47 protein-coding genes, 2 tRNA genes and 2 pseudogenes are annotated in these 55778 nt (G+C 64.7%); 35 read left to right on the top strand and 16 right to left on the bottom strand.

Features of this window, described 5'->3' with window-relative positions; all coding sequences use genetic code 11:
• The coding region (locus AVKW3434_RS23385) for a cysteine dioxygenase (RefSeq protein WP_284407733.1) at positions 1-1090 on the top strand (1090 nt) is incomplete at its 5' end.
• A 33-nt stretch (positions 1091-1123) separates the two neighbouring features.
• Here the strand turns inward: AVKW3434_RS23385 and mutS are convergent.
• On the bottom strand, positions 1124-3706 hold the full coding sequence (gene mutS, locus AVKW3434_RS23380) for a DNA mismatch repair protein MutS (protein WP_284395318.1): 2583 nt from the start codon (positions 3704-3706) through the stop codon (positions 1124-1126).
• 450 nt (positions 3707-4156) lie between these two features.
• On the opposite strand from mutS, the gene AVKW3434_RS23375 reads away from it, so the two are divergent.
• The gene (locus tag AVKW3434_RS23375; RefSeq protein ID WP_284407732.1) at positions 4157-6409 is read left to right on the top strand and encodes an aminotransferase class V-fold PLP-dependent enzyme; all 2253 of its coding nucleotides are present in this window, start codon (positions 4157-4159) and stop codon (positions 6407-6409) included.
• Positions 6410-6559: 150 nt separating this feature from the next.
• Here the strand turns inward: AVKW3434_RS23375 and AVKW3434_RS23370 are convergent, their stop codons facing one another.
• The 5 genes from AVKW3434_RS23370 to AVKW3434_RS23350 all read right to left on the bottom strand — a co-directional run bounded on the left by AVKW3434_RS23370 (position 6560) and on the right by AVKW3434_RS23350 (position 9809).
• Entirely contained in the window at positions 6560-7027 is a 468-nt protein-coding gene (locus AVKW3434_RS23370; protein ID WP_272564333.1) for an Lrp/AsnC family transcriptional regulator, read from the bottom strand.
• Between the two features lie 198 nt (positions 7028-7225).
• Positions 7226-7714 (bottom strand): dihydrofolate reductase, encoded by a 489-nt coding sequence (locus AVKW3434_RS23365; RefSeq protein WP_284407731.1) that lies wholly within the window; start codon positions 7712-7714, stop codon positions 7226-7228.
• Between the two features lie 41 nt (positions 7715-7755).
• On the bottom strand, positions 7756-8361 hold the full coding sequence (locus AVKW3434_RS23360) for a DUF4337 domain-containing protein (protein WP_284394789.1): 606 nt from the start codon (positions 8359-8361) through the stop codon (positions 7756-7758).
• A gap of 132 nt (positions 8362-8493) precedes the next feature.
• Complete coding sequence (locus AVKW3434_RS23355) at positions 8494-9060, bottom strand: phosphonate degradation HD-domain oxygenase (RefSeq protein ID WP_284407730.1); 567 nt, start codon at positions 9058-9060, stop codon at positions 8494-8496.
• A 2-nt stretch (positions 9061-9062) separates the two neighbouring features.
• Entirely contained in the window at positions 9063-9809 is a 747-nt protein-coding gene (locus tag AVKW3434_RS23350) for a phosphonate utilization associated transcriptional regulator (RefSeq protein ID WP_284407729.1), read from the bottom strand.
• A gap of 157 nt (positions 9810-9966) precedes the next feature.
• On the opposite strand from AVKW3434_RS23350, the gene AVKW3434_RS23345 reads away from it, so the two are divergent.
• The 7 genes from AVKW3434_RS23345 to AVKW3434_RS23315 all read left to right on the top strand — a co-directional run bounded on the left by AVKW3434_RS23345 (position 9967) and on the right by AVKW3434_RS23315 (position 17574).
• Positions 9967-11013 carry a putative 2-aminoethylphosphonate ABC transporter substrate-binding protein gene (locus tag AVKW3434_RS23345; RefSeq protein WP_284407728.1) on the top strand — a complete coding sequence of 349 codons (1047 nt, stop codon included), beginning with the start codon at positions 9967-9969 and terminating at the stop codon, positions 11011-11013.
• A 4-nt stretch (positions 11014-11017) separates the two neighbouring features.
• Entirely contained in the window at positions 11018-12118 is a 1101-nt protein-coding gene (locus AVKW3434_RS23340) for a putative 2-aminoethylphosphonate ABC transporter ATP-binding protein (RefSeq protein WP_284407727.1), read from the top strand.
• The gene (locus tag AVKW3434_RS23335) at positions 12115-13836 is read left to right on the top strand and encodes a putative 2-aminoethylphosphonate ABC transporter permease subunit (RefSeq protein WP_284407726.1); all 1722 of its coding nucleotides are present in this window, start codon (positions 12115-12117) and stop codon (positions 13834-13836) included. The genes AVKW3434_RS23340 and AVKW3434_RS23335 overlap by 4 nt, the downstream gene beginning before the upstream one ends.
• A gap of 67 nt (positions 13837-13903) precedes the next feature.
• Positions 13904-15028, top strand: a complete 1125-nt coding sequence (locus AVKW3434_RS23330) for a TIGR03364 family FAD-dependent oxidoreductase (protein ID WP_284407725.1) — start codon at positions 13904-13906, stop codon at positions 15026-15028.
• Between the two features lie 50 nt (positions 15029-15078).
• On the top strand, positions 15079-15900 hold the full coding sequence (phnX, locus tag AVKW3434_RS23325; protein ID WP_284407724.1) for a phosphonoacetaldehyde hydrolase: 822 nt from the start codon (positions 15079-15081) through the stop codon (positions 15898-15900).
• A 58-nt stretch (positions 15901-15958) separates the two neighbouring features.
• Positions 15959-16945, top strand: a complete 987-nt coding sequence (locus AVKW3434_RS23320; protein ID WP_284407723.1) for a thymidylate synthase — start codon at positions 15959-15961, stop codon at positions 16943-16945.
• 113 nt (positions 16946-17058) lie between these two features.
• The gene (locus AVKW3434_RS23315) at positions 17059-17574 is read left to right on the top strand and encodes an Ivy family c-type lysozyme inhibitor (protein WP_284407722.1); all 516 of its coding nucleotides are present in this window, start codon (positions 17059-17061) and stop codon (positions 17572-17574) included.
• A gap of 30 nt (positions 17575-17604) precedes the next feature.
• Here the strand turns inward: AVKW3434_RS23315 and AVKW3434_RS23310 are convergent, their stop codons facing one another.
• Together AVKW3434_RS23310 and AVKW3434_RS23305 are read right to left on the bottom strand one after the other, a co-directional pair.
• Complete coding sequence (locus tag AVKW3434_RS23310; protein ID WP_284407721.1) at positions 17605-19032, bottom strand: FAD-binding oxidoreductase; 1428 nt, start codon at positions 19030-19032, stop codon at positions 17605-17607.
• Positions 19033-19099: 67 nt separating this feature from the next.
• Positions 19100-19552 (bottom strand): DUF2069 domain-containing protein, encoded by a 453-nt coding sequence (locus AVKW3434_RS23305; RefSeq protein WP_284407720.1) that lies wholly within the window; start codon positions 19550-19552, stop codon positions 19100-19102.
• 21 nt (positions 19553-19573) lie between these two features.
• Between AVKW3434_RS23305 and AVKW3434_RS23300 the strand changes: the two genes are divergently transcribed.
• Positions 19574-20824 (top strand): YihY family inner membrane protein, encoded by a 1251-nt coding sequence (locus AVKW3434_RS23300; RefSeq protein WP_284407719.1) that lies wholly within the window; start codon positions 19574-19576, stop codon positions 20822-20824.
• Between the two features lie 63 nt (positions 20825-20887).
• Here AVKW3434_RS23300 and hpnE read toward each other — a convergent pair whose 3' ends face one another.
• On the bottom strand, positions 20888-22231 hold the full coding sequence (hpnE, locus tag AVKW3434_RS23295) for a hydroxysqualene dehydroxylase HpnE (RefSeq protein ID WP_284407718.1): 1344 nt from the start codon (positions 22229-22231) through the stop codon (positions 20888-20890).
• Positions 22232-22245: 14 nt separating this feature from the next.
• Complete coding sequence (gene hpnD / locus AVKW3434_RS23290; RefSeq protein WP_284407717.1) at positions 22246-23085, bottom strand: presqualene diphosphate synthase HpnD; 840 nt, start codon at positions 23083-23085, stop codon at positions 22246-22248.
• A gap of 219 nt (positions 23086-23304) precedes the next feature.
• On the opposite strand from hpnD, the gene AVKW3434_RS23285 reads away from it, so the two are divergent.
• Entirely contained in the window at positions 23305-24750 is a 1446-nt protein-coding gene (locus AVKW3434_RS23285; RefSeq protein ID WP_284407716.1) for a hypothetical protein, read from the top strand.
• 67 nt (positions 24751-24817) lie between these two features.
• Here the strand turns inward: AVKW3434_RS23285 and AVKW3434_RS23280 are convergent, their stop codons facing one another.
• The 3 genes from AVKW3434_RS23280 to hpnC all read right to left on the bottom strand — a co-directional run bounded on the left by AVKW3434_RS23280 (position 24818) and on the right by hpnC (position 28468).
• Entirely contained in the window at positions 24818-25720 is a 903-nt protein-coding gene (locus tag AVKW3434_RS23280) for an amino acid ABC transporter substrate-binding protein (protein WP_284407715.1), read from the bottom strand.
• A 177-nt stretch (positions 25721-25897) separates the two neighbouring features.
• A complete protein-coding gene (locus AVKW3434_RS23275; protein ID WP_284407714.1) occupies positions 25898-27298 on the bottom strand; it encodes an L-serine ammonia-lyase in 1401 nt (466 codons plus the stop codon).
• Between the two features lie 240 nt (positions 27299-27538).
• The gene (gene hpnC, locus AVKW3434_RS23270; protein WP_502869169.1) at positions 27539-28468 is read right to left on the bottom strand and encodes a squalene synthase HpnC; all 930 of its coding nucleotides are present in this window, start codon (positions 28466-28468) and stop codon (positions 27539-27541) included.
• A 50-nt stretch (positions 28469-28518) separates the two neighbouring features.
• Between hpnC and AVKW3434_RS23265 the strand changes: the two genes are divergently transcribed.
• The 11 genes and pseudogenes from AVKW3434_RS23265 to AVKW3434_RS23215 all read left to right on the top strand — a co-directional run.
• The gene (locus tag AVKW3434_RS23265) at positions 28519-29778 is read left to right on the top strand and encodes an efflux RND transporter periplasmic adaptor subunit (RefSeq protein ID WP_502869168.1); all 1260 of its coding nucleotides are present in this window, start codon (positions 28519-28521) and stop codon (positions 29776-29778) included.
• A gap of 10 nt (positions 29779-29788) precedes the next feature.
• On the top strand, positions 29789-32956 hold the full coding sequence (locus tag AVKW3434_RS23260) for an efflux RND transporter permease subunit (RefSeq protein ID WP_284407712.1): 3168 nt from the start codon (positions 29789-29791) through the stop codon (positions 32954-32956).
• 93 nt (positions 32957-33049) lie between these two features.
• Positions 33050-33136, top strand: a tRNA-Leu gene (locus tag AVKW3434_RS23255).
• Between the two features lie 54 nt (positions 33137-33190).
• Complete coding sequence (tig, locus tag AVKW3434_RS23250) at positions 33191-34501, top strand: trigger factor (RefSeq protein ID WP_272564309.1); 1311 nt, start codon at positions 33191-33193, stop codon at positions 34499-34501.
• Positions 34502-34625: 124 nt separating this feature from the next.
• Positions 34626-35234 carry an ATP-dependent Clp endopeptidase proteolytic subunit ClpP gene (gene clpP / locus AVKW3434_RS23245; RefSeq protein WP_284407711.1) on the top strand — a complete coding sequence of 203 codons (609 nt, stop codon included), beginning with the start codon at positions 34626-34628 and terminating at the stop codon, positions 35232-35234.
• A 100-nt stretch (positions 35235-35334) separates the two neighbouring features.
• A complete protein-coding gene (gene clpX, locus AVKW3434_RS23240) occupies positions 35335-36600 on the top strand; it encodes an ATP-dependent Clp protease ATP-binding subunit ClpX (RefSeq protein ID WP_092740458.1) in 1266 nt (421 codons plus the stop codon).
• A 139-nt stretch (positions 36601-36739) separates the two neighbouring features.
• Positions 36740-39163: an endopeptidase La gene (gene lon / locus AVKW3434_RS23235; RefSeq protein WP_284394767.1), complete on the top strand. Its 2424-nt coding sequence runs from the start codon at positions 36740-36742 to the stop codon at positions 39161-39163.
• Between the two features lie 85 nt (positions 39164-39248).
• Positions 39249-39324 (top strand) — tRNA-Gly (locus AVKW3434_RS23230).
• A 225-nt stretch (positions 39325-39549) separates the two neighbouring features.
• Positions 39550-41481 carry a tyrosine-type recombinase/integrase gene (locus tag AVKW3434_RS23225; RefSeq protein ID WP_284407710.1) on the top strand — a complete coding sequence of 644 codons (1932 nt, stop codon included), beginning with the start codon at positions 39550-39552 and terminating at the stop codon, positions 41479-41481.
• A 292-nt stretch (positions 41482-41773) separates the two neighbouring features.
• Positions 41774-43363 (top strand): sensor domain-containing diguanylate cyclase, encoded by a 1590-nt coding sequence (locus AVKW3434_RS23220; protein ID WP_284407709.1) that lies wholly within the window; start codon positions 41774-41776, stop codon positions 43361-43363.
• Positions 43364-43566: 203 nt separating this feature from the next.
• Positions 43567-44271, top strand: a pseudogene (locus AVKW3434_RS23215) (transposase); the annotation flags it as partial.
• Between the two features lie 85 nt (positions 44272-44356).
• On the opposite strand, the gene AVKW3434_RS23210 reads toward AVKW3434_RS23215, so the two are convergent.
• The gene (locus AVKW3434_RS23210) at positions 44357-45277 is read right to left on the bottom strand and encodes an alpha/beta hydrolase (protein ID WP_284407708.1); all 921 of its coding nucleotides are present in this window, start codon (positions 45275-45277) and stop codon (positions 44357-44359) included.
• A 187-nt stretch (positions 45278-45464) separates the two neighbouring features.
• Here AVKW3434_RS23210 and AVKW3434_RS23205 point away from each other — a divergent pair, with 187 nt between their 5' ends.
• The 12 genes from AVKW3434_RS23205 to AVKW3434_RS23150 all read left to right on the top strand — a co-directional run bounded on the left by AVKW3434_RS23205 (position 45465) and on the right by AVKW3434_RS23150 (position 54066).
• Positions 45465-46403, top strand: a complete 939-nt coding sequence (locus AVKW3434_RS23205) for a LysR family transcriptional regulator (protein WP_284407707.1) — start codon at positions 45465-45467, stop codon at positions 46401-46403.
• Between the two features lie 500 nt (positions 46404-46903).
• Positions 46904-47296, top strand: coding sequence for a hypothetical protein (locus AVKW3434_RS23200; protein ID WP_284407706.1), 393 nt, complete (start codon positions 46904-46906; stop codon positions 47294-47296).
• A 151-nt stretch (positions 47297-47447) separates the two neighbouring features.
• Entirely contained in the window at positions 47448-47621 is a 174-nt protein-coding gene (locus tag AVKW3434_RS23195) for a hypothetical protein (protein ID WP_284407705.1), read from the top strand.
• 427 nt (positions 47622-48048) lie between these two features.
• A complete protein-coding gene (locus tag AVKW3434_RS23190; RefSeq protein ID WP_284407704.1) occupies positions 48049-49299 on the top strand; it encodes a replication initiation factor domain-containing protein in 1251 nt (416 codons plus the stop codon).
• 30 nt (positions 49300-49329) lie between these two features.
• Positions 49330-49644 (top strand): hypothetical protein, encoded by a 315-nt coding sequence (locus tag AVKW3434_RS23185; RefSeq protein WP_284407703.1) that lies wholly within the window; start codon positions 49330-49332, stop codon positions 49642-49644.
• Positions 49644-49853 carry a hypothetical protein gene (locus AVKW3434_RS23180; RefSeq protein WP_284407702.1) on the top strand — a complete coding sequence of 70 codons (210 nt, stop codon included), beginning with the start codon at positions 49644-49646 and terminating at the stop codon, positions 49851-49853. The genes AVKW3434_RS23185 and AVKW3434_RS23180 overlap by 1 nt, the downstream gene beginning before the upstream one ends.
• Before the next feature lie 189 nt (positions 49854-50042).
• Positions 50043-50180, top strand: a complete 138-nt coding sequence (locus AVKW3434_RS23175; protein WP_284407701.1) for a hypothetical protein — start codon at positions 50043-50045, stop codon at positions 50178-50180.
• Between the two features lie 2 nt (positions 50181-50182).
• Entirely contained in the window at positions 50183-50395 is a 213-nt protein-coding gene (locus AVKW3434_RS23170) for a hypothetical protein (RefSeq protein WP_284407700.1), read from the top strand.
• An 83-nt stretch (positions 50396-50478) separates the two neighbouring features.
• Positions 50479-50613, top strand: coding sequence for a hypothetical protein (locus AVKW3434_RS23165; protein ID WP_284407699.1), 135 nt, complete (start codon positions 50479-50481; stop codon positions 50611-50613).
• Between the two features lie 100 nt (positions 50614-50713).
• The gene (locus AVKW3434_RS23160) at positions 50714-52222 is read left to right on the top strand and encodes a hypothetical protein (RefSeq protein WP_284407698.1); all 1509 of its coding nucleotides are present in this window, start codon (positions 50714-50716) and stop codon (positions 52220-52222) included.
• Positions 52223-52225: 3 nt separating this feature from the next.
• Positions 52226-52606, top strand: coding sequence for a DUF2523 family protein (locus tag AVKW3434_RS23155; protein WP_284407697.1), 381 nt, complete (start codon positions 52226-52228; stop codon positions 52604-52606).
• On the top strand, positions 52603-54066 hold the full coding sequence (locus AVKW3434_RS23150) for a zonular occludens toxin domain-containing protein (protein WP_284407696.1): 1464 nt from the start codon (positions 52603-52605) through the stop codon (positions 54064-54066). The genes AVKW3434_RS23155 and AVKW3434_RS23150 overlap by 4 nt, the downstream gene beginning before the upstream one ends.
• On the opposite strand, the gene AVKW3434_RS23145 is transcribed toward AVKW3434_RS23150, so the two are convergent.
• Positions 54067-54339, bottom strand: a complete 273-nt coding sequence (locus AVKW3434_RS23145; RefSeq protein WP_284407695.1) for a hypothetical protein — start codon at positions 54337-54339, stop codon at positions 54067-54069.
• Positions 54340-54470: 131 nt separating this feature from the next.
• Between AVKW3434_RS23145 and AVKW3434_RS23140 the strand changes: the two genes are divergently transcribed.
• Positions 54471-55076, top strand: a complete 606-nt coding sequence (locus tag AVKW3434_RS23140; RefSeq protein ID WP_284407694.1) for a recombinase family protein — start codon at positions 54471-54473, stop codon at positions 55074-55076.
• A gap of 32 nt (positions 55077-55108) precedes the next feature.
• On the opposite strand, the pseudogene AVKW3434_RS23135 reads toward AVKW3434_RS23140, so the two are convergent.
• Positions 55109-55427: pseudogene (locus AVKW3434_RS23135) on the bottom strand (hypothetical protein); the annotation flags it as partial.
• Between the last annotated feature and the right edge of the window lie 351 nt (positions 55428-55778).

The following is a 55778-nucleotide window of genomic DNA, read 5'->3' as shown; positions in this document are numbered from 1 at the left end:
CTACCTGATCCACCACCGCCAGCTTAAAGGCCAGTGTGTAGTCCTTCTGCGTTCTCTTAACCCATTGATCCACTTGACTTTCCTTTCTGATGAACAGAAAGGTGTCAACCTCATTCAGGACGGGTCAGTGGCGACACGGTGGATCGCCGTTGTTCTCCCTCTTTTTCTTTCCTCATCCACTCTCTTTCAAACCATGACGACCAGTTCTATCTCTTCCCCTTCCCGCGCCGTTTCTCCCCGTTCCGAACGCGCCGAAGTCGCCGATACCGCCTCTTCGAACAAACGGCCTGCCGGTTCGAGCCAGCCGGGCGGCGATGCCCGCCTGGACGGCCTGCCAGCGCGGTCCCCGGACGCCAGCGCGGAAGGTGCTTCGGCCAAGCGCCCCCGCACCTCGCTGCCGGGCGCGGATGCGGGCATCGCAGCCCGCGAGGCCCAACTCGACAAGGTGTACACCACGCTGTCCCTGCAAGCCCGGCAGACCCACGCGGCTAACCAAAAGCGCCTGGAAGCCGGCGTGCAGAAGCTTTTGCAAAATGCCTCCGTGCAAGCCGAGATCGCGGTGGGCAAGGACGTGCGCGATTGCGTGGCGGACGCCCTCAAGGGCCTGCTGGAGGAAGCCCAGTTGTCCACAGATATTTATAAGCCCAAGGACGCCACACAGTTGGCGGGTTACGGTCGCTATCTGCTGCACAGCCAAGCGAAGGAAGGAGAGTCGTTCTGCCTGCAACTGTTCGCGTTCGATGCCAGGCAAAAGACCCCCATCCACGACCATCCCAACGAGTGCGCTTCTTTCATCCTGAAGGGCAATTTGTCGGAGCGGATCTACCGACCGACCGGCGAAACGAAAGACAAAACGCCGCTGGCCGACAAGACCGACAAAAATGCGCGGCCGCAGGGGTCGTGGGCCGGCTTCGGGCCTGACGAGCTGGGCGTGCCCCACAGCCTCAAGAACAAGTCCGGCGACATCGCTCTGTCGGTGCACCTGTACCGCGACATGGATGGCCTGTCCGAAGGCCAGCAGATCGCGGCCAAGACCAAGTTCGAGCGCACGCCCAAGGCACCCAAGCCCGCCGTGGCTCCGGCCGAGTAGGCTCTCCCGGGGTCGGCCGCCTGCGCGGCCTGGCTAACCCTGCACCAGCCGCTTGAGCTGGTAGAGCGCGTCCAGCGCCTCGCGCGGGCTCAGGGTGTCGGGCTGCAGTTCGGCCAGCGCCGCTTCCGCCGGGCTCACCAGCGGCCCCTCGGCCTCGGGCGGCTCGGCGAACAGGTCCACCTGCGTTTCGCCCTCGCCGGCCCGCTGCTCCAGCGCGGCCAGCGTGTGGCGCGCATGGTTCAGCACCGGGCCCGGCACGCCCGCCAGGCGGGCCACGTGGATGCCGTAGCTGCGGCTGGCCGGCCCCGGCTGGATCTCGTGCAAAAAGACGATGTTCGAGCCCGATTCGGTCGCGCCCACGTGCACGTTCACCGCGTGCTGGTGGCGCGCAGACAACTCGGTCAGCTCGAAGTAGTGGGTGGCGAACAGCGTGAACGCCTTGGTGCGGTCGTGCAGGTGGGTGGCGATGCCGCTGGCCAGCGCGAGGCCGTCGAAGGTGCTGGTGCCGCGACCGATCTCGTCCATCAGCACCAGGCTGTGCGGCGTGGCCGAATGCAGGATCTGCGCGGCCTCGGTCATCTCCAGCATGAAGGTCGATTGTGCGTTGGCCAGGTCGTCGGCCGCGCCGATGCGCGTGTGGATCGCATCGATGGGCCCCAGGCGGCACGACGTGGCCGGCACGTGGCTGCCCATGCTGGCCAGCAGCACGATCAGCGCCACCTGCCGCATGTAGGTCGATTTACCGCCCATGTTCGGCCCGGTGATGACCTGCATGCGGGTGTTGGCGTTCAGCCGCGTGTGGTTGGCGATGAAACTGCCGGACGAGGTCTCGGCCAGCCGCGCCTCCACCACGGGGTGGCGCCCGCCCTCGATCTCGATGCAGGGCTCGGGCGCGAACTGCGGCGCGCACCAGTTCAGCGTGAGCGAGCGCTCGGCCAGCGCGCACAGCACGTCCAGCGTGGCCAGCGCATGGGCCAGCCGGGTGAGGGCGGGCACATGCGGCTGCAGCCGGTCCAGCAGCTGCTCGTACAGCCATTTCTCGCGCGCCAGGCCGCGCTCCTGCGCCGACAGCGCCTTGTCCTCGAAGGTCTTGAGTTCCGGCGTGATGAAGCGCTCGGCGTTCTTGAGCGTCTGGCGGCGGCGGTAGTCGTGCGGCACGCGGTCCAGGTGGCTGCTGGTCACCTCGATGTAAAAGCCGTGCACCTTGTTGAACTGCACGCGCAGGTTGGCGATGCCGGTGCGCGCCCGCTCGCGCGTCTCCAGGTCGAGCAGGAAGGTGTCGCAGTGCGTCTGGATGCCGCGCAGCTCGTCCAGTTCGGCGTCGAAGCCCGGGGCGATCACGCCGCCGTCGCGCACCAGCGCGGCCGGCTCCTCATGGATGGCCGCGCGCAGCAGTTCGCCGCAATCGACCGGCGGACGCAGGTGGTCGAAGATCTGGGCCAAAAACGGCTCCGAAGCATGGAATGCCCCGGCAAGCTGCTCTGCTTTTTGTAGCGTCTTGCACAGACCCAGCAGCTCGCGCGGGCGCACCTGCCGCAGCGCGATGCGGGCCGTGATGCGCTCCACATCGCTCACGCCGCGCAGCTCGCCGCGCAGCGCCTGCCACGCGCCGGTGCCCGAGGCCGTGCCGCGCAGCGCTGCGGTGGCCGACAGGCGCTGGCGGGCCTCGGTGCGGTCGCGCCGCGGCTCCAGCAGCCAGGTTTTGAGCAGGCGGCTGCCCATGCCGGTCATGCAGGTGTCCAGCAGCGAAAAGAGGGTGGGCGCGTCTTCGCCGCGCAGCGTGCGCGTCAGTTCCAGATTGCGGCGCGTGGCCAGGGGCAGGGCGATCAGCTCGTCGCTCTGCTGCACGCGCACGCCGTGCACGTGGGTGAGCGATCGGCCCTGCGTGTGCTCGGCATAGGCCAGCAGCGCCGCGGCGGCGGCGTGGGCCTGGGCCAGGTCCTGCGCGCTCCAGGCGACAAGGCTGGCCGCGCCCAGTTGCTCCAGCAGCTTGCGCTCACCCAACGCGGCATCGAACTGCCAGTCCGGCCGCAGGCTCAAGGGGCAGGCGAAGGTGCCGTTCTGGCGCAGCGCCTTCAGCTGCTGCTCGAAGCGCTCGGTCACGCCCGCGCTGTAGATGACCTCGCTCGGGGCTATGCGCGCGATCCAGGCGCCGACCTCGTCGTGCGTGCATTCGGCCAGGTGCACCAGCCCCTGCGTCACGCTGAGCCACGCCAGGCCGCAACGCGCACGCGGGCCCTGGTGCACCGACAGCAGCAGCGATTCGGCCTTGTCGGACAGCAGTTCGCTGTCGGTGAGCGTGCCCGGCGTGACCACGCGCACCACCTTGCGCTCCACCGGCCCCTTGCTCGCGCCCACTTCGCCCACCTGCTCGCAGATCGCCACCGACTCGCCCATCTTGATGAGCCGGCCCAGGTAGTTCTCCAGTGCATGGAACGGCACGCCGGCCATCACCACCGGCTGTCCGCCGGACTGCCCGCGCTGCGTGAGCGTGATGTCCAGCAGCCGCGCGGCCTTCTCGGCATCGGCGAAGAACACCTCGTAGAAATCGCCCATGCGGTAGAAGACGAGCGTGTCGGGGTACGCGGCTTTCAGGGCCAGGTACTGCTGCATCATCGGCGTGTGGTGCGAGAAGTCGCTGCCCAGATGCGGCGCGGCGGGCGCGGGCGTGCCAGGGGCGGAGGGCGCTGCGGATGGCGATGCGGTGATGGGGGCGTTTTCTGCCGGCTGCTGCATGTTCTGGGTTCTCTCGACTTCACCGGGATCGCGGAGCGCGCGACGGCCGCTCGCTGCTGCAATCCCACGCGGGGTGGCATCGCGGCACCCGCTCGGTCAGCGGCCGGCCGCGGCGAACCCGCTATTGTGGACGAGCGCCCAGGCGCCAGCGGGCCGACCCGCCGGATCGGCAGGGCGGTGACCGGCAGCCGCCGCCATGCCCCGGACTTTGCCAAAGCGTGGGCAGATGGACGCTGATTTCAAATAGTGTCAGAAAATGAGAAAAAAATTCTCAATATGGCTCACTAACATGGTTGCTGTTACCCGGATCAACGGAAATCAAGCAACGCCATGGAAATCTACCTCGACGCCAACGCCACCACGCCCGTCCTGCCCGCCGCCCGCGATGCCGCACTGGCCGCGATGGCGGACGACTACGGCAACCCCAGCAGCACGCACAGCACTGGTCTCAAGGCCCGCGCGCTGATGGATGCGGTGCGGGCCCGGGCCCGCCGGGTGGTCGGTGCGTCTTCGGGCCAGCTGATGTTCGTGAGCGGCGCGACCGAGGGCATCCAGACCGCCGTGCTGTCGGCCCTGGACCAGGTGCGCAGGCAGCGCACCGCAGGCGGCGACGGCACCGCGGGGCCGCAACAACTGCTGCTGTACGGCGCGACCGAGCACAAGGCGGTGCCCGAGGCCCTCAAGCACTGGAACACGCTGCTGCAGCTCGGCCTGCAGGTGCTGCCCATCCCCGTGGCACGCGACGGCCGGCACGACCTCGACTGGCTGCGCGCCCATGCGCCGCGCGCCGCCCTGGTGTGCACCATGGCCGCCAACAACGAGACCGGCGTGGTCAGCGATCTGGCGGGCATCGCCCAGGCGATGGCGGGCAGCGGCGCGCTGTGGCTGGTGGACAGCGTGCAGGCCCTGGGCAAGATGGCGCTGCAGCTGGCCGACCACCCCATCGACTACGCCACGTTCTCCGGCCACAAGCTCTATGCGCCCAAGGGCATCGGCCTGCTGTACGTGCGCGAGGGCGCGCCGTTCACACCCATGATGGCCGGCGGCGGGCAGGAGGGCGCCCTGCGCTCGGGCACCGAGAACATGGCGGGCATCGCCGCCCTGGGCGCGGTGCTGGCGGCGCTGGAGGGCGGCACCACGTTTCAGCCCCCGCAGGTGCTGGCGGGCTACCGCGCGCAGCTGGGCGCGGCGCTGGAGGCAGCCTTCCCCGGCCTCGTCTTCAACGCGCCGCCCGGGCTGTGCCTGCCCACCACGCTCAACTTCTCGGTGCCGGGCGTGGGCTCCCGCCTGTTGCTGGACCTGTTCGACGCCGCGGGCGTGCGCGTCAGCGGCGGCTCGGCCTGCAGCGCGGCCAAGGCCCAGCCCAGCCACGTGCTGCAGGCGATGCAGTTGCCGGACTGGCAGGCGGACTCGGCCGTGCGGCTGTCGTTCGGCCCGGCCGCGGATGCCGCCTTCATCGGCGAGGCCTGCGCCCGCATCCGCGCGTGCGGCGAATCGCTGCGTGCCAGTTGCCTGGGCCCGGCCCAGCCGGCCGCGTTGCCCGTCGAAGGCGTGACCCGTTTCGTGGTCGATGGCGCGTGCTGCTATCTGGCGGCCGATGCCGCCAGCCGCCGCTGTGCCGTGATCGATCCGCTGCCCGCGCTGACCGAGCGCCTGGCCCAGCTGGTGCGCTGCCAGGGCTACACGCTGGCGGCGGTGCTGGACACCCACAGCCACGGCGACCACGCCTCATCCGCCGCCGCGCTGCGTGCCGCCCTGGCCGGCCATCCGGCCGCGGACGAGGCCGTGGACGCCCTGGGCTGGCCGCAGTCCGCCGAGCGGATCGACCTGGGCGCGCTGCACCTCACCCGCCTGGCCACGCCGGGCCACACCGAAGATGCCACGGCCTACCTGCTGCACGGCGCGCAGGGCCTGCGCCTGGCGTTCGTGGGCGACACCGTCATGCCGGGCGCGCTGGGTCGCAGCGATTTCGCGCAGAGCGCGCCGCTCGCCTTCGGGCCGTCGCTGCATCGCATGGCGCAACACCTGGGCACCGGGACGCTGCTGCTGCCCGCGCACGATGAAGACCACCGCTTCGCCACCACGCTCGCCACGGAATGCGCCGCTCAGCCGCTGCTGGCGCAGGTGCTCGACGGGCGCCTGGACGCCCCGGGTTTTGCGCAGGCCAAGGCGCGGCTGGAGCAGGGCCTGGCACCGCAGGAGGCCAGCGGCCAGCCCATGCTGTGCGGCGTGCGCGTGGACTCGCCGTGCGCGTCCGCCGCGGGCAGCGACATGGCGCCGGCCGCGCTGCAGGCGATGCTGCAGGCCCCGCAGCCCGCCCTGCTGCTGGTGGACGTGCGCGAGCCCTACGAGCAGCGCCTGGGCCGGGCGCCCGACCTGGGGACGCCCGTGCAGCGCCAGGCCGTGCCGCTGTCGGCCCTGGTGAACGCGCTGCCCGAATGGCTGGCCCTGTCGCCCGACACGCCCGTGCTGTTCTTTTGCCGCAGCGGCAACCGCAGCGCGCAGGCCGCCAAGGCGCTGCGCCGGCTGGGCCACGACCGCGCCTGGAGCCTGGCGGGCGGCATGGCGCTGTGGCGCAATTGACGGGCGGTGCGCTTGGCCGGTGCGCAGGCATGGGGAAAAAAGGCCTCCAGCACAATCAGTACTAGGGCATTATGCTATTAAAAATATAGCAAATGCCGGGTGCGGCCAGATGGCGAACGGGTGTGCCTGCGGCCCCACGGCCGCAGATGCTTACCGCGCGTAGTTGAGCGGCAGCGCTGTGGTGAACTTGATCTCTTCCATGGCGAAGCTGGAGCTGATGTCGCACAGGTGGTTGCTGGCGATCAGCTTCTTGTAGACCCGGTCGTAGGCCGCGATGTCGGGCACCACCACGCGCAGCAGGTAGTCGATCTCGCCGCTCATGCGGTAGAACTCGACGACCTCCGGCATGACCTGGATGGTGGCCTTGAACTTGTCGAACCACTCCTGCGTGTGGGTGCTGGTGCGCACCGACACGAACACCGTCACGCCGACGTTGACCTTCTGCGCATCGACCAGCGCCACGCTCTTCTTGATGACGCCGCTCTCCTTGAGCCGCTGCACCCGGCGCCAGCACGGCGTGGTCGACAGCCCCACCTTGGCGGCGATCTCGGCCCCTTGCTGGTCGGCGTCTTCCTGCAGCAGATCCAGGATCTTTTGGTCAATGGCGTCTAGTTTCACAGTGGGCTCGGCTGGAGGTTCGTAGGAAGGAGGGGGGCTCGCCTGGGGCGGCGAGCGGTGGCATCGGGGCCGGACAAGGCGCCTTCGATTCCGCCACGCGGATTCTGCATCGGCTGAACGGTCACCGCGTGCCTTAAGGGCCCGGACGCACCCCTCGAACCCCGGCCGTACTTGGCCCTTTCAGAGGGGCGGGGTTTTTCAGCGCCGCTCAAGCGTCAGAAAAGTGTAAGGCAGGCCGGCCGCGCTCTGGTGGCTTTCGCGCGCCGTTTCCACCCATTCGGGGCCCGGCTCGGGCGCATAGGCATCGCCCTCGAACGCCTGCCCGATCTCGGTGGCCTCGATGCGCGTGGCCAGCGGCAAGGCCTGCGCGTACAGCTGCGCGCCGCCGATCACCCAGGTGGTGGGGCCCTCGGCCTCGGCCATCCGCAGGGCCTCGGGCAGGCCCGCGGCGCGGCGGGCGCCTTCGGCCTGCCAATCCGGCTGGCGCGTCACCACGATGTTGGCGCGCCCCGGCAGCGGCCGAAAGCGCGGTGGCAGCGAATCCCAGGTCTTGCGGCCCATCACCACGGGGCAGCCGTTCGTCAGCCGGCGAAAGTGCGCCAGGTCTTCGGGCAGGTGCCAGGGCATGGTGCCGTCCTTGCCGATCACGCCGTTGGCGGCGCGCGCATAAATCAGGTGCAGGGCCATGGAAGGGGCTTTCGCAAAGACGGGAAGAGGGGGAGCCGCGCTCAGAAATGCAGGAACGCCATGGTGCCGACGCCCAGGCCGATGGCGGCCACGCCGTACATGCCGTATTCCAGCCACTTCTTGCGCGTGAGGAGCGCAATGGCCGCCAGGGCGATGGCCACCTGCAGCGCGGTGGTGGCCTGGGCCCAGCGGTGGTGCTGGTGCATCTGGGCCTCGCTCTGGTGGTCGAAGTCGAGCGACTCGCGTTCCAGCTTCTCGGCCTGCGTCTTGATCTCGTTCTTCTCGGTCTCGTAGCGGTCCAGCTTGGTCTGGTAGCTGCCCTTGCGGTCCTCGGGCGCCAGGTCGCGGGCCATTTCGGTCAGCGACTGCTTGGTGCTCTTGGACTGGAAGTAATTCCACTGGTTGGAGGCCTCCGTCTTGCGGATGGCCGCGTCGTTCTTCAGCAGCCCGGCATTGGCCTGCGTGGCCCCGCCCATGTACGAAAAGATGGCGCCCACCGTCGCCACGATCGCGGTGAACATGGCGATCTTGCTGGTGGACGATCCGCCGCCCTCGTGCGCGTGGGCCTCGTGGGGGCCGTGGCCCTGGCTGGCATGCTCGACCGCATGGTCGTGGGGGCCGTGTACGTGAAATCCGCCGGAAGACATAGTGAGTGGATGGTGGAAAGCGTCGGTTGGGACGGGAAAAACGGGGCGGAACCCGAAGGCGCCGTCCCACTGAAGGGTTCGCAACGGGGCGCCATCTTAGAGCGTGTCGGTGACCTGCCGGCGCCGCAGCGCTCAAGCCGGTCCCGCAGGCCGTGGCAGGCGGCACCGCGCCGCAATGCCCAGGAAGTGCGCCAGCCCCGGCGTGGCCAGGCCTTCGACCTTGGCCTGGTCGTCCCACAGCCGCAGGCGCACGGCCTCTTCGGCGTGCGGACGACCGATGAAGGCCCGGGCCTCCTGCGCACCGAAAACGCCGCCCTGCAGCACCAGGCTGCGCTGCGAGTCGGCCGACAGCGCCGACCGGTAATGCGGCCGGGTGGCGCACAGATAGCGCTTGGCGTCCACGTGCCAGCGGATGGCGTCGAGCACACGGTCCCCGAACAGACCGCGCAGAAAGGGCAGGGCGCTGAACTGGTGCAGGTCGTCGATACCGTGCGCCGTGGGGGTGTCGCCATGGTCCTGCAGCAGGTGGCCCAGGTCGTGCAGCAGCGCCGCGGTGATGAGTTCGTCGTCCGCGCCCGCCTGTTGCGCCAGCCAGGCGGTCTGTAGCGCGTGCGCGGTCTGCGTGACTGGCTCGCCGCTGTACTGCGTGCCGCCATGGCGCTCGAACAGCAGGGCGATGTCGTCGAAGGCCAGCGGCATGGTCAGGCCTCGGCGGTGGTGCGAGTGGCCCGCCGGCGCGCCGGGGCCGGCGCAGCGAGGGGGGCTTCTGGCGCGGGGTAGTAGTTCTGCAGGGTGCGTTCGCGGCTGTTCATCACGTGGTCGAACATCGCCTGGCCCGCGGCCTCGGCATTGCGCGCCGCGATCGCCTTGACGATCTGCCGGTGCTCGCGGGTGTACACCGCCATGGATTCGACGGTGAGGTTGCGGCGCCGGATCAGCGACAACTCCTTGATGAGGCGCCGGTAATGGGCGGTGAACTTGGCGTTTCCGGCCAGCTGCAGCAGGGCGTCGTGGAACTCCAGGTTGAAGCGGTGGAAGTCCTGCGCGTTGCCGGCCTTGGTGGCCGCGTCCATGGCATCGACCCATTGGCGCAGCGCTTTCGTCTGGGCGGCGGTGCAGGTTTCGGCCAGCTTGCGGCCGATGTACATCTCCATCACCGCGCGCAGCTCGAAAATCTCCAGGGCCTCGTCCAGCGCGATGTCGCGCACGAAGACGCCGCGGTTTTTCTCGGTGCGCACCAGGCCGGCCTCGTCGAGCATGCGGAACGCCTCTCGCACCGGGCCACGCGACACGCCCAGGCGGGTGGCCAGGGTGGATTCGGTCAGCTTCTCCCCGGGCTGGAACTCGGAAGCCAGGATCATGCGCTCGATCTCGTTTTGCACGAGGCCGGCGAGCGAGTTGCCCTGAAGCTGTGCGATGGCGGCGTTCGTGGGGCTCTGGACTGCCATGGATCAAGTTCTCCCAAAAAAGACGATTTTGCAGATTGTCTACGATCTACAAAAAACAATCGGCCCGACATGGCCCTCATTTTGCTTGGCAAGAATGTCATGAGGATGACACGGGCGGGCACCAAAGTTCCACCCGTTCAACCCCTGGAGCATTTCCATGCAACGCATCCCACGGCCGCTTTCCGCGGCAATTCTCGGACTGGTCCTGGCCGCTGCGGCTGGCTCGGCCTTCGCGCAAAAGCAGCAGCTGATCGTCTATACCGCCCTGGAGACCGACCAACTCAAGGCCTACCAGGAAGCGTTCAATGCGGTGAACCCGGACATCGAGATCAAGTGGGTGCGCGACTCCACGGGCGTCATCACCGCCAAGCTGCTGGCCGAGAAAGCCAACCCGCAGGCGGACGTTGTCATGGGCGTGGCGGCCACCAGCTTGGCGCTGTTCGACCGCAACGGCATGCTGGAGCCCTACGCGCCGCTGAACATCGACGCGATCATGCCGGCCTACCGCGACAAGAAGAACCCGCCCGCATGGTTCGGCATGGACGTGTTCGGCGCCACCGTGTGTTTCAACACCGTGGAGGCCAAGAAGCGCAACATTCCCCTGCCCACGACCTGGAAGGACCTGACCCGGCCCGAGTTCAAGGGCCAGGTGGTGATGCCCAATCCGGCGTCCTCCGGCACCGGCTACCTGGACGTGGTGTCCTGGCTGCAGATGTGGGGCGACGAGGGCGGCAAGGGCGGCGGCTGGAAGTACATGGACGCGCTGCACGAGAACATCGGCCAGTACACGCACTCCGGCTCCAAGCCCTGCAACATGGCCGCCTCCGGCGAGTACGTCGCGGGCATTTCCTTCGAGTACCGCGGCCACACCAACAAGGCCAAGGGCGCGCCGATCGAACTGGTGTTCCCCAAGGAAGGACTGGGCTGGGACCTGGAAGGCTTCGCCATCTACAAGGGCACCAAGAAGCTGGATGCGGCGAAGAAGCTGGCCGACTGGGCGTCGTCGAAAGATGCCATGAAGCTCTACGGCAAGAACTTCGCCATCACCGCCCAGCCCGGCATCGCGCCCAAGCTGGCCGGCATTCCGGACGACTACGAGGCGCGCCTGATCCGACTCGACTTCGACCATGCCGCCGCCAGCCGCGAGGCCACGCTGGCCGAATGGTCCCGGCGCTACGACAGCAAGAGCGAAGCGAAGAAGTAAACCGATGGACAACGACGACGGCAGCTTCCTTGCGCTTCGCGGGATTCACAAGCGATTCGGCGCTTTCACCGCGCTCGGCAGCATCGACCTGTCGATCCGCCAGGGGGAGTTCGTCTGTTTTCTCGGGCCGTCGGGCTGCGGCAAGACCACCTTGCTGCGCATCGTGGCGGGGCTGGAAACCCAGACCGCCGGCCGCATCGTGCAGGCGGGGCGGGACATTTCGGTGGCGCCACCGGCCGAGCGCGACTACGGGATCATGTTCCAGTCGTATGCGCTGTTTCCCAACCTGACGGTGGCGCAGAACGTGGCCTACGGGTTGGTCAACCGGCGCGAGGGACGCGCGCGGATCGCGGCGCGCGTGGACGAGCTGCTGCACCTCGTCGGGCTGCCGGGCAGCGGGCCGAAGTTTCCCGCGCAGATGTCGGGCGGCCAGCAGCAGCGCATCGCGCTGGCGCGCGCCCTGGCCACGTCGCCGGGCCTGCTGCTGCTGGACGAGCCGCTGTCGGCGCTGGACGCCACGGTGCGCGTGCACCTGCGCAACGAGATCCGGTCGCTGCAGCGCAGCCTGGGCGTGACCACCATCATGGTCACGCACGACCAGGAGGAGGCCCTGTCGGTGGCCGACCGCATCGTGGTCATGAACCACGGCGTGATCGAGCAGGTCGGCACGCCCATGCAGGTCTACCGCGAACCCGCATCGCCCTTCGTGGCGGACTTCGTCGGCAAGGTCAACCGGCTGGACGCGGTGGCCGAGGGCGGCCACTGGTTCCGCTGCGGCGACAAGCGCCTGCAGTGCGTGCCCGGCGCGGGCACGGAATTCCGGCCGGGCAGCGCGGTGTCGCTGTACCTGCGGCCCGAGGACCGCGTGGTCGGTGCCGCCGTGCAGGACGACCCGCTGCAGTGCGCCGGCACCGTGCGCCACATCGAGTTCCTGGGCGGCAACTGCCTGGCCGAGATCGACGTCGACGGCCTGGGCGGACAGCCGCTGCAGCTGCAGTATTCGCTCAACCAGATGGACGAGTTCGGGGTGCGCGAAGGCACGCGCGTGCGCTTCGCCCTGCGCGCCGACCGGCTGCGCGTGTTCGCCGCCGGCACCGCCGCATGAGCGCGGTGGCGGCGGCCGTTCGCGCGGCGCCCCTGCGCCAGCGGGTGCATTGGAGCGACCGGCTGGCCCACCTCGGCCTGCTGGGCGTGGTGGCGCTGCTGGGCGTCGGACTGGTGGCGCCGCTGCTGCTCATCCTGTCGAAGGCGCTGGATGCGCCGCAGGGCGGGGCGGTGTCGGGGCTGGGGGCCTTCACCGCCTACCTGGCCTCGCCCGCCTTGCTCACCAGCCTGTGGAACAGCGTGTGGGTGTCGCTGCTGGTGACCGCCATCGTGCTGCCGCTGGCCTTCGCCTTCGCCTATGCGCTGACCCGCAGCTACATGCCGGCCAAGGCGCTGCTGCGCACGGTGATGCTGCTGCCGCTGCTGGCGCCTTCGCTGCTGTCGGCCATCTCGCTGATCTACTGGTTCGGCAACCAGGGCGTGGCCCGGGACTTCTGGACGGCGCTGGGGTTCACCGGCATCTACGGCGCATCGGGCATCGTGCTGGCCGAGTGCTTCGCGGTGTTTCCGCACGTGCTGATGATCCTGGTCACGGCGCTCTCGCTGGCCGATGCGCGCCTGTACGAGGCGGCCGATGCGCTCGGCACCGGCACGCTGCGCAAATTCTTCACCATCACCCTGCCGGGCGCCAAGTACGGGCTGATCTCGGCCGCGCTGGTGTGCTTCACCCTGGTCATCACCGACTTCGGCATTCCCAAGGTCGTGGGCGGCAACTTCAACGTGCTGGCCACCGACGTCTTCAAGCTGGTCATCGGCCAGCACGACTTCCAGCGCGGCGCGGTGGTGGCGCTGCTGCTGTTGCTGCCCGCGGTGCTCACGTTCGCCATCGACGGGCTGGTGCAGCGCCGCCAGACCGCCACCCTCACGGCACGCGCCGTGGCGCTGGTGCCCCGGCGCGCGCGCGGATTCGATGCGGCCATGGCGCTCTATTGCCTGTGCATCGCCGGCCTGGTGCTGGCCATGTTCGGCATGGCGGTGTTCGCCTCCTTCGCCAAGCTGTGGCCGTACAACCTGTCGCCCAGCCTGGACCATTACGTCGCGGGCCTGGTCGATGCCGACCTGGCCGATGCCCTGGGCAACAGCCTGAAGCTCGCCTGCGGCACGGCGGTGGTGGGGACGGCCGTGGTGTTCGTCGGCGCCTACCTGCTGGAGAAGACCCGGGGCCTGCCAGCCCTGCGGCCGGTGGTGCGGCTGGCGGCCATGCTGCCGATGGCCGTTCCCGGCCTGGTGCTGGGCCTGGGCTACATCTTCTTTTTCAACGCGCCGGCCAACCCGCTGCACGGCCTGTACCAGACGCTGCCGCTGATGGTGCTGTGCACGGTGGTGCACTTCTACACGACCGGCCACCTCACCGTGGTGACGGCGCTCAAGGCGCTGGACGCCGAGTTCGAAGCGGTGTCCGCCTCGCTCAAGGTGCCGCTCTACAAGACCTTCTGGCGCGTGACGCTGCCCATCTGCCTGCCGGTGCTGCTGGACGTGTCGCGCTATTTCTTCATCAGCGCCATGACGACGATCTCGGCCGTGGTGTTCCTCTACTCGCCCGACACCCGGCTGGCCTCGGTCGCCATCCTGAACCTGGACGAGGCCGGCGACACCGGCCCGGCCGCGGCCATGGCGGTGCTGATCGCCGCCACCTCGGCGGTGGTCACGCTGCTGTACCTGGCCGCCGGCTATTGGGTCGAGCGGCGCACCCAGGCCTGGCGTGCACCGGCCCGATGAAGGCGATGACCCCCTGAAAACACAGCGCGCAGCGACGAAGACCGCCCTGCCGCCTGGAAAAAGCACCATGGAAACCCACCCCACTTTCGACGTGATCGTCGTCGGCGCCGGCATCGTCGGCCTGGCCCATGCCTACACCGCCGCCCGGCGCGGCCTGAAGGTCTGCGTGGTCGAGCGCGACGCGGCCTGCGTCGGCGCCTCGATCCGCAACTTCGGCTTCATCACCGTCACCGGCCAGGGTGCGGGCGACACCTGGCGCCGCGCCCGACGGGCCCGCGAGGTGTGGGGCGAGGTCGCGCCCCAGGCCGGCATCGAGGCCGTGCACCACGGCCTGTACCTGACGGCATTCAGGCCCCAGGCCCTGGCCGTGCTCGAAGAGTTCATGGGCACCGAGATGGGCGAAGCCTGCGAGCTGCTCGGCGTGGCCGAGGCCGCCCGCCGCGCGCCGGCGCTGCAGCTGGAGGGCGCCCAGGGCGTGCTCTACAGCCCGCACGAGATGCGGGTGGAATCGCGCACGGCCATCGGTTTGCTGACCCAATGGCTGGCCGAGGCGCATGGCGTGGTGTTCCGCTTCGGCGAGGCGGTACTGGAGGTCGCCACGCCGCGGGTGCGCACCGCGCGCGCCGTGCTGCACGCCGAGCGCGTGGTGGTCTGCACCCATTCGGACATCCACGGCCTGTTCGCCGAGCGACTGGCACCGCACGGCCTGCGGCTGTGCCTGCTGCACATGCTGCGCGTCATGCCCGAGCCCGGCCTGCGGCTGCCCGGCTCGGTCATGGCCGACCTGAGCCTGGTGCGCTACCGGGGCTACAGCGACCTGCCCGCCGCCGCCGCGCTGCGCGAGCAACTCCAGCGCGAAGAGGCCGAATCGCTGGCCAACGGCATCCACCTCATCGTGGTGCAGAGCGCCGACGGCTCCCTGGTGGTGGGCGACTCGCACCACTACAGCGCCGCGCCGCAACCCTTCGCCGACGAGCGGGTGGACGACCTCATCCTGCGCCACCTGCGCGGCACGGTGAAGCTGCAGGCTTGCCGGGTGACCGAGCGCTGGGTGGGCATCTACCCCTCGTCGGCCACGACCGACTGCCTGATCGACCGGCCCGACGACGCCACCCGGCTGGTGATCGTCACCAGCGGCACCGGCGCCAGCACCGCCTTCGGCATCGCCGAGGACACCTTCGGCGCCTGGTGAGCCGTCTTTCACCCAACCCTTTCCCCACCGCGCCACGATCAGGACACGACATGGGCATGCCTCCTTCCACCACCACGCTGAGCGCCGTCGTCTTCGACTGGGCCGGCACCATCCTCGACTTCGGCTCCTGCGCGCCGATGGGCGCGTTCGTGCGGCTGTTCGAACAATTCGGCATCCGGATCAACATCGAGCAGGCCCGCGGCCCGATGGGCGTCGCCAAGTGGGACCACATCCACGCCCTGAGCCTGCTGCCCGAGGTGGCGCGGCAATGGGAGCACCTGCACGGCCGGCCCTTCGCCGATGCCGACATCGACCACCTCTACGAAGTCTTCACCCCCATGAATGCGGCGGTGGTGGCCGATTTCGCCGATTTCATTCCCGGCGCGCTGGACACCGTGGCCGCGCTGCGGGCCCGGGGGCTGAAGATCGGCTCCACCACCGGCTACAACCGGCCGATCATGGACATCCTGTCGCCCATCGCCGCGGCCGGCGGCTATGCGCCGGACAACCTCGTCTGTGCGGGCGACCTCGTCGCGGGCCGCCCTTCGCCGCTGATGATGTTCCGCTGCTTCGCCGACCTGGGGGTGTGGTGGCCCGCCACGGTGGTCAAGGTGGACGACACCGAGGTCGGCATCCAGGAGGGCCTGCACGCGGGCACTTGGACGGTGGGCGTCGCCGTCAGCGGCAACGCGTTGGGGCTGCCGCTCGCTGAGTGGAACGCCCTGCCGCCGGCTGCGCAGCAGGCCCACCGCGACGCGGCCGCTGGCAAGCTGCAGGGCGCGGGCGCGCATTACGTGATCGATTCGGTGGCCGACCTCCTGCCGGTGATCGACGATATCGCCGGCCGGCTGGCCAAGGGCATCCGGCCCTGAGGCGCGCTGCCGGACCCCCTTGCGCTACGATTCCGCCCTTGGCTCGTCCCTTCGGCACATGAAACAGTACCTCGACCTCGTTCAGAACATCTTCGACAACGGCAGTTGGCAAGACAACCGCACGGGCGTCCGCACCCTGAGTCTGCCGGGTGCGATGCTCCGGTTCGACCTGCAGGAGGGCTTTCCTGCCGTCACGACCAAGAAGCTCGCCTTCAAGTCGGTGGTGGGCGAGCTGGTGGGCTTTTTGCGCGCACGCCGCAGCGCGGCCGATTTCCGGGCGCTGGGCTGCAAGGTCTGGGACCAGAACGCCAACGAGAACGCGCAGTGGCTGGCCAACCCCTACCGCCTTGCCGAGGACGACCTGGGGTCGGTGTACGGGGTGCAGTGGCGCCAGTGGCCGGCCTACAAGCTCATCGACCCGGCGCTGCCGCAGGGCCCGGCGCAGATCGCGGACGCGCTGGGCCGGGGATACGAGGCCATCGGCACGCTCGGCGGCGAGGACGGCAAGCCGTCCGGCGTGCTGCTCTACAAGGCCGTCGACCAGCTCCGGCAGTGCCTGGATACGCTCATGAAGGACCCGGGCAGCCGCCGCATCCTGTTCCACGGATGGAACTGGGCGCAGCTGGACGAAATGGCCCTGCCGCCGTGCCACCTGCTGTATCAGTTCCTGGCCAATCCGGGCAGGAAGGAAATCTCGCTGTGCCTGTACATCCGGAGCAACGATGTCGGGCTCGGCACGCCGTTCAACCTGGCGGAAGGGGCAGCGCTGCTGCACCTGGTGGGCCGGCTCACGGGCTACACGCCGCGCTGGTTCACGTACTTCATCGGGGATGCGCACATCTACGAGAACCACGTGGACATGCTCCGTGAGCAGCTCACGCGCGAACCCCACCCGCTGCCCAAGCTGGTGCTGTCCGACCGCATCCCGGACTACGCCGTCACCGGCACCTACGCACCCGAATGGCTGGAGGCGGTCGAGCCGTCGGACTTCTCGCTCGAAGGCTACCAGCACCACGCCCACATCACGGCCCCCATGGCCGTCTGATGTCGCGGGGTGGGTGTGCCGAAACGCCCCTGGGCGGCATGGGGTGCGCCAGATTGGGGGACATGAGCGGATAAGCTCGCCGGTTGCTCCCCGATTCCAAGGAAATCCGCCCCATGCGCCTTTCGCCCTCTTTGCCATTGTTCGCCGCAGCGCTGCTGGCCGCCGGCTGCGGCACCCACGTGCCGCTCATGCCCTCGGGCTCCACGTCCTCTCCCGCCAAGCCGGCCGCGCCCGCTGCGAAGGCTGCGGCGGCACCGGCCGCCGCCAACCCCTGGGCCAGCGTGCAGGCGCAGGTGGGCCGCAAGCCTTCGGAGGGCACGGACTTTCTGCGCACCGGCCCCATGGGGGTGCGGGTCAAGGAACTGCTCGGTCCCGTCAACCACCCGGAGTTCCTGAAGAACATGGCCGTCAGCACGCCGCTGCGGCAAGAAGGCGGCCTGCTCTACATCACCGGCCGCCGGTCGAACCAGCCGGACGCCCAGGCGGCGGCGGTGGTGGTGGATCCGTCGCGCGACGCGATGCGCGTGTGGCTGCAGACGGGCGACGAGGAATGGGACGTGCAGGACGCCGGCGCGCCGGTGCCCCTGCCCGCCGACGTGCGCAAGGTGCTGGAAGACGCGCGGCGCTGATCCCGGCGGGCCACCCCGGTGGCCCGGCCGTCAGGCGCCGTGCACCGGCAGCATGCAGTGGGGGTTCATCAGCCCCTGCGGGTCCAGCGCGCCCTTGATGGCGCGCATCATGGACAGCGCCACGGGCGACTGGTACTTCTCGAGCTTGTCCACCTTGAGCGCGCCCACGCCGTGCTCGGCCGAGAACGAGCCGCCGAACTGCGCCACGGCTTCGTAGACCAGGTGGTTCACGCGCGCTTCCTCGTCGCGCAGGAAGGCCTTGGCATCGCCCTCGGCCGGCGCCTGCACGTTGTAGTGCAGGTTGCCGTCGCCCAGGTGTCCGAAGTTGACCAGCCGCACGCCGGGAATCTCGCGCTGCAGCAGCGCGTCGGCGTATTCGACGAAGGCGGGGATGCGCGGGATCTGCACCGAGATGTCGTGCTTGATGTTCAGTCCTTCCTCGGCCTGGGCCAGCGGAATGTTTTCGCGGATGTGCCAGAGCTGGTGCGCCTGCGCCAGGTTCTCTGCCACGACCGCATCGGTCACGCAGCCGGCTTCGAAGGCGGTTTCCAGCAGCGATTCGAAGCGCGTGCGGGCGTGCGCCTCCGACTCGCTGTCGCTGTTTTCCAGCAGCACGCCGTAGGGCACGTCTTCCTGGTCGATGAAGGGCACGCGCAGTTGCGGCATGTGCTTGGCCACCAGGCTCAGGGCGAAGCGGCCCATCACCTCGAAGCCGGTCAGGCCCGCGCCCAGGTGCTTGTGCGCCAGGGCCAGCAACTGCACGGCGTGTTCCATCGACGGCACCGCGGCCCAGGCCGTCAGGCTGGCGGCGGGCTGCGGGTAGAGCTTCATCGTTGCGGCGGTGATGATGCCCAGCGTGCCTTCGCTGCCGATGAACAGGTCGCGCAGGTCGTAGCCGGTGTTGTCCTTGCGCAGGCCTTTGAGACCGTCCCACACCTCGCCCTGCGGCGTGACGACTTCCAGTCCCAGGCACAGGTCGCGCGTGTTGCCGTAGCGCACGACCTGCGTGCCGCCGGCGTTGGTGGCCAGGTTGCCACCGATGGTGCAGCTGCCCTCGGCCGCGAGACTCAAGGGGAACAGCAGCCCCGCCTTCTCGGCCGCGTCCTGCACGTTCTGCAGGATGGCGCCGGCCTCCACGGTGAGCGTGAGGTTGTCGGCGTCCACCGCGCGGATGGCGTTCAGCCGCGTCAAGCTCAGCAGCACCTGCGTGCCGGTCTCGTCGGGAATGGAGCCCACCGCCAGCCCCGTGTTGCCGCCCTGCGGCACGATCGCGGTGCCGGCGGCGGCGCAGGCGCGCACCACGGCGGCCACCTCCTGCGTGCTGCCGGGCCGCACCACGGCCAGCGCCTTGCCGCGCGCGCGGCGGCGCCAGTCCTGCTCCCAGGCGGTGAGGTCGCCTTCGGTGAGTACATGAGCGGCGCCGACGGTCTGGCGCAGGGTGTCAATCAGGGTGGACATGGTGTTCTCGAATGCTCGCGAAAAACGGGGGGTGGAAGGGGCGTGGGGCGGGGCCGTTTTTGGGTGTTCAGGGCGTGGACGGGGCCGGTGCCGCCGCGGCTGCGGCCGCACGTGCGTGCTTCTGGCGCAGGCGCACATGCAGCGCGCAGGCGGTGAACAGCGCCAGGCACAGCGCCACTTCGACCAGCGCGAGCCACCGGCCCGGGGCCGGATCGCTCCAGGCGCGCACCACGCCTTCGGTGAAATACAGCCACACCACCAGGCTCACCCAGCGGTAGGTGTACATGCGGTGCTTGAGCAGCCCGGCCAGCGGAAACGCCAGCGGCAGCGCCTTGAGCGCCAGCCACGAGCCGCCGGGACGCAGCGGGCTGAGCCACAGCTCCCAGGCCAGGCTGAGCACGATCAGGCCGAGCAGGCTGCCCACGGCCAGCCACCGGGTGGCCGCCACGTCGGGGGCCGCTGGAGCGCCGGTGCCGGATGCGGCGCGGGGCGCGCCAGGGGAGAGGGGGGAAGAGGCCATCGGGGTGGCATCATATCGGCCATGCCTTTAGCCCCACTCGCGCAGCGCTTCGAAGCCGTCCTGGCCGATCTGTCGCATTTTCCCTGGCGCACCACGGCGCATACCCTGCGCGAGCGCTTTCGCGAGGACCCCCTGGGCCTCACCGCCAGCAGCCTGACCTTCACCACGCTGCTGGCGCTGGTGCCTTTCTTCACCGTGGCGCTGGCCGTGTTCACCGCCTTTCCCATCTTCGGGACCCTGCAGACGGGGCTGCAGCGCTGGCTGGTGGACAGCCTGGTGCCGGACAGCATCTCGCGCCAGGTGCTGGGCTACCTCACGCAGTTCGCGGCCAAGGCCAGCGGCCTGGGCGTGGCGGGGTTTTCGATTTTGCTGGGCACGGCGCTGGCGCTGGTCCTGACCATCGACCGCACCCTCAACAACATCTGGCGCGTGCGCCGGCTGCGGCCGCTGGGCCAGCGCGTGCTGATCTACTGGGCGGTCATCACGCTGGGGCCGCTGGTGCTGGCGGCCAGCCTGGCGCTCACCACGTCGGTGGCCTCGTCGGCCTCGCGCGGCCTGCACGACGCGCTGCCCGACAGCGCGCGGCTGCTGTTCGACTCCATCGAATTCCTGCTGCTGGCCGGCGGCACCGCGGCGCTGTACCGCTACGTGCCCAACACGCAGGTCAAATGGCGCCATGCGTGGTCGGGCGGCGTGTTCGTCTCGGTGGGGATCGAGGTGGCCAAGAAAGTGCTCGGCCTGTACCTGGCCTCGGTGCCCACGTATTCGGTGCTGTACGGCGCGTTCGCGACGCTGCCGATCCTGCTGGTTTGGATCTACGTGGCCTGGGTGATCGTGCTGCTGGGCGCGGTGGTGGCGGCGTACCTGCCCAGCCTGCTCAACGGGGTGGCGCGCCGGGCGAGCGGCCAGGGCTGGACCTTCCAGCTGGCCGTGGAGGCGCTGCAGGCCTTGCACCGGGCGCACGGGACACCGGCCCGCGGGCTGCGCATGAGCGCGCTGTGTCAGGCGCTGCGCGTGGATGCGCTGCAGTTGGAGCCCGTGCTGGAGGCGCTCACCGCCCTGGACTGGGTGGTGCAGGTCAACGAAACCGCCGCCGGCGTGCCCGAGACGGTGGAGCCGCGCTACCTGCTGGTCGCCGATCCCGCCGCCACGTCGCTGGAGCCGCTGGTGCAGCGGCTGCTGATCGAGCGGGCCGACAGCCTGGAGCGTTTCTGGGGCAACACGGGCGTGTCCGTGCTCAAGATGGCGGACGTGCTGCCCCGCCCGGCGTGATTCACGGCGGGCATTTGCTATTATTTTTGTAGCTATATGCCCTAGTGGAATATGCGCCAGGGCCTATTTTTTGCCCAATTGCTGCCCGACCGCCGTGCCCGCCAGCACCGCACCTTCCAGCGTGGCGGGGTAGGGCCCGCGCACATAGTCGCCGCAGGCCCACAGCCCCGGCGCGATCGCGTTGGACGGGCGCTGCAGGGCCGGCGTGCAGGCGAAGGTGGCGCGCTTTTCCACCACCGTCTGCACCAGGTCCAGCGCTGGCAGGCCCAATTGGCGCATGGCCTGGCGCAGCACCTGCTGTTCGCGCTCGGCACGGTCGCCCTCGAAGGCGCTCACCACCAGGGCCAGCAGGCCCGGCGGGCCGCCCAGCACGCCGCGGTCGAAGGCGAACTGGGCCGGTTCCTGCGCCGAAGAGCGCAGGGCCAGCATGGGGCTCTCCAGCACGGGCCCCTGGGCGCCCGGCACCTGCGCATAGACGGTGGCGATGGCGGTGAAACGCATCGCCTGCGCCACGGCCGCCCAGTCGTACAGCGCGGAGCACAGCTCCTTGCGCGGCGCGGCCTGCTCTGAGCCCGCGCAGGCGGCCACCAGCCTGGCCGCATCGCTGCTGGGCAGGGCCAGCACGGCGGTGTCGAAGGCCTCGCCATCGACCGTCCAGCCGCTCGACGGCGGTGACTGGGGCGCGATGGCCTGCATCCGGCGCGCTCGGTGCACGGTGTGGCCCTGGACCTGCAGCCATTGCGCGGCGGGTTCAGGAAACAGCGCGCCCAGGTCGGTGCGCGGCAGCAGCAGGTTGGAGCCGCCGCGCCCGCTGAAGAGCGCATCGCGCAGCACGCGCAGGAACACCGTGGCGCTGGCTTCGGCGGCGGGGGTGTTGAGCGCCGAGACGCACAGCGGCTCGACGAATTCAGCCATCAGCTGCGGCGGCAGGCCCTGGCTGATGGTCAGCACCGTATCGCCGGGCGCGCAGCGGAATCCGCCCAGGCCCCACATCCAGCGGGCGGTGGTGGTCATCAGCGCCAGCCGCTGGCGCAGGCCCCAGCCCCGGGCGGTGGCAATGCCCCACACGGCGTCCCAGGGGGGCGCGATGTCGGGCAGGCGGATGCCCTTGCCGTCGGCGAAGCGCAGCGACAGCGGCAGGCGCAGCAGGGCCGCTTCCGGGTCCACGCCCACCTGCGCCATGAGGTGCAGGCACTCGGTGTAGGCGCCGATCAGGATGTGCTGGCCGTTGTCCAGGGGGGGCGGGGCGCCCGGCGCACCGGGCGCATCGGTGGCGGGCAGGGCGCGGGCGCGGCCGCCCAGCACGCGGGTGGCCTCGAAGACGGTCACGCGGTGCCCCGCCTGCGCGGCGGCCACTGCCGCCGCCATGCCGGCCCAGCCGCCCCCGATGATGGCAACACGTTGCATGCAAGAAAGCCGGCTCAGAGGCGGCCCAGGGCCTGCACCTTCCAGGCCAGCCACAGCTTGCGCAGCGGGGTGAGGCTCACCCGCTGGTGCAGCACCTGGAAGCCGTCGTGCTCGATCTCGCGCAGCAGGGTGCGGTAGATGCTGGCCATCATCAGCCCGGGCTTCTGGGCGCGCCGGTCGCCCGTGGGCAGCAGGGCGAGCGCCTCGTCGTAGAGCCGGTGCGCGCGCTCGGCCTGAAAGCGCATCAGCGCGGTGAACCGCTCGGAATACTGGCGCTTGAGGATCTCGTGCGCCTTCACGTCGAACTGCTGCAGCTCGGCCACGGGCAGGTAGATGCGACCCATCATGGCGTCCTCGCCCACGTCGCGGATGATGTTGGTGAGCTGAAACGCCAGGCCCAGGGTGTGCGCGTATTCGGTGGTGCGGTCATCGGTCTGCCCGAAGATGCGCGCGGCCACCTCGCCCACCACGCCCGCCACCAGCTGGCAGTAGCGCGACAGGCCGGGAAAGTCGAGGTAGCGCGTCTGCTCCAGGTCCATCTGGCAGCCGTCGATCACGGCCTGCAGGTGCCGCTCCTCGATGCCGTAGGCCGCCACGTGCGGCATGAGCGCCTGCATCACGGGGTGCGTGGCACGGCCGGCAAAGGACTGGGCCACCTCGGCCTGCCACCAGGCCAGCTTGGTGCGGGCCACGCCGGCGTCCGAGACTTCGTCCACCACATCGTCGACCTCGCGGCAAAAACCATAGAAGGCCGTGATGGCGGCGCGCCGCGGCGCGGGCAGGAACAGAAAGGCGTAATAGAAGCTGCTGCCCGAGGCGGCGGCTTTTTGCTGGACGTACTGTTCCGGTGTCATGGGGCGCGATTCTCCCATGGGCGCCCGGGCTCGGCGGCGAACCGGGCTGGCTCGGGGCAGGGGCCGCCCTGCGGCCAGGCCAGGGGAGGGTGCCTTCGCATTCCTGCTCGCGTTTTCGGGTGGCAGTGCCGTGCTCGAACAGAGCCTGCCTACAGTGCGTTTCAAGCGGCGATTTCCCGATGCGAGGCACGGCGAGCGACCGCCTCGAAAGGTTTTTCCATGTCCCTCAGTTCCAAGTTCGCTTCCAAGGTCTTATCGGCGGGTAACCGCTTCGTCAAGGAGGTGGCGTCGAAAACGACGGGTCAGGCAAAGACCCAATCGGGTGCCGCGCAGTCCCGGCCGCAGCAGGACACCGTGTTCTCCAAATTGAGTTCGCGTACCAATGGAGCCGCAGCCCGTCCACAAGGCTCGCAGTCGCAACAGCCCCGGGCCAACCTGCAGTCGTTCCGACCGGCCAACCAGCAGGCCGGCCTCGCTGGCCAACAGCAGCAACGCGTGCAGACCCCGAATTACCAGCACGCCACGGCGGCCGCACCTTCTCCGCGGAAACAGCAGCCCGAGCCCGCGGGCTTGAAGATGTTCGGCGATGGGCGCAGCAATGCACCTGCATCCCAGCCGGGAGTGCACCGCACGTCGATGCGCCCCACCGGTTCATCGAGTTCGCTCAGCTCCATGAGCTCCTGGGGTTCCACGAATTCTTCGAGCTCCCTCAGTTCCTGGAGCTCCACCAGTTCCTCGGGCTCTTCGAACCCGTCGAGCCTCTCACGCCCCACGAGCCCGTCGCGTCCCACGACCCATGCAAGCCCGGCGGGTCCGACGAGCACGGCTCAGGCTGCAAGGCCTCAGCAGGCTGCGTCGTCCGCGAGTTTCGGGCGGACCAGGCCCCAGTCCTCGGAAGCCGATACGGCCCAGCCCAAATTGCAGTTCATCCGCGGAACCCGGCAGGTCAAGGCGCAATACCTGGAGGCCAAGGCCCGCATGGAGGCCGTGACCAGGGAGCACTATCAGGTGGACACGGCGTTGGACAACGCGACCGATGCCATGTCCGACAAGGAGTACGACGCGCTGAACGCACGGTATGAGACCCTGTCCGCTCAGAAGAAAACAGCGGTCCGTGAACACAACGCCCTTCGCAACGAAATGGCGAGGATGAACATCCCCGTGGCGCAACATGTGAGCCAGGCACTGGCGGCCAACCTTCCGATGCTGGAGAAACTGGCGGACCTGTCCGGCAAGTTCACCAAGGTCGATCAGACGGGCATGGCCTTCGACCTGGAGCGCACGATGCGGCGCAGTGGAGCGAAGATGGTGAGCACCTTCAGGACCGCGCAGGAGTTCAAGGAACTGACGGGCCAGCGCGACGCCATCATCGGCAGCCAGGCCCAGCTCAAGCAATTGCTCGCCAGCGACGAGATGGACGGCCTGCGCTATGCCGATCCCAAGCTGCATGCCTCACTCAGCCAGATGGCGAAGATGGATCTCGGCCAGTCTTTCAGCAAGCTGGACGCCCTGCAAAGCGTGGCCAAGGACATCGAAGAAGCGTTTGACGGCCAGGGGCTGTCGACGATGCTGTACTCGATTCCCAGCACGCCAGAAGAAATTCGGGAGCGCAAGGAGCAGGCGGCGCGCGACCATCAAGAGGCGTTTGACCAAGGCTACATGTAGGCCGGTGTTACACGGGGGCGATCGGTCCCCCGACCGTCGCCCTTACCGCCAAAGTGGCGGACGGGCATCAGAACGCGATCTGCTCCACACCCATGTCGCTCGGCCGGCGCAGCGCCTCTTTCATGAACATGCTCATTGGGAGCATGCCTTGCTGCTCCACGCTGAACCACTTCTTGTACAGCGCGGCCATCTCGCCGCCCTGGATCAGGCGACGCGTCACGCGGTCCACCAGTTCCTTGAACTTGGGATCGTCCTTGCGCAGCCCGATGCTGTAGGGCTCCAGCGACAGGCGCTTTTCCAGGAACTGGTAGTCGTCCACGTTCTTGCCCAGGCGGGTGAGCGGAATCCAGATGCCCGCGTCGTCGGCGAAGGCGGCGTCGGCCTCGCCCTTGACCAGCGCACCCACCACGTCGATCGTGCTGTCGGCCAGCACGTAGTTGAAGTGGCGGTTGTAGGTGCGCTCGTTGGCGCGCAGCAACCCTTCGTTGGTGGTCTTGCCCTGCACGGCGATCCTCTTGCCCTGCAGGTCGTCCAGCGTCTTGATGCCCGCGTTCTTGCGCACGAGGAACGACGAGGTCGCCACGAAGATGTGGTGGCTGAACGCGATCTCCTTTTGCCGCGCGGCCGTGTTGGCGGTGCCGCCGCACTCCAGGTCCACCACGCCGTCCTTCACGTCGCTGATGCGGTTCTTGCCGTCCACCAGCAGGTAGTGCACGCGCAGGTCGGGGCGTTTGAGTTCCTTCTTGATCTCGTCGAAGATCTGCAGGCACACGTCCACCGTGTAGCCCTTCACCGTGCCGTTGGCGTCCTTGAACGAAAACGGCAGGGACTTTTCGCGGTGGCCCAGCTTCAGTTCGCCCGAGCTGGCGATGCGCGCCAGGGTGTCTTCCGCCCAGGCGGGGGCTGCGCTGCCGAACGCGGCCAGGGCCGCCATGAGCGCCCAGGGGCGCAGTCGAGAAAGGAAATGCATGGGTGGAGGCGAAAAAGGCGGATGAAGGAGGGTGGCGAATGCGCCGGCCCCCGCACGGGCGAAAACCGCAAAGTGTATGCGCGTGTAACGAAAAAGGGCAGCCTCTGGCACGGCGCCAGCGTGCGGGTGCGTCCTATTCGCCACACCGGCGACGGCGCAGCCCCGGATTCGGCGCCCTCAGCACTCGACCACGTTCACCGCCAGCCCGCCGCGCGAGGTTTCCTTGTATTTGCTCTTCATGTCGGCGCCGGTCTGCATCATGGTCTTGATGACCTGGTCGAGCGAGACCATGTGCGTGCCGTTGCCGCGCAGGGCCATGCGCGCCGCGTTGATGGCCTTGATCGCGCCCATCGCGTTGCGCTCGATGCAGGGGATCTGCACCAGCCCGCCCACCGGGTCGCACGTCATGCCCAGGTTGTGCTCCATGCCGATCTCGGCCGCGTTCTCCACCTGCGCGGGCGTGCCGCCCATCACCGCCGCCAGCGCGCCCGCCGCCATCGAGCAGGCCACGCCCACCTCGCCCTGGCAGCCCACCTCGGCGCCAGAGAGCGAGGCGTTTTCCTTGTAGATGATGCCGATGGCGCCGGCCGTGAGCAGGAAATCGGCGATGCCGTCCTCGTCGGCGCCGGGCACGAACTTCACGTAGTAGTGCAGCACCGCGGGGATCACGCCAGCCGCGCCGTTGGTGGGCGCGGTCACGACGCGCCCGCCCGCCGCGTTCTCCTCGTTGACGGCCATGGCGTAGAGGTTGATCCAGTCCAGCATCGACAGCGGATCGCGCAGCGCCTCCTCGGCGCGGCCGGACAGTGTCTGGTGCAACTGGCCCGCGCGGCGCTGCAGCCGCATGGGGCCGGGCAGGCTGCCGTGGCTGGCACAGCCGCGCTGCACGGCGCCGGCCATGGTCTGCCAGATCTGCAGCAGGCGCTGGCGCACGTGCGCGCGGCTGTGCCAGTGCCCTTCATTGGCCAGCGTGACGGCGGCGATGCCCTGCCCGGTGGCGGCGCATTGGGCCAGCAGTTCGGCGGCGGTGCGGTAGGGGTGGGGCAAGCCCGTGCCGGAACCTGCTGCGCCCTGGTCCAGGGCCTCGACGCTGTTGAGCACCCGCTGGCCGCCTTCGTCCACCACGAAGCCGCCGCCCACGGAGTAGTAGGTGCGCGTGAGCAGCAGTTCGCCTTGGGCGCCATGGGCGTGCAGGCTCAGGCCGTTGGGGTGGAAGGGCAGGCTCTTTCGCCGGAACAGCAGGTGCTCCTTTTCGATGAACGCGATGCGGTGCGTGCCCAGCAGGTCGATGTGGCCGCCCGTGCGGATCGCCTCGACCGTGGGGCCGATCCGGTCCGGGTCGATGCGGTCGGGCTCGTGCCCGGCCAGGCCCAGCAACACGGCGCGGTCGGTGCCGTGGCCGATGCCGGTGGCGGCCAGCGAGCCGAACAGCTCCACCACCACGCGGTGCACGGGCGCCAAGCCCATGGAATCGCGCAGGGCGACGGCGAACTGCCGCGCCGCGATCATGGGGCCCACGGTATGGGAGCTGGAGGGGCCGATACCGATCTTGAACAGGTCGAAAACGCTGACGGACATGGCGGGCAATGCGAGGGCTGTGGGGCGCGCAGGCTAACCGGCTGGCGGGGGCCGGGCATGCTCGCTATCCCGGGGCGGCCTTGCGCGAGGCCTGTGCCTTACCGGCTCAATCAAAATCGATTGCTACAAAAAATATAGCGTCATGCCCTAGTACTCATTGTGCTGAAGGCCGATTCGATGCCTGGATTCTCGGCCTCAAGAGCCGCGACTGAAGCCGCGCTTGCCGGGCATGAATTCGCCTTACATCGCCACGGCCCGGCCCAGCATGCGGGCCCAGTCCAGCGGGCGCAGGCGCGGGCGGGTGTGCAGGCTGCCGCCGTCGAGCGCCTCCACCTTGTCCAGGATGCGCAGTCCGCCCTGCACGACCAGGCGCAGCTCCCAGCCGGCGCGCCCGGGCAGGCGGTGCACCAGGGGCGCGCCTTGGTCCATCAGCCCGCGCGCCCAGGCCGCGCAGTCGTTGACCAGCGCGCGCGTGGCGGGCGTGGTGCGCAGCGTGGACAGGGCCGCGCGGTCCACCCCGTGCGCCGTGCAGTCGGCGTCGGTGAGGTAGTGGCGCCCGCGCGGAATGTCCACGCTCAGGTCCTGCCAGAAGTTGATGAGCTGCAACGCCGAGCAGATGGCGTCGCTGCGCGCGAGCGATTCGGCATCGTGCACGCCGTACAGGTGCAGCAGCAGCCGGCCGACGGGATTGGCCGAGCGCCGGCAGTAATCCAGCAGTTCGGCCCGGTCGGTGTACACGGCGCCGTCCCGCGTGCGGGCGATGTCCTGCGTGAACGCGCTCAGCAGATCGGCCAGCAGCGGCACGGGCAGGGCATGGCTGCGCAGCACGGCCTGCAGCGGGCCGAAGATGGCGGCCCAGCGCGCGCCGGGCGGGTGGCCGGCGGCGATGGACTGCAGCTCGGCCCCATAGGCCGCCAGGTCCGCCAGGCGTTCCTGCGGGCCGGCGTCCCCTTCGTCGGCCAGGTCGTCCGCGGCGCGCGCGAAGGCGTAGATGGCCGCGATGGGCTGGCGCAGGTGCGGCGGGCACAGCAGCGAGGCCACGGGAAAGTTTTCGTAGTGCGTCACGGCCGGCGCCTGGGGCGTGCCGGGTGGTGGGGTGCGGGGGCGGGGTTCGGAGGAGGGAAGCGTCACGGCGCGATTGTCGCTTGACAAGGTGACGGGGCTTCTCATAGATTACTAACCAGTCAGTCATTAAAACGAACCGCTTTCCCGGAACCAGCATGAACACCTCTGTCGCGCCGCGGCTTTCCCGGCCGTTCCCCTCGCAGCCCCTTCACGGGGCATTTTCTTGGGTGCAGCGCGCGATGGGGGGGCTGGCCGTCGGCGCGGCCGTCCTCGCGGGCGTGGGCTGCTCCAAGCCCGAGCCCGCCCCCGAGCCGGTGCGCTCGGTCAAGCTGCTCACCGTGGGCGCCGCCCCGCTGAACACCCAGCTCGAATATGCCGGCGAAGTGCGGGCGCGCATCGAATCGCGCCTGGGCTTTCGGGTGGCGGGCAAGATCGTGCAGCGCCAGGCCGAACTGGGCCAGCGCGTGCAGGCGGGCCAGGTGCTGGCCCAGCTCGACCCGCGCGACTACCAGCTGGCCGCCGACGCGTCGCGCGCGCAGGTCGCCTCCGCCGCCACGCAGCGGGACCTGGCCGCCGCCGACTACCAGCGCTACGCCGCGCTCAAGGCGCAGAACTTCATCAGCGGCGCCGAACTGGAGCGCCGCGCCTCCACCCTCAAGGCCGCCGAGGCCTCGCTCGACCAGGCGCGTGCGCAACTGGCCTCGCAAGGCAATCAGACCGGCTACACGCGGCTGGTGGCCGACGTGTCGGGCGTGGTCACCAGCATCGAGGCCGAGCCGGGCCAGGTGGTGTCGGCCGGCACGCCGGTGGTGCGCATCGCCCAGGACGGCCCGCGCGACGTGGTCTTCGTCGTGCCGGAAGACAAGGTCGCCCGCGTGAAGGCCGGCCAGCCGGTGGCCGTGCGGTCGTGGTCGGGCGGCGCACCTTTGACCGGCCGGGTGCGCGAGGTGGCGGCCAGCGCCGATGCCGTCACCCGCACCTTCCAGATCAAGGTGGCCATCGAAGGCACCGAGGCACCGCCGCTCGGCGCCACCGTGTACGTCACGCCCGAGGCCCTGGGCCAGGCCGGCCAGCAGGCCATCAAGCTGCCCACCAGCGCGCTGCGCCAGGACGGCCAGCAGACGGCCGTGTGGGTCTTCGACGCCGCCAGCGGCACCGTGCGGTCGCAAGCCGTGCAGATCGCCACGGCGGACGGCAACGAGGCCGTGGTGGCTTCGGGGCTGGCCCCGGGCATGCAGGTGGTGGCCACGGGCGTGCACGTGCTGTCGCCCGGCCAGAAGGTCGTGCCCTACCAGCCCAAAACGCCTGCAGCGCAACCCAGTCCAGCGCAGACGGCTGTCAATGGCGTGGCAAGCCCCGCCCGTGCCGCGGCCTCCGGCCCGGCGCCCGCCGCGACCGCATCGTCCGCCCGCTGAAGGCCGCTCCATGACGCAGATCCAGCCGAAAGAGGGCTTCAACCTCTCCAAATGGGCGCTCGACCATCCGGCGCTCACCCGCTACCTGATGATCGTGCTGATGCTGATGGGCTTTGGCGCCTACTTCCAGCTCGGGCAGGACGAGGACCCGCCGTTCACCTTCCGCGCGATGGTGGTGCGCACCTACTGGCCTGGCGCCACGGCGCAGCAGGTGGCCGAGCAGGTCACCGACAAGCTCGAACGCACGCTGCAGGAGGTGCCTTACGCCGACAAGATCCGCAGCTACTCCAAGCCCGGCGAGTCGCAGATCATCTTCAACATCAAGGACTCGTCCAAGTCCGGCGACGTGCCCAACGTCTGGTACACGGTCCGCAAGAAGATCGGCGACATGCGCGCCACCCTGCCGCAGGGCGTGCAGGGGCCGTTCTTCAACGACGACTTCGGCGACGTCTATGGCGTGATCTACGCGCTGGAGTCCGAGGGCTTCAGCTACGCCGAGATGAAGACCTTCGCCGACGACGTGCGCCAGCAGCTGCTGCGCGTGCCCGACGTGGCCAAGGTCGAGCAGTTCGGCGTGCAGGACGAAAAGCTCTACATCGAAATCTCGCAGAAGCGCCTGGCGCAACTGGGCCTGGACATGAACCAGGTGCTGTCGCAACTGGGCCAGCAGAACGCGGTGGAAAGCGGCGGCATCATCCAGACGCCGCAGGACCAGGTCCAGGTGCGCGTGGCCGGGCAGTTCGGTGCGGTCGAAGACCTGCGCGCCATGCCGATCCGCGGCGCTTCGGGCGCGCAGCTGCGCCTGGGCGACATCGCCGACATCCACCGCGGCTACGTGGAGCCGCCGGCTGTGAAGGTGCGCCACCAGGGCCAGGAAGTGATCGCGCTCGGCGTGTCGATGGCCAAGGGCGGCGACATCATCCGCCTGGGCGAAGCCCTGAAGACCGCCACGCAGAAGATCGAAAAGACCCTGCCGGCCGGCGTGCGGTTCGTGAACGTGCAGGACCAGCCCAAGTCGGTGTCCTCGTCGGTCAACGAGTTCGTGAAGGTGCTGATCGAAGCCGTGGTGATCGTGCTGGCCGTGAGCTTCCTGGCGCTGGGTCTGCACAAGCGCCCGGGCCACCATCCGCTGTGGAAGCGCTGGACGCTGGACATCCGTCCGGGCCTGGTGGTGGGCATCACCATTCCGCTGGTGCTGGCCGTCACGTTCCTGGCCATGTGGTACTGGAACATCGGGCTGCACAAGATCTCTCTGGGCTCGCTCATCATCGCGCTGGGCCTGCTGGTGGACGACGCCATCATTGCCGTCGAGATGATGGTGCGCAAGATGGAGGAGGGCTACGACAAGGTGCGCGCGGCCACCTTCGCCTACGAGATCACCGCCATGCCGATGCTGACCGGCACGCTGATCACGGCGGCGGGCTTCCTGCCGATCGGCATCGCCAAGTCGGTGACGGGGGAATACACCTTTGCGATCTTCGCCGTCACGGTGATCGCACTGGTGCTGTCGTGGCTGGTCTCGGTGTACTTCGTGCCGTACCTGGGCACGCTGCTGCTCAAGAAGCCGCCGCACGTGCACACCGGCCCGGACGGCCAGCCGCACGAGGCGTTCGACAGCGGGTTCTACAACGTCTTTCGCCGCTGCGTGGACTGGTGCGTGCGCTACCGCTGGATCACCATCGGGCTCACGGTGGCCACCTTCGCGCTCGGCATCGTCGGCATGGGCCGCGTGCAGCAGCAGTTCTTCCCGGATTCGAGCCGCCCTGAAATCCTGATGGACATCTGGTTCCCGGAAGGCACCTCGTTCGAAGCCAACGAAGAGGTCACGCGCCGCGTCGAGCAGCGCCTGCGGGCCGAGGCGGGCGTGTCCACCGTCAGCGTGTGGGTGGGCTCGGGCGTGCCGCGCTTTTATCTGCCGCTGGACCAGGTCTTCCCGCAGACCAACGTGTCGCAGTTCATCGTGATCCCGCAGGACCTGCACGTGCGCGAGTCGCTGCGCGTCGGGTTGCCCGAGATCATGGCGCGCGAGTTTCCCGAGGTGCGGGCGCGCGTGAAGCTGCTGCCCAACGGGCCGCCCGTGCCTTACCCGGTGCAGTTCCGCGTGGTGGGCACCGATCCCGCCGTGCTGCGCGCCCGGGCCGACGAGGTCAAGGCCATCCTGCGCGACCACCCGCAGATGCGCGGCGTGAACGACAACTGGAACGAGTCCGTCAAGGTCATGCGCCTGGAAGTGGACCAGGACAAGGCCCGCGCCCTGGGCGTGACCAGCCAGTCCATCGCCCAGGCCGCGCGCACCGTGTTCACCGGCACCACCGTGGGCCAGTACCGCGAAGGCGACAAGCTGATCGACATCGTGTTCCGCCAGCCACCGGACGAGCGCAAGGCCATCACCGACGTGGCCAATGCCTACCTGCCCACGGCCTCGGGCAAGTCGATTCCGCTCACGCAGATCGCGCGGCCGGTCTTCACCTGGGAGCCGGGCGTGATGTGGCGCGAGAACCGCGACTACGCCATCACGGTGCAGGGCGACGTCATCGAAGGCCTGCAGGGCGCGACCGTCACCGAGGCGCTGGTGCCCGGCCTGAGGCAGCTGGAGGCGAAGTGGCATGCGGCCGGCCAAGGCGGCTACCGCATCGAGGTGGCGGGCGCCGTGGAGGAAAGCTCCAAGGGCTCGGCCTCCATCGCCGCGGGCGTGCCGATCATGCTGTTCATCACGTTCACCCTGCTCATGCTCCAGCTGCACAGCTTCAGCCGCGCAGTGCTGGTGTTCCTCACCGGACCGCTGGGCATCGCCGGGGTGGCGGGGGCGTTGCTGTTGCTGGGACGGCCGTTCGGGTTCGTGGCGCTGCTGGGGGTGATCGCGCTCATGGGCATGATCCAGCGCAACTCCGTCATCCTGATCGACCAGATCGAGCAGGACCGCGCGCGGGGCGTGCCCGCGTGGGACGCCATCGTGGAGTCGGCCGTGCGCCGGTTGCGCCCCATCGTGCTCACGGCCGCCGCCGCGGTGCTGGCCATGATCCCGCTGTCGCGCAGCGTGTTCTGGGGCCCGATGGCCGTGGCCATCATGGGCGGCCTGATCGTGGCGACGGTGCTCACGCTGCTGGCGCTGCCGGCCATGTACGCGGCCTGGTTCCGCGTGAAAGAGCCCGATCCGCACGCGCCGAAACCGGCGTGATCGGAGACGGTCCGCCGACAAGGTAAAATCGAAGGTTGACCAATTTCACACAGGTGGCCGGCCCTGCCGGTCGCCTGTTTTGTCTGTAAGTTTGCGCGGGTGGCGAAATTGGTAGACGCACCAGGTTTAGGTCCTGACGCCAGCAATGGTGTGGGGGTTCGAGTCCCCCCCCGCGCACCACGGTGCGGCTGCAAAAGCAGCCGTCACGGTCCCCATATTCATAGAGGAAGAGCCATGGCCGTTACTGTTGAAACCCTTGAAAAGCTCGAGCGCAAGATCACGCTGAGCTTGCCCCTCACCGCGATCCAGTCCGAGGTCGACTCGCGCCTCAAGCGCCTGGCCCGCACCGTGAAGATGGACGGCTTCCGTCCCGGCAAGGTGCCGATGAACGTTGTGGCCCAGCGCTATGGCTACTCGGTCCAGTACGAAGTGCTGAACGACAAGGTCGGCGAGGCGTTCGCCCAGGCCGCCAACGAAGCCAACCTGCGCGTGGCTGGCCAGCCCCGCATCACCGAAAAAGACGGCGCGCCGGAAGGCCAGGTCACCTTCGACGCCATTTTCGAAGTGTTCCCTGAGGTCAAGATCGCCGATCTGGCCGGCGCCGAAGTCGAAAAGCTGTCCGCCGAAGTGACCGACGCCGCCATCGACAAGACCATCGACATCCTGCGCAAGCAGCGCCGCAGCTTCGCCCAGCGCGCGCAAGCCGCTGCCGCTGAAGACGGCGACCGCGTGACGGTCGACTTCGAAGGCAAGATCGACGGCGAAACCTTCTCTGGCGGCAAGGCCGAAGACTTCCAGTTCCTGGTCGGCGAAGGCCAGATGCTCAAGGAATTCGAAGACGCCGTGCGTGGCATGAAGTCCGGCGAAAGCAAGACCTTCCCGTTGGCCTTCCCCGAGGACTACCACGGCAAGGACGTGGCCGGCAAGACGGCTGACTTCATGGTCACCGTGAAGAAGATCGAAGCCGCCCACCTGCCCGAAGTGAACGAGCAGCTCGCCAAGTCCCTCGGCATCGCCGACGGCACGGTCGACGGCCTGCGCGCCGACATCAAGAAAAACCTGGAGCGCGAAGTCAAGTTCCGCCTGCTGGCCCGCAACAAGCAGGCCGTGATGGACGCCTTGGTGTCCAAGGCCGAGCTGGACCTGCCCAACGCCAGCGTGCAGGCCGAAATCGCCCGCCTGCTGGAAGGCGCCCGTGCCGACCTGAAGCAACGCGGCATCAAGGACGCCGACAAGGCCGAAATCCCGGAAGACGTGTTCCGTCCCCAGGCCGAGCGCCGCGTGCGCCTGGGCCTCGTGGTGGCCGAACTGGTGCGTGCCAATGAACTGCACGCCAAGCCCGAGCAACTGAAGGCCCACGTGGACGAACTGGCCGCCAGCTACGAAAAGCCGGAAGACGTCGTGCGCTGGTACTTCGGCGACCGTCAGCGTCTGGCCGAAGTCGAGGCCGTCGTCATCGAAAACAACGTGACCGACTTCGTGATGGGCAAGGCCAAGGTGACGGACAAGTCCGTTTCCTTCGACGAACTGATGGGCCAGGGCTGATGCGCTGCTGCCGCCGGACCGCCCGATTGCGGTTTCTGGCGGCTGGATGACATCGGGGGCTTGTGCTTGCGTGCACAAGCCCCAATTCATTTCTGGGTACAGTATCCGCATGACAGGAGAAAACATGAGTGCACTGGAAACACAAGCCTTGGGCATGGTCCCCATGGTCATCGAGCAGTCGGGGCGCGGCGAACGCTCCTACGACATCTATTCGCGGCTGCTGAAAGAGCGCATTATTTTTTTGGTGGGCGAGGTCAATGACCAGACCGCCAACCTCGTGGTGGCCCAGTTGCTGTTCCTCGAAAGCGAGAACCCCGACAAGGACATCTCGTTCTATATCAACTCCCCGGGCGGCAGCGTCACGGCCGGCATGGCGATCTACGACACCATGCAGTTCATCAAGCCCGATGTGTCGACCATGTGCGTGGGCTTTGCCGCCAGCATGGGCGCCTTCCTGCTGGCCGCCGGAGCCAAGGGCAAGCGGTTTTCCCTGCCGAACTCCAAGATCATGATCCACCAGGTGCTGGGCGGGGCCCGTGGCCAGGCGACGGACATCGAAATCCACGCACGCGACATTCTGCGTACCAAGGACCAGATGAACCGCATCCTGGCGGAACGCACCGGAAAGCCCCTGGACAAGGTCAAGAACGACACCGAGCGCGACTACTTCCTCACGGCCGATGAAGCCAAGGAATACGGTCTGGTCGATCAGGTGATCGCCAAGCGCCCCTGATCGCTCCGCAAGGGAATACGCGGCGTTTTCCCCAGGGAAGACGCCGTTTTTTATTTCGTTATCATCCCGACAACGTTCCGCAACACGAGGCATTGCCCCCATGGCCGAGAAAAAAGGCTCTTCCAGCGAAAAAACCCTTTACTGCTCCTTCTGCGGCAAAAGCCAGCACGAGGTAAAGAAGCTGATCGCCGGTCCGTCGGTTTTTATCTGCGACGAGTGCATCGACCTGTGCAATGAAATCATTCGGGACGAGCTTCCAGCAGCCGACGGCACGCGCGAATCGCGCGGCGACCTTCCCACCCCCGCGGAGATCAAGGCGAATCTGGACAGCTACGTCATCGGACAGGACTTCGCCAAGCGCACGCTGGCCGTGGCCGTATACAACCACTACAAGCGTTTGCGCCACAAGGACAAGGCCGGCAAGGACGAAGTGGAACTGTCCAAGAGCAACATCCTGCTGATCGGGCCCACCGGTTCGGGCAAGACGCTGCTGGCCCAGACGCTGGCCCGCATGCTGGACGTGCCTTTCGTGATGGCGGACGCCACCACCCTGACCGAGGCCGGCTACGTGGGTGAAGACGTCGAGAACATCGTGCAAAAGCTCCTGCAAAGCTGCAACTACGAGGTGGAGCGGGCCCAGCGCGGCATCGTCTACATCGACGAGATCGACAAAATTTCCCGCAAGTCGGATAACCCGTCCATCACGCGGGACGTGTCGGGTGAAGGGGTTCAGCAGGCGCTGCTCAAGCTCATCGAAGGCACCATGGCCAGCGTGCCCCCGCAGGGTGGCCGCAAGCATCCCAACCAGGACTTCCTGCAGATCGACACGACGAACATCCTGTTCATCTGCGGCGGCGCGTTCGCGGGCCTGGAGAAGGTGATCGAGAACCGCACGGAGGCCTCGGGCATCGGTTTTGGTGCGTCGGTCAAGAGCAAGAAGCAACGGTCCCTGACCGAGGTGTTCACCGAGATCGAGCCGGAAGATCTGATCAAGTTCGGTCTCATTCCCGAACTGGTGGGCCGCATGCCCGTCGTGACGGCCCTGGCCGAGCTCAGCGAGGATGCGCTGGTCCAGATCCTGACCGAGCCCAAGAACGCACTGGTCAAGCAGTACAACAAGCTGCTGTCCATGGAGGGCGTGGACCTGGAGATCCGCCCTGCGGCGCTCAAGGCCATTGCCCGCAAGGCGCTCGCCCGCAAGACCGGCGCGCGCGGCCTGCGGTCGATTCTGGAGCAATCGCTGATCAGCACCATGTTCGACCTGCCCAATGCCACCAATGTGGAAAAAGTGGTGGTGGACGAGTCCACCATCGAGGAAAACAAGGCGCCCCTGCTCGTTTACCGAGAGGCCGCCAAGAAAGCCTGAGGCGCGGCCCGCCGGTAACGCAGCAGCCGCCTGCAGTCCTCTTCGCCTGCAACCCATCGCCTTCGCTTCATCGGCGATCGTGGTGGGTTGAAAAATCTCGCTGTTGGACCATATTCCAAGCAGCTTCATGAGGATTTCCATGTCCGGACACACCCCACTGCCTGCCACCCCCATCGACCTGCCGTTGCTGCCGTTGCGCGACGTCGTGGTCTTCCCCCACATGGTGATCCCGCTGTTCGTGGGACGCCCCAAGAGCATCAAGGCGCTGGAACTGGCCATGGACGCCGACCGGCGGATCATGCTGGTCGCCCAGAAAACCGCCGCCAAGGACGAGCCCCTCGTCTCGGACATGTTCGACGTGGGTTGCGTTTCCACGATCCTGCAGATGCTGAAATTGCCCGATGGCACCGTCAAGGTGCTGGTCGAGGGGCAGCAGCGCGCGCTCGTTTCCGCCATCCAGGATAACGAAACCCATTTCACCGCGACTGTGGCTCCCGTCGAAGCGCAGGAGGACGAGAGCAAGCCCAGCGAGATCGAGGCCTTGCGCCGGGCCGTGATGCAGCAGTTCGATCAGTACGTCAAGCTGAACAAGAAGATCCCGCCGGAAATCCTCACCTCGATCTCTGCCATCGATGATCCAGGGCGTCTGGCGGACACCATTGCCGCCCACCTGCCGCTCAAGCTGGAAAACAAGCAGGTCGTGCTCGACCTGTCGGATGTGAAGCTGCGCCTCGAAAACCTTTTCGAGCAGTTGGATCGCGAAGTGGATATCCTCAATGTCGACAAGAAGATCCGTGGCCGCGTGAAGCGCCAGATGGAGAAGAACCAGCGCGATTTCTATCTGAACGAGCAGGTCAAGGCCATTCAGAAGGAACTGGGCGAGGGCGAGGAAGGCGCGGACATCGAGGAGATCGAAAAGAAGATCAAGCTCGCAAAGATGCCCGCTGACGCGCGCAAGAAGGCGGACAGCGAGCTCAAGAAGCTCAAGCTCATGTCGCCCATGTCGGCCGAAGCCACGGTGGTGCGCAACTACATCGAAGTGCTCACCGGGTTGCCGTGGAGCAAAAAGACCAAGATCAAGCACGACCTTGCCAATGCCGAGGGCGTGCTCAATGAAGACCACTACGGCCTCGACAAGGTCAAGGACCGCATCCTGGAATACCTCGCGGTGCAGCAGCGCGTGGACAAGGTCAAGGCCCCCATTCTGTGCCTGGTGGGGCCACCCGGTGTTGGCAAGACCTCGCTCGGGCAGTCGATTGCCAAGGCGACCGGGCGTAAATACGTGCGCATGGCGTTGGGCGGTATGCGTGACGAAGCGGAGATCCGCGGTCACCGCCGGACCTATATCGGCGCCATGCCCGGCAAGGTGCTGCAGAGCCTGAATAAGGTCGGTACGCGCAATCCGCTGTTCCTGCTGGACGAAATCGACAAGCTGGGTACGGATTTCCGGGGTGACCCTTCGAGCGCCCTGCTGGAAGTGCTCGATCCTGAGCAGAACCACAAGTTCGGCGACCACTACGTCGAAGTCGATTTCGATTTGAGCGACGTGATGTTCGTCGCCACCTCCAATTCGATGAACATCCCGCCGGCGCTGCTGGACCGGATGGAAGTGATCCGCCTGTCGGGCTACACCGAAGACGAGAAAACCAACATCGCCATGAAGTACCTGCTGCCCAAGCAGATGGGCAACAACGGCGTCAAAGATGAGGAACTGCAAGTCACCGAGTCGGCGGTGCGGGACGTGGTTCGCTACTACACGCGCGAAGCAGGGGTGCGTTCGCTGGAGCGTGAGTTGTCCAAGATCTGCCGCAAGGTCGTCAAGGGATTGCAGCTCAAGCAGCTGACGCCGCAAGTCGTGGTGACCGCGGACAACCTCCCCGATTATCTTGGCGTGCGCAAGTACACCTATGGTCGTGCGGAGCAGCAGAATCAGGTGGGGCAAGTGGTGGGCCTGGCATGGACCGAAGTGGGGGGCGATTTGCTCACCATCGAAGCGGCCACGATGCCCGGCAAGGGCGTGATCACGCGCACCGGCTCGCTGGGCGACGTCATGAAGGAATCGGTGGAAGCGGCACGAACCGTGGTGCGCAGTCGCTCCCGCATGCTCGGCATCAAGGACGAGGCCTTCGAAAAGCGCGACATCCACATCCACGTCCCCGACGGTGCGACGCCCAAGGACGGGCCCAGCGCCGGCGCGGCCATGACGACCGCTTTCGTTTCGGCGCTGACCGGCATCCCCGTGCGAGGCGATGTGGCGATGACCGGAGAAATCACCTTGCGAGGCGAGGTGACTGCTATCGGTGGGCTGAAGGAAAAATTGCTGGCGGCACTGCGCGGCGGCATCAAGACCGTCTTGATCCCCGAAGAGAACGTCAAGGACCTGCAGGAGATTCCCGAGAACGTAAAGAGCGGGCTGGAAATCGTGCCGGTGAAGTGGATCGACAAGGTGCTGGAAGTGGCGCTCGAGCGCAAACCGATCGCGCTCACCGATGAGGAAATCGCTGCGGCAGTGCCTGCACCCGAGGAAAAAACCTCTACCACTGCAGGCTCTGTGAAGCATTGATGGAAATTTGTCGAAAGCCTCCAAAAATTGCGCTACAATTCATCCCATCGATGCAAACGTTGTACAATGTGAGGCTTCGGTAAATGCGGGAATAGCTCAGTTGGTAGAGCGCAACCTTGCCAAGGTTGAGGTCGAGAGTTCGAGACTCTTTTCCCGCTCCAATTTACGATCTACAGACATCCACTGACGTCTGTAAGTCGTTGAAAACAGGGGCTTCGGCCCCTTTTTCATTCCAGGGCTGTCCATCGAAATCCACCAACAGCCAGCATTTTTAAGGCCAGAATTGAGGCCAAAGAATGCGGGTGGATCTGGGGCCGGATTGTTGCTGGGCGAGGAGTGGACGCGTGAGGAGCATTGAGCCTAAGTCAAAACTTAGGAGCTCGATGATGGCACTCTCTGATCTGATCGTTCGCCAGGCCAAGGCTACTGGCAAACTCTACAACCTCCCCGATCTTGATGGCCTCGGATTGGTGGCCTCACCGGTCGGCGGCAAGTCCTGGCACTTTCGCTACTATTGGCTCGGAAAGCAAAAGCGTATCTCGCTGGGCAACTATCCCGAAATCGGCTTGCGGGACGCACGCATACTTCGCGACGAAGCCAGGGCCTTGCTGGCCAAGGGAATCAATCCCCATACCGATCGCAAGCAGAAGCGGCACGCCATTCAGCTAGCCGCTGAGCACACGTTCAAGGCGGTTTTCGACGCTTGGGTAGAACATCGCCGCAAGGAGCTCAAGGAAGGTCGCCAAAGCACGCTCTCGCAGATCCTGCGTATCTTCGACCGTGATGTGCTGCCTAGCCTGGGCAAGATGTCAATCTTTGACATCCGCCGGCCCCAGCTCTTGGGCGTTCTGGCAAAGATCGAGGAGCGTAAGGCCTTCACCACCGCGGAAAAGGTTCGCACCTGGTTCCGGCAGATGTTTCGCTACGCCCTTGTCATCGCCGAGGGAATGGAGGTCAATCCGGCGTCGGATCTTGATGTCGTGGCGGCCCCGAAGCCTCCGACTGCTCACAACCCCTACCTGCGTCTGCACGAACTGCCAGGGATGCTGCAGAAGCTGCGAGACTACCGTCGGCGCGGTCTTCAGACGCAGTTGGGCATCCGCCTGCTCTTGCTTACAGGGGTGCGTACTGGGGAGTTGCGCTTGGCGACGCCTGACCAGTTTGACCTGAACCGTGGCTTGTGGATCATTCCTCCCGAATTCGTCAAACAACTGCAAGATGAAATGCGCAAGGCGGGCAAGCGGCCGCAGGATGTCCCGCCCTATGTAGTTCCGCTGTCTTTGCAGGCGATTGAGGTCGTGCGGTACCTCCTTGGCGAAATGAAACCTGCCCAGCACTATCTCCTGGCGCATCGCAGCGAACTCAAGAAGCGCATCAGCGAAAACACACTCAACAGCGCTCTGCGTCGGATGGGCTATGAAGACCAACTAACCGGACATGGCATCCGTGGCACGCTGTCGACCGCGCTCAACGAAATTGGCTATCCCAAGATTTGGGTGGACGCACAACTGTCCCATTCTGATCCGAACAAGGTCAGTTCTGCCTACAATCATGCCAAGTACGTCGAGCCGCGGCGCCGCATGATGCAGGATTGGGCCGACCGCCTGGATCTCTTGGAGCAGGGGGAAGTCGAGGCTGCAAGCGCGCATCTGACGATCCACATCGAAGGCGTCCCGGCAATGGCTGATGACGAGGAGTTGGCGGAGGCCGCAATCGCTTCGGCAATCAGCGGCATTCCGTCCGCGGGTAGCATGCCTATCGTTGTCAGTCCCGGCGGTAAAGGTGCTGCCTTCCACCGCCTGTCGCCCGTCCCCGTCGTGCAGGTGCCTAAGGTGCGCGAGCCTGAGGTGTCTGGAATCCAGCGCGAGCGCGAGGAAATGCTAGCGATCTACGAAGCGCCGGGCAGTTTGCCTGTCCAGCTGTTCGCCAAACTGGCGGGAAAGTCTAAGGATCAGGTTAACCGCGAACTGAAGGCCGGCAAGCTTCTGTCCATCAGCATTGGGAATCGCGGCCAGCGCGTGCCCGACTGGCAGCTGGTGCCGCTTAAGCTCAAGCTTGTGCAGGTAATGATGAAGCAACACCCTCACGCAAGCGCGTGGGAGCTGTACCACCTGTTGACGAAGCCCCATCCCGGGCTGGACGATCGCGCAGCCATGGACATTGTGATGCCGACCAATCTGGATAAGCTCGTACAGGTGCTGCAGGTTTTCAAGCTGCCGGCATCGGAGGCCGTTGCCCACTCGCTCGAGTTCTCCGACCCTGTTCGCGAAAGCGTGCGGCGACTGGTGGGTAGTTCTACCACGATGGAAGCGGTCTAGCGCTGTGCGGAGGGCGGCAACCCAGCGGGATACCGCTTTTTTCAAAGGTGGCTGGAAAGTCCAAGGGCCAGATCAACGATGAGTAATCTGGCTGTCGAGCTTCTATCCATTAGCAGCGGTCATTGTGGGCAGTTCGCACCCATCTGGCAGGTGCTGGTCTTGAAGCAAAAGTTATTCAGGCGCTGAAGTCGATGTTCCGACAAGGATTGCAGCGATATCTAACGCTGTGTGATACAGCAAAGTGTTGCTGCGCTGCTAGTGGACTAATTGTAACCTTATGCGTGCTCTGGACATGAGCCTGGAGTTGTTGCCCCAGTTCAATCGCAGCCAGAACGGGAAACCGGACTTTCCAAAAGGTACTGATGTGAAGCGTGATACCCGCCTCGTTGTGCTCTTGCTGTTGATTATCAGCTGTTCCCTAGCATCACTGACCCTTTGGCAGGTGATGGGTTCTCGAGATCGAGCGCTCGAGGAAGTGGATGTCCACGGGTTGAACCTCGCCCAGGCGCTCTCGACCTATTCCGAAGGCATTGTCCGGCAAAGTTCGTTACTCTTGCTCGGGCTCGTTGAGCGCCTGGAAACCGAGGGCAGTAGTCCTGAGCAGATCCAGCGGCTAAATGCGCTCGTCAATCGACAGCGGCCCCTGATGCCCCAACTGAGTGGTATCACCATCTATGATAGTCAGGGACGCTGGCTGATGTCTTCTCACCGGAAGATTTCGGCCGCAGCCAGCGCTAGTGACCGCGCCTACTTTATTCATCATCGTGACGACCCTACCCCGGAGCCCTTCATCGGACCGCCAATTCGTAGCCAGTCTAACCAGGAATGGGTGATCTCTGTCAGCCGGCGTTTCAATGATGATCGGGGAGAGTTTGCCGGCGTGGTGGCGGTTACTCTGGGGATAGAAAACTTCCTGCGGCTGTTTGGAAAGCTCGATTTGGGGCAGGAGGGGGCCATTGGGTTGTCTCATTCTGATGGTACGCTGCTGGTGCGTTATCCCTTCCGCGAGCAGGACATGGGGCGCAATTTTTTGAAGTCTCCGATTTATTCAGAGCATCTTGTGGAGCAATCGGTCGGCACCGCCTCGTTTACTTCCAGCCTAGATGGGATCGAGAGGCTTTACGCCTTTCGCAAGAGTGAAACGCTGCCGCTGATAACTACCATCGCGCTTGGCAAGCGCGAAGCGCTCGCTGCGTGGCGACTGGAAGCATTGCTGTCAGCAGTAGTGGTGGCTGGCCTGCTGGGACTCATCGGCCTCATTGGTTGGCTTTTGATCCTGGATATCCGCCGACGGACTACGGTTGAGTTGGAGCTGAGGGGCACTCAGCAGCAATTGCTCTCATCGAATCGGCAATTGGAGTTGTTGGCGATGAAGGACTCGCTGACCGGTTTGGCGAATCGACGCTGCTTCGATGAAGCACTTAATATAGAGGCACGGCGAGCTCAACGAGATGGGACGTCGTTGGCGTTGCTGATGATTGATATCGACTATTTCAAGTTGTTCAACGATTCCGTTGGGCATGTTGCCGGCGACGCTTGTCTGCAGACGGTTGGTAAGGTCCTGGATGAGTGCGTGCGGCGGCCGTCGGATCTAGTAGCGCGCTATGGTGGAGAGGAGATGGGGATAATCATGCCCAATACTGACGGCGATGGTGCAGCGGTAGTGGCGCAACTCATACTCGATCGGTTGAAAGAAGAGAATATTCCTCACAAAACGAGCCCGTTGAGAAGGGTGAGTGTGAGTATCGGAATTGCCGCTGCTGCTGGTTCGGAATTGGATAAGTTGCAAGAGTTAGTCGAAGCGGCAGATCAGGCGCTTTATAGCGCCAAAGCAGCTGGACGGAACCGTGCTGTGAATCACGTGCGGCTTCTGAATGCCTGAATAGCTCAAATCAAGTCAACACCACTAGCCTGTTTGTTGCCGTACGAGCTGTTGGTCTAGCGAGCTTCAGCAAGCCCGGACAGTTGACCATTCCTTTTCTTTAAGACCAAGTGTCCTCCGGTTTTACTGGGAAGGTTAGCGTGGAGCCTTGGCTGACCAACGGTACCCTTTTTATCTGATTTCCTAGGCTTTAGGGTGCGGCCATGCTGGACCGTAAGACGATCGAGAAGCTAGGTGCCTGGGAGGGCGTGTTTGACTGGCTTGAGGATGGCAGCCGCACCGTCACTATCTACCTCAAGCCATCTACGCGGACGATGCACTGCGGCAACCGATGCCGGCAGATGAATGAGACGACAGTGCGTCGGGTACGGGACCTGCCGATGATGGCGCTTCGAGTTGCCTTGGTCGTGCACCGGCGATGGGCCTGGTGCGACCACTGCGGCGGTCCGAGGCTGGAGAAGCTGAGCTGGCTGGGGCGCTACCAGCGGGTCACCGACCGGCTGGCTGAGGCGGTCAGCCAGTTGCTGGCGTCCGGCAACATCCTGGCAGTCGCCCGTTTCTTCCAGCTTGGGTGACGCGGTCAAATCACTCGATCAAGCCCTGTTGCGCCAAACGGTTCGAGAGCCGGACTGGAGTCAAATCCACTATCTGTCGATGGACGACTTGGCACTGCACAAGTGCCATCGCTACGCCATCGTCGTCGTCGACCCGATCAGCCGCCAGGTGTTGTGGGTCGGCAACGGCCGCTCCCGTGATACCGCCGCGACCTTCTTCAAAGAGCTTCCCGTGGGTGTTTCCGAGCAGATCCGCGCCGTGGCGGGCGACATGAAGACCCCCTATGAACTGGAGAGATTCGGGCCAACTGCCCCAACGCCGAGATCCTCTTCGACAGCTTCCGCGACGCGGCCTCCGGCGAAGGGTCTCGGACGGTTCGGCGCGCTCCGTGGCGTTGCGCCACGGAGCAGGGCATCTACACGATTCTGCTGATGAGGATTACAGGTTGGCTTTAAAGAAGGGCACTACCTTTTCCAAGGCCAGGCCGGTCGGCTCGGGCTTGTCGTATAGGTCGTAATGCGACCAGCCGGCAATCTCCACGATCTCCTTTTTCTTCGAAGCGGCTTTACCAAAGATTTCGTAACCATCTCGGTATGCGCCAAATGCTCCGACCTTGTTGCCAACAACCACCATGAGCGGCTGGGTCAAGAGGATCTCTGCCAAGTGATACGCATCCCAGCCCATTGCAGCCGCTTGATAGGAGAAGAGCCAACTGTTGACACCATTAGGCTTCTGTCCCCGAGAGGTACGGTAGTACTCAGTGGCTTCGGATACGTCAATCTCAGTCAGGCCAAGTCGCTTAGCCTCCTCGGGGCTGGACGGAAGTGCCACGTCAATTCGTGGCTCTGCACCAAGCACCTCGGCGGTGCGCTGATCCGACATCTCTTTCAGCACAGGCAACGGGTCGTTGCCACTAAACGCTTCGCGCATGAGACGACCAATGTTGACGCCGGTAATTGATGCAACCGCTTTGATGCGGCGTTCAGTCATGGTCGCATTGATGGCATAGCCACCGCCCCCGCAGATCCCGAGGGCGCCGATGCGCTCGTTGTCTACATAGGGCAGGGTGATCAAGTAATCGACGACGGCCTTGAAGTCCTCAACTCGCAATGATGGGTTTTCCAGGTGGCGCGGCTCGCCGCTGCTTTCCCCTTGGAAAGACGCATCGAATGCGACGACGACAAACCCTTGCAGAGCAAGGCCGACGCCATAGACATTTCCCGAAGTCTGCTCTTTGCAACTTCCGATGGGATGGGCGCTGATGATTGCAGGATACGTCTGCGCTTCATCGAAGTCCGGCGGGAGATAGATGTCAGCAGCGATGGTGCTGAAGAAGTTCTTGATGCTAACGCTTTTCATGAGATCACCAATTCAGAAGTGGATGGACCGCGCGGGCCAGGGGCCTCACGTAGGCTTGGGTGCCATGCACGCCTGCCTTCGGGGTATCAGTTTTAATGGCAGAAACGATTCTAGTGGGCTTATTGGAAGTCAACAAGGCACCAATAGCTGATACAGTGGTAACTTGTGGTTGACAATGGAGCGGCCTATGAACCCTTCGATACTGCCCTCATTACTACTTTTCTCGCAGATTGCTCGCCACCAGAGCTTCACCAAAGCAGCCGCTGAGCTTGGTATGTCTAGGGCCGCGCTATCGAAGAATCTGAAGGCGCTAGAGGAGCGCCTTAAGATGCGCTTGCTCAACCGAACCACGCGCGACATGTCATTGACCGACGAGGGACGGAGGCTCTTGGAGTCTCTCGGCCCTGCATTCGCTTCCATCGACCGCACCCTGCGAAGCTTAGAAGACGCCGATGACCATCCATCGGGATTGCTGAGGATCAACAGTGGCCACGCGGCTGCCAAGGTGCTGCTAGAGCCGCACATTGCCGAGTTCTTGACACGTTACCCTAATCTCCAGCTTGAGTTGGTCATCGATGATGGCCTCGCGAACATCATTTCAGATGGCTGCGATGCAGGCATACGTCTGGGGGAGAGCCTGGCCGAACATGTGGTGGCGGTTCCGATCACCCCCATGATTGAAATGGTCGTCGCAGGCTCGCCAGCGTATTTTGTCAACAATGCGGTGCCTGTGACGATAGAAGATCTTGCGCGTCACAACTGCATCTCGTACCGCAGCTTCGGGACTGGTGCGATCTATCATTGGGAGTTTTCCTCCCATGAAGTAAACAATCGCCCTATTCGCGTAGAGCCGAACGGCTCACTCATCACCAATAGTGACGAAAGCATGATCAGCGCGGCGCTGCAGGGAGTTGGTCTCATTCAACACGTCAGTGTTTCCCTTCAACCTTATCTGGATGAAGGAAGTTTGGTTAGGGTGCTTGCCCAGTTCTGCCTACCATTCCCTGGCTTTTACCTCTATGTGCCGACACGGCAGAACATGACACCGCGTGTTCGTGCTCTGATGGACTTTCTGACTGAAAAGCGTGAGGCCATGGTGCAGCACGAGGCGGATCAAGGCCCTTAAGTGAAATATTGGTGCCAATGTGTGTATGACGCCAAGCAGCACAAGGACCTGGGGGCGAAGAACGCCGTAATGAAGAAGCTCCTGACTTAGCAGGTCTTCGAGAATTACATCATTAAAGCAATGTGTGCTTTCGAAGTCTGTCGATTAGTTCTCTCATGGTCGGCTTTGTAGCTGCTTCTTTTTCTGCTTCGATAAGCACTAGCTCTTTTTCCAGTGCCATTGGGTCAATATTTGTAACCTCTGCTAGCGCTAGCGCTTGAGGGCGCGTGGGCAGTCGCAGTCCGGTTCTCCATTCAGACACTCTTGCGTTGGGCACGCCCCGGTCTGCTAATGCCTTTCTGTCGGCGGTCGTGAGATTGCTGATTAGGTCGGCGTACATAGTTACCTTTTGATACAAAATTACCAATACGGAATTGGTTATTTGTGTTACATTACAGATACGGAATGCGTATTCGGATACTGTTTCCGGTATATGTAATTTAACACTCATGGAGCGACCTATGCCAGCCCTGCAAATGGATTTCGAGGAATTTGCTGCGTTTGACGCGGCTAACGATTGCTGCCCTCCCGTCTGTGCAGGTGCATCTGCAGCCCTGGTCGCTCAGGTTGGCGGAGAGGGTGGCATTCAATCCGTTGCCGGGAACGAAAAGCGCAAGGGCCGGCCTGCAAAGCATGTTGATGCCGCCGCGCGCAAGGCTGCGTACCGTGCCGAAAAGGCACGCATCGATTACACCGACCGTCCTGAAATCATCGCAAAGCTCCGTGAGACCGCTGCAACGTTGGATTGCAGCGTGAACGAGTTGCTGCAGTCGATGGTCCGGTTTGCTGAGTGCAATCGCAATTGGAAGCAAGTGGGCCTGTACGGCGCTCGGAAGAACGGGGTGCTGCAATGAGTCGTCGTCCGAATACTGGCCCGTATGTGGTCACTTCGCGTGATCGATTCAATGAGCAGGTAGTTCGCATGGAGTGGCAGACCTGGGAAGGTGCTTGTGCATGGATGCGCAAGATGCTCATTGCTGGCAAAGAAGTGTCGGTGGATTTCGTATGAGCGACAACGCCCGGTATCTCGTCCAGTTGCACAGCATTCACGATCGCCTGCGCAAGCAGCGTCGTACCCTCAACAATCAGGCGCAACTTGATCGCCTCGATGAATTGATGCGCCACACGGCCATCCACATCATTTCCTGGGCCACCTGGGACGGCGCGGGGGTTCCATGAACGGCTTCAAATTTGGTGTCGTCGCAGTCCTTGGCGCGGTTGTTGGGCTGCTCCCTGGCTATTTGTTTGTGTCCGCTGCTGACGCGTGGCGCCAGCCTTCCCGTATGCCTGCCTGCCCCCTCCCTGGAGACAACCTGGGGACCCGTCAAAGCGCGACCAGCGCGTCGAGCGTAGCGAGCTTGACGGGGCAGGGTATGGGCAGCATGCCCATGTTGACCTGCGTGCAACCCGTGCCCCGCGTCATGGTTCGCGAGATTCGCCCTGCATTTGTCCCTGCTTGCCATGGTGTTTGCTCGGCTGCGCTCGGCGCGGAGGGGGCCCCGCTGGCGGGGGAGGAGTCCGCGCAGGCGGCAGGGGCGCAAGCCCTCCCCGATGGTAATCACGGGGATAACAAAAAAGTGGCAGAGCCCACGCCTGGAGTGACAGCATGACCCGCCCCGCGAAGTCGGTTTTGAACAAGCATGCCCAAACGTGTGCCTTGGTCCTCGATGGCAATCAAGTCAAGGTTCGTTTGCAGGCTGAACGTTTGGCCACTGGAGTCCCTGTGCATGTGGACTGGGTGCGCTTCACGGTCTTGCTGCGCAACGCTCCGTTGCCCGGTCCTGAAATCCTGTTTCCCACGCCTTCGGCGGACGATGAGGTCGAGCCAGTCAGCGGCATGGAGCGCGATCAGCGCGGTGTGCGGTTGATGCGTCTTCGCAAGCTCCTGGCCCAGTGCAAGGATGCGGATTTTTCCCCTGCTGCTCAAGCCATGGAGTTGGCTCAGCGCGTTTGTGAAACCCTCGGCCCCGACTACATGGTCGCGCCTGAGGTTCGCAAGGGTCATGACTTCTATGGTCGTCGCTGGTCCATCGAGCGCAACGACGTCGAGGTTGGTTGGGTCGGCTATTTGGCCTCGGGCGACAGCCCTCGCCAGCAAGCCCAGGCCAAGACCATGCACGTCAACGTGTATGGCTCTGCTTGCACGTTCGCCCAATCCGGTTGGCGCGATCACATGGCCAATCTGATTGATGACGTTGCAGGCGTTATCACCCGGTGCGACCTTGCCCTCGACTTTTTCGATGGCATTCGTGGCGGCATGGATCGCGTCAAGTCTGACTATCAAGCGGGCTTGATGGACTCAGGTGGTCGGCGTCTCAAGTGCAACATGGTTGGCGACTGGTGCAATGGTAAAGCGCGGTCTTTCTACGTTGGTTCCAAGGAAGTTGGAAAGCAGACCAATGTGTACGAAAAAGGCCACCAGCTTTTCGGCGACAAGGATCAATCCTGCTGGATGCGCGCTGAGCTGCGTTGGGGCAACAAAGCCCGCGTCTTGAACACCAACATGCTCCGCCGTCCTGCTGATTTTTTCGGGGGCGCGAGTGATTGGCATGCCGCGATATTGGCCGAAGCCGAAGCCGTTTCGTTCCCGGTTCATGTGCCATGCAACCCCCGTTTGGCTGCTGAAACCATCGAGGCCGAAGTCGTTCGCAATGTGCGTTGGCAAATCGACGTTGCTGCGCCCAGCATCGCCTTGGCTTTCGAGCACTTGGGCATTGATGAGTTTCTTGAAATCGTCATGCACAAAAAGGCTCCAGGCCGTCTGCAGCGGTTTGGAAAACAGGAAATCGCCTGCGCTTATGCCAAGGCATTCAAACGAGTCACCAAGGGTGCCGGCGCTGGTCACGCCATGGCATAGCCCTCAACAAAAGACCTAAAGGAAACCATCATGAAATTTCAGTCTGAAGTCATCGTCCACGGGGTGAAGGAAAGCGAAGGAACCATCGAGGGCCGTGCGTTCAGCAGCACGACTTTCCATTGCGAAGTGGACCTGGCAGAAAACAGTGCAGGCCGCAGCATCGGCCGCGCAACCCGCCCATTCAAGCTCGGCGATGCCAAGGAGTTCGACAAGTGGGCTCACCTGGGAAACAGTCTGCCGGTGAAGGCTGTCGCAACCTTCGAAATGCAAGCGGGCGCGCAGGATGCAACCAAGCTCACTTTGGTGGACATTCGCCCGGTTGATCAGGCCAAGAAAGCAGCGTAATGGCCTACGTCATCCAATCCGGCACTACGGGGGCATTCCTGGCGCCGTCGATGGATGACGGTCAGCCTGAATGGGTCATGTCGTTGCGTGAAGCCTGCCCTGTCGTGGACCTCGAGGACTGTGCCCAGTTGATTGAGGACCATGCAGAGCCCTGGCATCGGGCTCAGGTCATAGACCTGACCCAGCTCCACCGGCCTGTGTCTTTGTGAGGTGCGCACACATGGATGATTTTTTCTTCGTGTTGACGTTGCTGTCGATTCTTGCGGGGGCAGCAGGGATTTTTCTCGGCTTGATATTGCGGCGCATACGTGAGTCTGGGCGAATGTAGTTCTCGATTCGTTCCCGGTCTTTTTTTTGGTCAGAGTGTTTAGTAAAACTAAACAGAAAGGATAGAAAGCATGGATGACGAACAGGAGTGCCCGCACTGTGGCCATAAAGGTGATGTTGATGATTTTGTGAGTGATTCCGAAACGGCAGACGCTGCTGGTGTGTTGGTCTGCCCTGAGTGCGGCGATCTGATTTGGGGCGATGAATAGCCATGAACTTCATCGTCTGCAACGTCCAGACGCTGCCGTGTCCGGCGGATCAACAGGCGTTCCTGTCGTTCTCGCGTGTCGAGGATTTCGCGGCGCTGGGCCTGACACCGGAAGTCATTTTGGCTGCCTATGTCTTTGGAGCCGGATCGGTCGTCACGTGGTGGTTTCTCGGCTTCGTCATCAGTTTGGGCATCAAGCTCATTTCAAAAGCCTGATTTCAGCCGGTCGCCTTGCGTGCAGGGCATCCGGGTGCAATCCGCATATCGCGGCCCACCGTATTTTTTTTGGAGCATCCAATATGTCTGAAATCTTCGCAGCAGTCGACCTCACCACCGTTGCAGCCGCTGTCGTGGTCATCGGTGTGGCCGTCATCGGCATTCACATGGCCTTCAAGGGTATCGACCTGGGCAAGCGCGGCGTGCGCAAGGCCTAAGGGCTCGCCATGCTGATAGGGGCACTGCTCGCTCTCTTCCTGGCCCTGGTGGCCGTGATGGGGGCGGTCAGTGCCCTTGTCTTTTGCATACAGGTGCGCAATGCGTGATCTGCAATTAACTGTGCTGTCTCGTGCTGCTTGGCGCGTGCTGTTGGTCGTTCTGTTCGTGCTGGGCTGGGGTGTGGCCCATGCGCAGGAGGGCGAGTCTCCCATCATCGAGTCATGCTCTCACTACGACTGGAAGCCCACCTGCAGCGCGCCGCCTGCGAAGTCTGGCTGGTATTTGGCTAAGACCACCCAGACGCCCCCTCAGCCTGATATCACTTTTGCGTACGTCTATTGCCGCATCAGTACCGGGCTGGTCCAGTACCCCAATGGCGTCCTCAAATGCGTCCCGCAGCAGTGCGAGGCCAACGCCGAATCCGTCAACGGCCAGTGCCAGTGCAAGGAAGGCTTTGAAAAAAAGGACGGCGCGTGTGTGAAAAAACCGGATGACTGTCCTCAAGGGCAGGTCCGCAATGAAGCCGGCCAGTGCGTGAAGCCGGTCGATCCGTATTGGGATACGGACGATGGAAAGTGCAACGTCGCCAACAACCTGTGGAATGCAGTCGGCAACCCGGATCGAGGTGGCCGCGTCAACGGAAAAATTCCTCTGGGCAAGCCCACGAATGTATGTGTGGACAGTGGGCAGACTGGCAGTGGTGGAAAGCCTCTCGGCTGCTTGCATGAGTTCACCGGCAGTGCTTCTTTTGACACGGGGTCCGGCTGGGTCACGGAGGGTGATTCCTGGGGCGCGCGTGGCATCAGTACGGGCACTGGCAATCAGGTCGCAGGGTTGGCTTGTGCTCTGGGCCTGGGCGAAGCTGAGGACCCTACAAAGCCTATCGATGCGAGTAAGCCCGATAGCGATTGCAAGGGCGGGCAAAAAGGACAGGTCAACGGCAAGGATGTGTGTATCGACCGCAGTAGTGGCGAGCAAACCGGCGTCGATTGGACGCGCATTCGTGACACGGCCGGCAACAGTGTCGATGTGACCACTCAGGTGGATTGCAAGCGCGAAACCTGCACAGTGACTGAGACTCGCAAGCCTTCGGCGGGTGGTGAATCGACCGTCACGGTGACGAATGGCGTGGACCGTGCCAATTACTGCAATGCCAATCCGAAGAATCCTGTTTGCAGGGGCCTGACGGACCCCACTGGTAGCTCCCGTGGGAACGGTACGAATACGGGAAACGGGACCGGGAACGGCAATGGCAACGGGAATGGTGAATCCGAAGGTGTCGGTGATGTGGGTTCGGTGGGTACTGGCAAGGAACACGGTCAGCCCGACCTGTATGAAAGCAAGTATCCCAAGGGCATTAAAGGCGTGTGGGAGGCATCTGGTTTGGGTGGTGATCAGGGCAAGTTCAACGTTCTTGCGCGTGCCTTCATGCCTGACATTTCGGACAACGGCGGTTCTCCCTTGTCGTTCAAGGTGCCGCTCAATTTGGGCATTGTGAATTTCGGAATAGTGGACGTGTCTCCGCCCCCTGCGATCTGGCCTTTCATCCGCATCTGCATTTTGATCACGGCGCTGTGGCTTGCCCGCTCGCTGATTTTTGGAGGTTGACCCATGGCCGAAGAATCGGGAATCACATCGGCGATCCGTGCGATCGTCAACGGCATTCAAAAGGTGGTGGATAAGCTCGATGGTTTTATCGACTGGATTTTTGAGCTCGTTCCACGCTTTTTCAAATCGCTGGTCATCATCCTTCAGGATTTTTTCTTGTGGTCGCTTGAACAGGTATTTGGCTTGGTCAAGGCCCTGATCGATGGCATCACGGGCATGGATGAAATGGTTGCCAAATTAGCTGGCATCTGGGCTGGCGTCCCTCCTGAGGTCACGCTGATGATGCAAACCATCGGGCTTGGAACGGCGTTCGGCATCATCGTTGCAGCCATTGGCATTAGGCTTGTGCTGCAGTTGATCCCATTTACTCGGCTTGGATCATGATCAATCTGCTTGAAGGCGTTCCCGGCTCTGGAAAGAGCTATGAGGCCGTGGTTTACCACGTCTTGCCAGCGCTCAAAATGGGGCGCAAGGTCATTACTAATTTGCCGCTCAAGCTGGAGCAGTTCGCGGCCATTGATCCTGGGTACTTGGACCTGATTGAGTTGCGTAAGGCTCCCATGCCGATTCTGGGTAGATGGGATGCTGAGGCCGCAAACCGTGGCGAGAAAGCCTTCATCGTTGGGGAGTTTGAGGATCAGTCTGAGGACGAATCTTTCAATTTCCCCTCTCGCGGGTTGTCTGTCCTGGGTCGTCGTGTGCAGCCTGCCGTGCAGACGATGATTGTGCATAACGGTAAACCTGCTCGCACTCCCCCTGCAAACCAGCGCTTGTTCGGTGGCGTGTGGGACTTTTATGATGAGTGGCGGGGTGATGGGAACGTGGGCGCACTGTTCGTCATTGATGAGTGCCATGTGAGTTTTCCAAAGGAGAATACTCGTAAGGGTCGCTTCACGGCCGATGAGGTCATCCAGTGGTTCAAGATCAGCCGTCATTTCGGCGTCGATGTGCTGTTGATGACACAGCGCATGCGCGCGCTGGAGGAGGAGGTGGCGGGCTTGGCAGAAATGCATATTCGCGTTCGCAAGGCTGCATTCCTTGGTGATGCTGAGACCTACATTCGTCGCGTGTTTGCTGGGTTCAATGGTGGCGAGGTGTCATCTGACCAGCGTCCATACAAACCGCAGTACTTCGGCCTTTATAAAAGCCATACGCAAGGTGCTGCGGTCATCGAGGCGTCTGCTCAGGATGTGCAGCCAGCCAATGTCAAATGGCGCAGGCTCTCGCGCATCATGTTTGCGGTGGCTGCTATCGGTTTTGTGTGGTTGGGCTTCAAGATTTTCGGGCCGAAGCCGCAGCCTGCTAAACCCGCCACGCCGGCCGGTGTCCTGGTCATGCAGAAAGGGCATCTGCTGCAGGCTCCTCAGCCAGTCTCAGCTGCGGCTGCGCAGCCTGTGGCAGTGCGTCCTTCGGGCGATCATCAGAAGGCATCCGTGGTGCCTGCAATGGAGGTCAGAGTGCCTCCTGAGCCAATGGAGGCGCGTGGTCTGCATCTTTCGGGCTGCATGGTCATGCAGGCAAAGACCGCCTGCGTCATCTTGGTTTCTCAGAATGGACAGCCGGTCTTCACGGTGACTGACGCTGACTTGCAGGCGATGGGCTACAAATGGCGCCGCTTGGCCGATTGCATGGCCGTTGTTTCCTGGCAGGGCAAGGATAGATCTGTCATCTGTGACAGTCCGCAGATTGGCATGGGCGTGCCGATGGTCACGTCTCATGATCCCCGTCAGGATGCCAAGGCGGTGCGTAGCGTGCCCATTCCTGAGGTCCACCAGCCTGACCCCAGTTTGATATCGCCGCGTCAGGTCGCCAGTCAGTGGCGCGAGGGGTCGTTGCCTAACTAGCTAGTCAGCCCGCATATCCGGCATTGGCCGGTTGTGCGGGTCTGCAAAGTGGGGTAACGCGGTTGTCGGTACCAGCACCCAGACGAATCCATCGGGCGCAGGTCCTGGAGTCCTTGTGCTTGCGCTGTTGCCCTGCAGCTTGATCGTGCTGCGTGATAGCCCTGCTGTTACGCCTGCCTGGATGCCGCTGGCCAAAACCCAGTACATGACGGCTGCAGCTATGCAGCCGATGGCGATTGGTAGCAGCAATCCTAGACCGATGATCGTGCCCATGAAATTCCCCCTTTGTCGCTGGATGGTACTGCTCAATGCGGCCTGAAATACGGCCTTTTGGGGCGTTTGGCTACACGGGCATTGCAGCAATATTTTCTCGTTTCGTTCCCGGTCGCAAATAAGGAGGATGAATGCAGCAGCAGCGGGGCAGGTTGGTGGGTTATGCGCGGGTGTCAACAAAGGATCAGGAGACTAGGTTGCAGTTGGATGCGCTGGCCGCTGCTGGTGTGCAGGTGCTGTTCGAAGAACAGGCTAGTGCTGTGAAGGTGCGGCCTGTGTGGGACAAGTGTTTGCAGTCTCTCTCTAGCGGTGATGTGCTTGTGGTGTACAAGCTCGATCGCTTGGCTAGATCCATTTCACATTTTGTGAATGTTTTCGATGTGCTGAGGGCTCGCGGAGTGGGGTTCAGGTCGCTTACGGAGGCCATAGAAACCGTGACTCCGCAGGGGCGCATGTACTTGAATTTGCTTGCCGTGTTTGCGGAGTTTGAGCGCGAGTTGATTCGTGAAAGGTGTGTTGCAGGCCAGCGTGCTGCGCGTGCTGCTGGCAGAACCTGGGGGCGCGTGCCTAAGCTGTCTCGCGATGATGTTGCTCAGGCTGTCCAAGCTTGGCGTAGTGGGTGGTACACACAAGATGTGTTGGCTGCAATGTTGGGAGTTCCTGTCGGTACCTTGCGGTACCACATCCACCGATATGAAGGACGTGGCCAAAACGGTCCTTGGCCCTTACATAAGTAAGGACACCTTACGAAAGAAGTGTTATCCCATCGGACGTTCTGCGTGGCGAGCCAGAACCAAGCGCCCGCTTGCGCCACATTTTCGTCACCTTCACTACGTAGGGAGAGAGTAAGGGGTTCTTGGTGATGACGTGCCCTTCGTCCGTGTCTGCAACAAAATGGCGATCCAGCTTTCGTTCCGTAATAGGGGGGGGCGACGCAAGTGACTAAGGCTGGAGTATCCGGTACCGAAGTCGTCCATCGACAGGCGGGTTCGCTGGAAGTGAACTTCTTTGAGATTTCTCGTGGTGCTGGGATTGGTGTCTAGCAAAATGTTTCCTGAAAGCTCTAGCGTAAGGTCCTGAGAGGTCAATGCGTAGCTCTGTAGTGAGGGTGGCAGTCCTGGGGCTCTCATGCGTTTAGCACCACCTAAATGATCCAGTGTCGCCCAGAAGCCGTAGCAACATCAGCGCAGCAGTACTGACTCGGCAATGGCCTCGTCTCGGCTAGCTTTCCAGAACGGTATGGTGCCCCTGCCTATTTTGGACAGGTAGCTTGTGAAACCTACCGTGGGGTATCGGAACATCGGAGCGAGGGCTAAGGAAGGTCTGCACAACACGCATGAGTGTGCCGACGCACTCAGCCCGTTGATGTACAAGGCAGCCCAGGTCCTTTTTTCCTCACCTTGGGTGCACGCGGCGGCAGATTGGCTGCCCTTGGCGAA

The sequence above is a fragment of the Acidovorax sp. SUPP3434 genome (assembly GCF_030159015.1).
GTDB lineage: Bacteria > Pseudomonadota > Gammaproteobacteria > Burkholderiales > Burkholderiaceae_C > Paracidovorax.
This window is presented reverse-complemented; position numbering and strand designations above follow the sequence as displayed.

Excerpts from the sequence above, each read along its gene's own strand:
- AVKW3434_RS23210 (WP_284407708.1), bottom strand. The coding sequence starts at position 45,277 with ATGAAAAGCGTTAGCATCAAGAACTTCTTCAGCACCATCGCTGCTGAC.
- tig (WP_272564309.1), top strand. The coding sequence starts at position 33,191 with ATGGCCGTTACTGTTGAAACCCTTGAAAAGCTCGAGCGCAAGATCACG.
- AVKW3434_RS23320 (WP_284407723.1), top strand. The coding sequence starts at position 15,959 with ATGAAACAGTACCTCGACCTCGTTCAGAACATCTTCGACAACGGCAGT.
- AVKW3434_RS23340 (WP_284407727.1), top strand. The coding sequence starts at position 11,018 with ATGGACAACGACGACGGCAGCTTCCTTGCGCTTCGCGGGATTCACAAG.
- AVKW3434_RS23155 (WP_284407697.1), top strand. The coding sequence starts at position 52,226 with ATGGCCGAAGAATCGGGAATCACATCGGCGATCCGTGCGATCGTCAAC.
- AVKW3434_RS23220 (WP_284407709.1), top strand. The coding sequence starts at position 41,774 with ATGAGCCTGGAGTTGTTGCCCCAGTTCAATCGCAGCCAGAACGGGAAA.
- clpX (WP_092740458.1), top strand. The coding sequence starts at position 35,335 with ATGGCCGAGAAAAAAGGCTCTTCCAGCGAAAAAACCCTTTACTGCTCC.
- AVKW3434_RS23335 (WP_284407726.1), top strand. The coding sequence starts at position 12,115 with ATGAGCGCGGTGGCGGCGGCCGTTCGCGCGGCGCCCCTGCGCCAGCGG.
- AVKW3434_RS23285 (WP_284407716.1), top strand. The coding sequence starts at position 23,305 with ATGTCCCTCAGTTCCAAGTTCGCTTCCAAGGTCTTATCGGCGGGTAAC.
- hpnC (WP_502869169.1), bottom strand. The coding sequence starts at position 28,468 with ATGAGAAGCCCCGTCACCTTGTCAAGCGACAATCGCGCCGTGACGCTT.
- AVKW3434_RS23165 (WP_284407699.1), top strand. The coding sequence starts at position 50,479 with ATGTCTGAAATCTTCGCAGCAGTCGACCTCACCACCGTTGCAGCCGCT.
- AVKW3434_RS23265 (WP_502869168.1), top strand. The coding sequence starts at position 28,519 with ATGAACACCTCTGTCGCGCCGCGGCTTTCCCGGCCGTTCCCCTCGCAG.
- AVKW3434_RS23310 (WP_284407721.1), bottom strand. The coding sequence starts at position 19,032 with ATGTCCACCCTGATTGACACCCTGCGCCAGACCGTCGGCGCCGCTCAT.
- phnX (WP_284407724.1), top strand. The coding sequence starts at position 15,079 with ATGGGCATGCCTCCTTCCACCACCACGCTGAGCGCCGTCGTCTTCGAC.
- AVKW3434_RS23185 (WP_284407703.1), top strand. The coding sequence starts at position 49,330 with ATGAAATTTCAGTCTGAAGTCATCGTCCACGGGGTGAAGGAAAGCGAA.
- AVKW3434_RS23330 (WP_284407725.1), top strand. The coding sequence starts at position 13,904 with ATGGAAACCCACCCCACTTTCGACGTGATCGTCGTCGGCGCCGGCATC.
- AVKW3434_RS23355 (WP_284407730.1), bottom strand. The coding sequence starts at position 9,060 with ATGCCGCTGGCCTTCGACGACATCGCCCTGCTGTTCGAGCGCCATGGC.
- hpnE (WP_284407718.1), bottom strand. The coding sequence starts at position 22,231 with ATGCAACGTGTTGCCATCATCGGGGGCGGCTGGGCCGGCATGGCGGCG.
- AVKW3434_RS23160 (WP_284407698.1), top strand. The coding sequence starts at position 50,714 with ATGCGTGATCTGCAATTAACTGTGCTGTCTCGTGCTGCTTGGCGCGTG.
- AVKW3434_RS23150 (WP_284407696.1), top strand. The coding sequence starts at position 52,603 with ATGATCAATCTGCTTGAAGGCGTTCCCGGCTCTGGAAAGAGCTATGAG.
- AVKW3434_RS23350 (WP_284407729.1), bottom strand. The coding sequence starts at position 9,809 with ATGGCAGTCCAGAGCCCCACGAACGCCGCCATCGCACAGCTTCAGGGC.
- AVKW3434_RS23205 (WP_284407707.1), top strand. The coding sequence starts at position 45,465 with ATGAACCCTTCGATACTGCCCTCATTACTACTTTTCTCGCAGATTGCT.
- AVKW3434_RS23190 (WP_284407704.1), top strand. The coding sequence starts at position 48,049 with ATGACCCGCCCCGCGAAGTCGGTTTTGAACAAGCATGCCCAAACGTGT.
- AVKW3434_RS23225 (WP_284407710.1), top strand. The coding sequence starts at position 39,550 with ATGGCACTCTCTGATCTGATCGTTCGCCAGGCCAAGGCTACTGGCAAA.
- AVKW3434_RS23170 (WP_284407700.1), top strand. The coding sequence starts at position 50,183 with ATGAACTTCATCGTCTGCAACGTCCAGACGCTGCCGTGTCCGGCGGAT.
- AVKW3434_RS23305 (WP_284407720.1), bottom strand. The coding sequence starts at position 19,552 with ATGGCCTCTTCCCCCCTCTCCCCTGGCGCGCCCCGCGCCGCATCCGGC.
- AVKW3434_RS23175 (WP_284407701.1), top strand. The coding sequence starts at position 50,043 with ATGGATGACGAACAGGAGTGCCCGCACTGTGGCCATAAAGGTGATGTT.
- clpP (WP_284407711.1), top strand. The coding sequence starts at position 34,626 with ATGAGTGCACTGGAAACACAAGCCTTGGGCATGGTCCCCATGGTCATC.
- lon (WP_284394767.1), top strand. The coding sequence starts at position 36,740 with ATGTCCGGACACACCCCACTGCCTGCCACCCCCATCGACCTGCCGTTG.
- AVKW3434_RS23315 (WP_284407722.1), top strand. The coding sequence starts at position 17,059 with ATGCGCCTTTCGCCCTCTTTGCCATTGTTCGCCGCAGCGCTGCTGGCC.
- AVKW3434_RS23345 (WP_284407728.1), top strand. The coding sequence starts at position 9,967 with ATGCAACGCATCCCACGGCCGCTTTCCGCGGCAATTCTCGGACTGGTC.
- AVKW3434_RS23300 (WP_284407719.1), top strand. The coding sequence starts at position 19,574 with ATGCCTTTAGCCCCACTCGCGCAGCGCTTCGAAGCCGTCCTGGCCGAT.
- AVKW3434_RS23140 (WP_284407694.1), top strand. The coding sequence starts at position 54,471 with ATGCAGCAGCAGCGGGGCAGGTTGGTGGGTTATGCGCGGGTGTCAACA.
- AVKW3434_RS23275 (WP_284407714.1), bottom strand. The coding sequence starts at position 27,298 with ATGTCCGTCAGCGTTTTCGACCTGTTCAAGATCGGTATCGGCCCCTCC.
- AVKW3434_RS23195 (WP_284407705.1), top strand. The coding sequence starts at position 47,448 with ATGAGCGACAACGCCCGGTATCTCGTCCAGTTGCACAGCATTCACGAT.
- hpnD (WP_284407717.1), bottom strand. The coding sequence starts at position 23,085 with ATGACACCGGAACAGTACGTCCAGCAAAAAGCCGCCGCCTCGGGCAGC.
- mutS (WP_284395318.1), bottom strand. The coding sequence starts at position 3,706 with ATGATGCAGCAGTACCTGGCCCTGAAAGCCGCGTACCCCGACACGCTC.
- AVKW3434_RS23180 (WP_284407702.1), top strand. The coding sequence starts at position 49,644 with ATGGCCTACGTCATCCAATCCGGCACTACGGGGGCATTCCTGGCGCCG.
- AVKW3434_RS23200 (WP_284407706.1), top strand. The coding sequence starts at position 46,904 with ATGCCAGCCCTGCAAATGGATTTCGAGGAATTTGCTGCGTTTGACGCG.
- AVKW3434_RS23280 (WP_284407715.1), bottom strand. The coding sequence starts at position 25,720 with ATGCATTTCCTTTCTCGACTGCGCCCCTGGGCGCTCATGGCGGCCCTG.
- AVKW3434_RS23260 (WP_284407712.1), top strand. The coding sequence starts at position 29,789 with ATGACGCAGATCCAGCCGAAAGAGGGCTTCAACCTCTCCAAATGGGCG.
- AVKW3434_RS23375 (WP_284407732.1), top strand. The coding sequence starts at position 4,157 with ATGGAAATCTACCTCGACGCCAACGCCACCACGCCCGTCCTGCCCGCC.
- AVKW3434_RS23145 (WP_284407695.1), bottom strand. The coding sequence starts at position 54,339 with ATGGGCACGATCATCGGTCTAGGATTGCTGCTACCAATCGCCATCGGC.
- AVKW3434_RS23360 (WP_284394789.1), bottom strand. The coding sequence starts at position 8,361 with ATGTCTTCCGGCGGATTTCACGTACACGGCCCCCACGACCATGCGGTC.
- AVKW3434_RS23365 (WP_284407731.1), bottom strand. The coding sequence starts at position 7,714 with ATGGCCCTGCACCTGATTTATGCGCGCGCCGCCAACGGCGTGATCGGC.